This window comes from Mycobacterium noviomagense, assembly GCF_010731635.1.
GTDB classification, from domain to species: domain Bacteria; phylum Actinomycetota; class Actinomycetes; order Mycobacteriales; family Mycobacteriaceae; genus Mycobacterium; species Mycobacterium noviomagense.
In genome coordinates this window covers 1,938,469-1,993,395 of sequence record NZ_AP022583.1, presented here as the reverse complement: position 1 = coordinate 1,993,395, position 54,927 = coordinate 1,938,469, and the positions used below count along the sequence as shown (strand labels likewise).

Here is a 54,927-nt window from a genome sequence, read left to right as displayed (position 1 = left end):
AAGAAATGGGTGCGTACGGCCTGGTAGTCGCAGGTCACCCGATGGGCTCGGCGGCCGTGCTCGTCGTCGCCGATCCACTCGAGGTCGGCGCTGGCCAGCCGCGCCCACGCCGGTCCCGCGGAGGACACCAAAAGGTAGGCGAACTGGTCGCGAATCAGTGGCTGTTCGGCCGCGGTCTCGACGGCGCGTGCGGCGGCGACACTGAGCGCAGTGGCACCGACGCTTTCGGTGATGCTCCAGCTGTCGCCCTCGGTCCGTACCGAACGCACTTGGTCCAGATCAGTCATATCGCGCCTATGCTACCGAATAAGTTAGGTAGCCTATATGGTTGTGTGCGCGATATCACTGCGCCGATGCGCAGCGCACGGGGCCGTGATCTGGCGGGCTAGTTTCTCAGCTGCCAGAGCCGGCCGGCCATCAGCTGGCCCAGTAGCGCGGTGATGGCGTCCAACTCTTGCCGATTGCCCACAAAACCGGCGTAGAAGCCCACGCCGCACAGCACTGCCACCAGCATCTCGGTCAGCGACGCGACGTCAGTGTCGCTGGTCAGCTCGCCGCGCTGGATCGCGTCGTCGAGCACGCCGTTGAGGAACCCCCGTGTGGCGTGGAGAGAGTCGTTTTCGACCCCACTGAGCGCCGGATGCCGTTTCGACTCCAACACCGCGGTGATAAGGAAGGCCGCAGACGACCGGTTCTGCGCGTCGGCTTCGATGGTGGCCGCGACGAATTGCGACAACCGGCCCAACAGCGTCGTCTCGCGCTGTGCCCGCTCGATTGCGGCGGTAACCACGAGCTGGGTCGTCTGCGCGACCACTTCCAGATACAGCACCCGTTTGTTGGTGAAGTAGTGGTTGATCGCGGGCCGCGTCAGGTCGGCTCGGACGGCGATCTCCTGAAAGGTCGCGGCCTCATATCCCCGTTCGCTGAACACCTCGCGAGCCGCGCGCATGATGCGTTTTCGTGTTTCCGCAGCCTTCGCTGCCGGGGGGCGACCCGGTCCCCGACTCCCGGTTCGCGGCACCCTTAAATTGTGCCACAGGTCACACTATGGCTTTCGCCTCCAGCAGCGCCGCGGCCATCCGACGGCGCTGCTACACCGACGGCGTGCGGCCGTAGCTGTGTGGCATTAGCGCGTCAGGCGGAATATCACCGAACTTGCCGGCCTGGAAGTCTTCGAGCGCCTGGATGACTTCGACTTTGGTGTTCATCACGAAGGGCCCGTAGTGGAAGACCGGTTCCCGAATGGGCCGCCCACCCAGAATCAGCACCTCGAACGTGGGCCGGTGCAAATCCTGGGCCGCGTCGGCGGCGACGGTTATCCGGTCGCCGGGCCCGAGGACCGTCAACTGGCCGTGCTGGATCGGGTCCCCCCGGGGCCCACCGATCCGCGTGGTCCGGTGGTAATCGAACGAACCGGGCGTTCGGTCTCGCCCGGACCCGCGACGGTCACTCGGGGCAAGCTCAGCGTGTCAGCAGTGACGGCAGGCACTGGTACCTCCATAAATCCGGGATACCGATATAACCGGACCGGAGTCCGGATATTCCCGGTGGCGGCGTTCGCCTACCTTGACGCCTCAGCTGCTGACCCCGCCCTGATGTCAGGTCTTACGCCGGGCCGTGCTCGCGGCATCCTGTTCGGTGGCCGATCCCTCGTGAGCCAGCTTTCCGCCCGCGCTTTCCAGGTGGGCGCGGACAAACCACTGGAACTTTTCCAGTTCGGCGGCCTGCTCGATCAGGATGTCTTGGGTGACCTTGTCGAGCTCTTCCGTCTCGTCAATGGCCTTGCGAATATCTTCGATTACGCCCGTGTAGACGAGGTCGAGCGCCGCCAGGTGCGCTTGCACGGTGTCGCGGCCGACCGAATAGTCGTCCCAGGTGCGGTCTCTGATGATCGCGCCCGGGGTACCCTGCGGGGACGCGCCAAGCGCGGCGATGCGCTCGGCCAGCACGTCGGCGTAGCCGCGCACTGCTTCAACTTGCGGATCGATCATTTCGTGCACGCCAATGAAGTTCGGGCCGACCACATTCCAGTGGATGTGCTTGAGCGTCAGGTGTAGATCGTTGTAGGTGCTCAGCTGTTTCTGCAGCAGCTCGACGAGCCGCGCTGCCTGCTTGTCGGTCAAGCCTGGAATCGTGAACTGTGTCATCGATTACTCCCTAACGTGATAGGCACACGGTCCGCTGACGAGTACCCAGGGACCGATGCCGGTATACCCCCGGCCTCAAATGCCGCGGATGTCGTGCACCGGCAGCCGCGGACCGCGGCGTGGTTCGTATGCCAATCCACTGGCCTCGAGCAAGCGGACCACGCGGTGGCGGTGCGGACGCATCGGCTCGAGCAGCTCGACCATCACGTCGTCGGCGATCGGCCGGCCCAGCAGTGTCCACCCGATCATCTTGGGGATGTGGTAGTCGCCGACCGACAACGCGTCGGCGTCGCCGAACGCTCGCTGCGCAGTTTCGGCGGCGGTCCACACGCCCACCCCGGGCAGCGAGGTGAGCGCCTCCCTGGCCCGCTCGGCCGGCCATGACCCGAGCCGTTCCAGCGACGACGCCCGCTGCGCGCAACCCACGACGGTGCGGGCTCGTCCCGGGTCCACATTGGCGCGGTGGAACTCCCACGACGGAATGCCTCGCCAGGCCTCAGCCGACGGCGGCACGCGCATTCCCGCCGGGGCCGGACCCGGCGCCCCGGTGCCGAATTTGGTGACAAGGACGCGCCAGGCCCGGAATGCGTCGGCGCCGGGGACCCGCTGCTCGAGGATCGCCGGAATCAACGCTTCCAGCACCCGCCCGGTGCGGCCCAACCGCAGGTGTGGGAGCCTTCGGTGCGCGGCGGCGACGGTCGGTTCTTGCGGGAGGAAATCCGAAGCGTCGTCGTCGGCGCCCACCAGTGCCGGCAGCGCATCGACGAACTCCTCAGCGCCGCTGCCCCATGCCGCGCACCTCACGGCGTTGGGTGCCGTGCGGCTGATCCGTGCTGTGACGGGACCGCTGGGTAACAAGCTGGTCCGCCAAATCACGCCGTCGCGAACTTGGAAGCACGGATCGCGTGGGCCGCGCTGTAACGGCGCCAACGTGATTCCGGGGCTGACGACGCCCGAGAACCTGACCGTGCGAGCCCGCTTCACCTATATCCCTACGCCAACCCCGCGACTGCCGAACTTCACAGATCATAGGGTCGGACCGGCACCGCGACACGGTCGCGCGTGATTGACCGCCAGTGTGCCGCGAGACAGGATGGCGACATGATCACGCCGTTCGATAACCCTCAGGCCGAACTGGCGTGGATGTTCCTGCAGTGCTTGCAGGGCGGGGACGTCGACGAGTGTTTTGCTCTGCTCAGCGACGACTTCACCTACTGGAATGTCGCTACGCGGGAATCGGCGGACAAGGCGGCGTTACAGAGGCAGATCGAGCGGCGCAGCCACGACGTCGAGCTAACCCTGGATCTTTTGCGATGCATCAGCGACGGCGACAGCGTCGTGATCGAGGCGCAAGGCGATGGCGTAACGGCCTCCGGGACCCGCTACGAAAGCCCCTACTGCTTCATCGTCGACACCCGCGACGGCCAGATCGTGTCGTTACGGGAGTACTCCGATACCCGGTTGCTATCCGAGGCCTAGCCGATGGTGATCTCGGCCTTGTCGGGGTAGAAGGCGACGTGGCCGGCGATTGCCGACACAGCGGGGTAAGGCTCCTCGTATGTCCATATCGCGTCGTCGACGGTGTCACCGGCGCCGGTGGACACGCTGTAGTAGCTGGCCTCGCCTTTGAACGGGCAGTAGGTCTTGGTGTCGCTGCGTGTCAGCACATCGTGGACCACGTCGGTCATTGGAATGTATTGCACGGCAGGCAAAGTAGCTTCCTGGAGGGTTAGGGCCGCTTGCGTGTCGGCGACGATCTGGCCGTTGACGCGGACCTGCACGCGGCCCCTGGTGGGCTCGATCGTGATCGGGTGCTCGGTGCTGGGTTCTAAGACAATCCGGTCGCTCATGTTGGAATCTCCTCACGCGTGGATAGCAGGTGTAACAGCGGGCGGCGAGGAAGATTCCCGTCGGCTTCAGCTTGTGGCGGCGCTCTTGCCTCTGGCGTCGCGTAGCCCCATCCAGAACCGCGCCGCCTCGCGGATCGACTCCTCGACCGGCCTTGGCTGCCAGCCCAATTCGCGAACCGCCTTGCTGTGGTCGACATGGGCTTCGGCGCGCATCATCCGAACCGACTGAAGGCTGAGTTCGGCGTCTTTACCGGTGAACCGAGCCTTCAGGCTGCCTAGCGCCCCCAGCGCGTAGAGCACCGGCACCGAGATGGACCGGCGCGGTGGCGGCACGCCGGCTTCGTCGGCCGCGATCCGCACGACCTCCTTCAGCGGCATCATCCGCTCCGAGACGATGTAGCGTTCCCCGTTGCGTCCGCGCTCGGCGGCGAGGATCAATGCCCGCGCCGCGTCGTCCACGCCGACGACTTCCAGTTCGATGCCGTCCATCAGAAAGGGCAGCTTGCCGAAGACAGCGCCGGCGATGAACGCGCCGTGTGGCGTGCGGCCCCAGTCGCCGGCGCCGTAGGTCGTCGAGACGCACATCGCGACCGCGGGCAGCCCTTGCTCGGCGACGTAACGCAACACCAAATCCTCTGCCTGGACGCGGGATTGGACATACGGGGTGAGTCCGCGGCGGCGGATCTGGTCGTCTTCGGTGGCGATGTGACCGTGGCGCCGGCCCATGGTCGCGTAGGTGCTGGTGAACACGAACCTGTGTAGGTCGGCCTCCTTCGCCACGTCGAGGACATTGCGTAAACCTTCGACGTTGGTGCGAAACAGCGGGGACGGGTCACGCAGCCAGGCCCGGGTATCGACGACGCAGTAGTACACGTCGTCGACACCGTCCATCGCGGCGCGCAACGTGGCGGTGTCGAAGACGTCGCCCTCGAAGCGGGTGACGGCGAGGTCGTCGATGCTGCGGGTGTTGGCGGTGGGGCCGCACCATCGCCCGCACGTCGGCGCCGTCGGCGACGAGCTGGCGGGTCACGTGTGAGCCCAGGAAACCGTTGGCGCCGATGACCAGTTTCGGTCGTGCAGTCATTCCTGCCCTCCGTACTCGCGCATCCAGCGCGCGGCGTCCTTGTCGAGCGTGCCGAGCTCTTGCGCCTTCTTGCACCACTTCATCGCCGCGCGTGCGAAGCGCAGCGGGTTGTAGATGTCTTCTTGACGGCACCACAGTCCATCGCCGGCGTAGGTGATGATCGAGATGTTGGTCGCGCTGATGACGGTGCCGTCGCCGGGGTCGACCATGGGATTGTCCAGCTCGCAGATGACCCGCCCGGTCGGCTCGTCGATGACCGACCACAACGACGGGAATGCGACCATGTGGCTGCCGGGAAACGTCGTCATCGTCTTGCGGATCCAGGCCAGCACCTCGTCGCGGCCTCTCATGGTGCCCGCCGCATGCTCGATGTACTCCACGTCCGGTGTGTACTGCCGCACCCAGGCGTCCCAATCCCGCGTTTCGGCGGCGCGGGCCACGGTCTGCTCGTATCCGTGGAACGCGTCGACGAGCTCGTCGTGACTGAACCGCTGAGTCGTCACGTCAAAACTAGAACACGTTCTACCTCGGTTTGTCGAGCACTTCCTATGCTCGGATAAAGGAGGCTGAACCATGACGAATACCAAGAAGGCGATTCTGGCGGGCGGCTGCTTCTGGGGCATGCAGGACCTGTTTCGCATGCAGCCGGGCGTCATCTCCACCCGCGTCGGCTACACCGGCGGGCAGAACGCTAACCCCACCTACCGCAATCACCCCGGGCACGCAGAGGCGATCGAGATCATCTACGACCCGGCGCGCACCGATTACCGCACGCTGCTGGAGTTCTTCTTCCAAATCCACGACCCCACGACCAAGAACCGCCAAGGCAACGACGTCGGCACCAGCTATCGCTCCGCGATCTTCTATCTCGACGACGAGCAGAAGCAGATCGCTTTGGACACCATCGCCGACGTCGATGCGTCCGGTTTGTGGCCCGGCAAGGTAGTGACGGAGGTCAGCCCGGCCGACGAGTTCTGGGAGGCCGAGCCCGAGCATCAGGACTACCTGGAGCGCTATCCCAACGGGTACACCTGCCACTACCCGCGCCCGAATTGGAAGCTGCCTCGCCGAGCCGGTGTCGAGCGGTAAAAGCGAGCACAACTAGCGTGCCGCTTACGGGCTCGAGAGCCCGGGATCTCCCGTCAATCTGAAAGCGGTGCGCATCGCTTTGACGGCGTCCTCGCTGCCGTCGAATTTCCACCGCCGCAGCGCAGCCTTCCGTTCAGCGGCTGTGCTCCCTAGACGCGCGGTGATCAGATCTGACGCGCTCGCGGTGACGGTGACCGCCGGTGGGCCGTGGGCAGCGGTGAGACCTTCCCTGGCCACTCCGAATTCGAAACGGCGACCGTCGATTTCGACACGGTAAGAACCGGACAGCTCTGCGAGGCGGGCCCGGTCGATGCCGAGGAGGATTCCGGCCAGAAAGCCGTTCAACGGCGTGAGCGCGCTGTCGGCGGGTTCGAGCAAATCCAGCCCGAACGTGGCGATCGCCTGAATCACCGGCGGTACCTTGCGCCAGCCCATCTCGCTGAGGGTGTAAACGGTTCGGGCGACCGGCGGCGGTAGTTCGGTGCGGCCGATCAAGCCGGCGTCTTCTAATTCGCGCAACCGGTCAGCGAGCAGGTTGGTAGCAATCCCGGGAAGCGCCGCCCGTAAGTCGGCGTAGCGGCGCGCACCACCGATGAGCTCACGCAAGATCAGCAGCGTCCACCGGTCACCGAGGACGTCCAGCCCGCGCGCTATCGGGCAGTTCTGGTTGTAGCTCTTCCTTGTCGCCACACCAGCCACTCTACCATCGCGACGCACTTTTCAACTCATCACTTGATTAATTTGTCTTCTCAGTTTACTGTCGCTTCCATGCGTACCTCCTTCCGTCATACCGTGTTCAGCGGCCATCCCACCGCCGCACTTGCCGTCATCTGCCTGAGCGTCTTCGTCATCAGCGTCGACGCCACCATCGTCAACGTCGCCCTGCCGACACTCTCCCGTGACCTGAACGCGGACACCTCCCAGCTGCAATGGATCGTCGATGCCTACACCGTCGTGATGGCCGGCTTGCTGCTGTCGGTGGGCAGCCTAAGCGACCGCTATGGCCGGCGTGGGTGGCTCAGTGGCGGGGTTGCCCTGTTCGCAATCACATCCGCCGTTGCGGCGCAGGCGGATTCGGCGGACGCCTTGATCGGGGCGCGCGCCGCGATGGGGGTGGGCGCCGCGGTTATCTTCCCGACGACGCTGGGTCTCATCACGAACATTTTCACCGACCCCATACCGCGGGCCAAAGCGATCGGCGTATGGGCGGCGATGGTCGGGGTCGGCGTCGCTGCCGGGCCGATGACCGGCGGCTGGCTGCTTGAGCACTTCTCCTGGGGCTCAATATTTCTGGTGAATGTGCCGGTTGCAACGGCCGCCATCCTCGGAGGGATCCTATTCGTTCCGACCTCCCGCGATCCGGCCGCTCCAAAAGTCGATATACCCGGGCTCGTCCTGTCCGCCGTCGGAGTGACCACGCTGGTCTACACCGTCATCGAGGCGCCCAACTGGGGATGGACCAGCTCACGTGCTGCGACAGGCTTCGGCATCGCCACGGTTGTCCTCGCCGCTTTTGCGTTGTGGGAACGACGCAGCACGCATCCGATGCTCGATGTGTCGGTGTTCGCCAATCGCCGATTCTCTGGGGGGAGCCTCGCGGTGACGGCGGGCTTCCTTACCCTGTTCGGCTTCATCTTCGTCATCACCCAGTACTTCCAGTTCATCAAGAGCTACAGCGCGTTTGAAACCGGTGTGCGCTTATTGCCGGTCGCCATCTCGATCGCGGTCGCCAGCGTCGTCGGTCCACGGATGGTCGAGCGAATCGGCACCACGGCGGTCGTTGCCGCGGGACTGGGGATCTTCGCGGCCGGCCTGGCATGGGCGTCCACCGCCGATGCGGCCACGTCCTACATCGTGGTCGCCGCGCAGATGGTGCTTCTCGGCGGCGGCCTCGGCCTGACCACCGCGCCGGCCACCGAGGCGATCATGGGATCGCTGTCCGCCGACAAGGCCGGCGTCGGTTCGGCCGTCAACGACACCACACGTGAACTGGGCGGCACCCTCGGCGTCGCGATTGTGGGAAGCGTGTTCGCCTCGGTGTACTCCGGCCGCATCGGCTCCGCGTCGTCGCTGGCGGCGCTTCCCGGAAACGTCCGGTCGACGATGCAACACTCAATGGCCGCCGCCTACAAGGTTATTGGGCAACTGCCCGCGGCGCGGGTGACCGACGTTCGTGGCGCTGTCAACCACGCCTTCCTCGATGGCATGCAGATCGGCTCACTGGTCTGCGCCGCTATCGCGCTTGCCGCAGCGGTCGCGGTTGCGGCGCTGCTGCCCGCGCGAGAACACCGATCCGCACCCGAGTTCACAGGACGGCCCGAATCGCGCGGGCCATCGCGTGACGGAAAGCATGTGCAGCACAACGAGGTTCCGGGCCATGGCCGCTCGATGACCCACACACTTCGCTGAGTAACAGCGTTGGTCCAACTAGGAGACAGGAAATCTGATGACAAACACTCGCGTGCTGGTAACCGGCGCCACGGGCAGGATCGGCAGTGCGGTTGCTGCCCAACTGTTGGAGAAGGACGTGCCAACCAGGGCGATGGTGCACCGCCATGATGCACGCAGTGCCCGGCTGCAGACCCTTGGCGCTGAAGTCGTCGCCGCGGACATGTTCGACATCCAGCAGGTTCAGGCCGCGTTGGACGGCGTCGACCGGCTATATTTCAATCCCCCGTACCACCCGCATGCGCTGGACAGTGCGGTTGCCTTTGCCGTGGCCGCGCGGCGCTCAGGCGTGAAGGCAGTGGTGGCGTTGGGCCAGTGGCTGGCCAGCCCTGAGCATCCATCTTTGATGACCCGGCATGCCTGGCTGACAGCCAGACTGTTCGATCTGCTGCCGGACACTGCCCATGTCTCGGTTGATCCCGGGTTCTTCGCCGACAACTACCTGCAGCTTGTTCCGCTGGCCGCCCAGCTCGGTGTGTTGCCGGTGCCGACTGGGGCCGGCCGCAATGCGCCTCCGTCCAACGAAGATATCGCGCGCGTTGCGGTAAGCGCTTTGCTTGACCCCCACCGCCATGATGGCCGGGCCTATCGCCCGACAGGTCCGACGATGTTGTCGGGAGCCGACATTGCCGAAGCGGTGGGTGAAGCGCTAGGCCGCCGCGTGCGTCACATCGACATTCCTCAATGGATGTTCATGCGCGCCATCCGCGTCAACGCCAAGCGGCTCGGGGCGGATATGTTCTTCGAGTCCAGTTTGCGCCACTACCTGCCCGAGTACGCGCTGGGTACGTGGGAGGTCGGTGGCCCAACGACTCATGTCCGCGATGTCGTCGGCGTTGAGCCCGAAGACTTTCTGACAATCGCACGCCGCTACGTCACCGGCCCGGATTCCCGACGTACCGCCGGCAATTTCATCCATCGCTTGTGGGAGTTCATGTTGGTCGGCATTGTGCCGATGCACCGTCTCGACAGCTTCGATCGACGACAACAGCATCCCCAGCCCGCGCATCCTCGGCTTTCGGGACAATCCGCGGTCTGGCGAAACGAACACCACGCACAGGCCGTCCCGACCCAGCGTCAGTTCGGATCACTGGAGACCCACCCAGCATCCGCCTAGCCGCGTACTGCGGCAATTCGGTTGCCCCCAAACCAATCCCGAAGGAGCAGAGATGAATCGCACGCAAATCCGTACCCACTACTCGACCGGCGTATCGCGGCGCGCCATCGAGCAGGCGCTCATCGCCGCCGGAAAGGACCTCAACCACCTTGCGCCAGCAGACCTGTGGGCGCTCGAAGACTTCCACACCATGGGTCGCATCGCGACAAGCCAACTGGTCGACATGCTCGGCATATCCCTCGAAGACGCGGTGCTTGACGCCGGCACCGGGATTGGCGGTACCGCCCGCTATGTCGCCGACCGGTGCGGGTGCAAGGTCAGCGCCGTCGATTTGACCGAGGAGTACTGCGAGACGGCCAACTGGCTCAACCGACTTGTCTCGTTGGACAAGCGGATTTCCGTTCGGCAAGCAGATGTCACCGAACTGCCCTTTACCGACAGCACCTTCCAGGTCGTCTTCAGTCAGCATGTGCAGATGAATGTGGCTGACAAACCACGCCTTTACCGGGAGGCCCGCCGGGTGCTCGCTGCCGGGGGTCGGCTTGCCGTTTGGGATATTGCGGCGGGTGACGACGGGGAAGTCGACTACCCGCTGCCATGGGCCGACCAACCCGGCCTCAGCCACCTGGTTACTGCGGATCGGTTGCGCGGGCTCATTGAGTCGTCGGGATTCACGATCGAGCACTGGGATGACCTGACCGATCAGGCAAGCACAACGATGCAGACGCTGCTGTCGCTGCCCCCGAGTCCACTCGGACTGCACGCATTCGTGCCTGACTTCGCGCGGAAAGCCAAGAACCTCACTCACGCCCTCGCTGAGAGACGGCTTCGCGCCATCCAAGGCATCGCACGAGCAACTACCGCTGAGGGCTAACGACTACTTTCCTTGCGCGCGCAGCTGATAGAGGCCGCGAGCGGTTGCGACGGTCTTACCGTCTGCGTCGGTCACCACCGCTTCCAGTGTGAAGTCCGCCTTTCCGCGTTCGTCGGCTTCGGTTTCGACGCGGCTGATCGTCTCCTCGTCGAGGCTGGCTTCAGCCCGCAGCTGCGATCGCGCCATGCCGACGAACTTGATGTCGACATTTTTGACCAACGGGAAGTACTTGGCGTTGTCGAAGGTGCTCAGCGCAATGACGCCGCCCAACATTTCGGCAACGGTGAACTGCACACCGGCGTAGACGACGCCGAAGTGGTTGCCGTTGCCCTCGGCGGGCACGGTGACGGCGGCGTACCCGCGGCGCGCCTCGACGACTCGCACGCCCATCTGGTGGGCAGTGGGGATGGTGGACGGCATTGCGGCGTTCATCATCTCGACAACCTGGGCGGCATCGGGTGCGGCGGTCATAGCCGCCCATCCTAGTCAGCCGCTAGCGCTGCAAACGCCGATGCACCACGATCCGGCCGCCGCGCTTGGGGGTGAACGCGACGCCTCTCGCGTGCCATTTCTCACCGGGAGCTGTTGTGGTGTCAATGGTGAAGTGCCGCAATACTGTTCGCAGCGCAACATCCATTTCCATGTTGGCGAACGCGGCGCCGACGCAGCGTCGGGTGCCGCCGCCGAATGGGATCCACGCGAAAGTAGGTGGCTTGGTGCCGATGTAACGCTGTGGGTCGAAACGCTCCGGGTCGGCGAACACCGTGGGATCGGTGTGTATCTGCGCGATGCTGACCACGATCGAATACCCGCGGGGGATGACCCACTCGCCGAGCTCGTATGCCGGCGCGTAGACGTGGCGACCGGCGAAATCGATGACGGTTCTGTTGCGCTGCACCTCGAGGATCGCCGCCTGGCGCAGTTCGTTGGTATGGGTCTCGGCTTCTTCGGCGAGTTGCGCGAGAACGTCGGGATGCCGGCTCAGCCGCTCGAAGGCCCAGGCGAGCGTCGCCGCGGTGGTTTCGTGGCCGGCCGCCAAGAGGGTCAAGAGCTCGTCACCGACGTCCTTGCGGGACATGGGCGAACCGTCTTCGTAGGTGCTGCGCAGCATCAGCGCGAGGATGTCGGTGCGGTCCTCGAAGTTGGGGTCGCACCGCTCGTCGTTGATCAGCTTGTCGACGACGGCGTCGTACTGCCGCCGCCACTCGGCCAGCCGCCCCCACGGGCTGTAGCGGCCATAGGTCCGACCCGGTTTCGGCAGCGCTGCCAACCGTGAGCCCAGCGTCACCCAGGGCGGAATGATCCGCCGCAGCTTGTCGAGTTCGGCGCCGCCCGCCCCGAAGACCGCGCGCAAGATCGTGTTGAGCGTGATCCGCATCGTCGACGGCAGTGTTGGGAATTCCTTGCCTTGAGGCCAGCTTGCTGTTTCGCGCAGCGTTTCCTCTTCGATGATGTGCTCGAAGTTCGTGACGCTCTTGCCATGGAACGGCGGCGCCAGCAGCCGCCGCCGGCGCCGGTGATCGTCACCGTCGAGCGCGAACACCGACCCCGACCCGAGCAGCCGACTGAGGTTCGGCTGGATGTTGCCGAGTTCTTCCGGGCTCGTCGTGAAAATCCGCTTGGCCAGCTGAGGATCGGCGACAAGCACGGTGCGCCCCCAGATCGGGAGCCTGATCGTGAACACGTTGCCGTACCGGGACCCGAGCTGTTGCACCGTCCATCGCCGCGACAGCGAAAACGCTGTTCCCAGAACTGGTTTCGGGATGCGTACCGCCGGCGGCAACCTGACCGCAGGCGGGGCTGCAGCGGCGTGGGTGTCGACGGTTGCTTCGCTCATGGCGGTGCGCTCCCAACGCTTGTGTGGTACCGCGGTGTACCAGGCTGTTATCGGGTACGGTACTCTGTGGTACCAAGCCCTGGCAAGGGCTACATCCGGCGAAAGCGGTGCGGCAGTGACGGCAGTGGCCGACGACGCGGCTCCCACCGACATCGATCCGTTTCGGCGTCGGCTGCTCGACGGCCTCGCCGCCTCGATCGGCGAGCACGGATATCGCGCCACGACTGTGGCCGACATCGTCCGGCATGCGCGCACCTCGAAGCGCACCTTCTACGACCAGTTCGCCAGCAAGGAGCAGTGCTTTCTCGAACTGTTGCGCGCCGACACCGAGCGGCTCAGCGAGGAAATCCGGGCGGCGGTCGATCCCGAGGCCGACTGGCATGACCAGATTCGTCAGGCGGTCGAGGCCTACGTCGACAGCATCGAGTCGCGGCCTGCCATCACCTTGAGCTGGATTCGCGAGCTTCCTTCGCTGGGCGCCGCCGCGCGGCCCGTACAGCGCCGCGGACTAGAACTGTTGACCGACCTTCTGGTCGATCTCAGCGGCAGCCCGGGTTTTCAGCGGGCCGGCCTGCCGGCGCTGACGCCGCCGTTGGCGGTGATCTTGATCGGTGGCCTGCGAGAACTCACCGCGCTCGCGGTCGAAGACGGCCATGACATCCGCCGGATCGTCAAGCCCGCTTTTGACGCCTCGGTAGCGCTGCTGGGCCCGCGGCATTGACGCGGCGATCACGCCGCGAGGAACGTGCGAATTCGGTCGAGCACCAACTCCGGGCGTTGTTCGACGATCCAGTGACCGACCCCGTCGACCAGCTCGAGCTCGAAATCACTGATCCGCTCGGCGTATCCGCGCAGAAGATCCGGGGTGATCACCGGGTCGCCGGTGCCATGCAGCCAGCGAACCGGCACATCGACTCGAGCATCGGCGTATTCGCCACGTAGCCAGCGCGACACCTCGGTGGTCTGGAAGCTGCGATACCAGCGCGACCCGGCCACCGCGTGCCCAGGCTCACGCATGCACTCCCCATACATCTCGAGGTCATCGTCGGGGAGGGTAAATCCGGCGCCCACCCACGAGACCAGCATGCGGGAATAACCCGACTTCTGATGTGAGATCACACGTGGACCGATGACCGGAAGTGACATCGGAATCTGGTACCAGAACCGCCACAAGTGCCGAATCATCGTCAGGTCGCGAGTTGCCCACGGGCCCACGGTGTTCAGCCCGAAGAACCCGCTCACCTTCGCCGGATGGCGCAGCATCATGATGAACGCGACGGGGCCGCCCCAGTCGTGGGCGACCAGCTTCACCGGCCCAACGCCGAGCCGATCGACAACGCCTGCGAGGCCCTCGGCCATGTCGTTCTTGAGATAGCGCGAACGCGGCGCCGAACTCCATCCCGCGCCACGCAGGTCGGGGCACAGCACCCGGTAGCCGTCGGCGGCCAACGGGCCGATCAGCTCATGCCACTGCCACCAGTTCTGCGGAAAGCCGTGGACCAGCATGACCGCCCTGCCGTCAGCGGGGCCGGCATCGGCGACATGGATCGTCACACCATCAGATAGGTCGATAAACCTGTGCTCGACGCCGTCGAGAGCGGGCAAGCTGACCATGACGTGACAAGGTAACCGAATTCAGTCCCCGCCGAGCACGAACTCGACACGCTGGGCACAAATCTCAGCCAAGTCAACGCCCTCCAACGCGAGCTTGGTGTTCAACCGGATCAGCGCGACTGCGAGCAGCAGCACCGACGTCACATCGCTGAACCGCATATTGGTCAGCCGATGACCGGTCAGCTGCTGGTAGCGCTCGATGGTTTCTTCGCGGCCCGGCGTGCCGGGTGCTGGAGCATGTCCCTCGAACGGGCTGGAGATCCAATCGGTCATCAACATCCACGCCACGTCGCCGGCCGGATCACCCAGATAAGCGATCTCCCAGTCGAGCGCGGCAACCGGCGTGTAGTCACTTCGGTAGAGCACGTTGGACATTCGGCTGTCGCCCCAGCACAACGTGACCCGGTCCGGGATGTACAGATGCGCGTCGAGCCAATCGAGCGCCCGCGTGAACACCGGCTGCAACGGCGCGTCGCCGCTGGCCCAACTCAGCGCGTAGCGCAGGAAATTGGCGAGCCGCTGCGGCGGCGTGCTGCCGAACTGCGACAACGCCAGGAACCCCAGCCGATGACGGTCCGGGTCGACGGCGTGCACCTTGGCGATGAGGTCCAGGCAGCCGTTCCACAGCGCGGCGCGGCCCTCGTCGTCCGCGTCGGCGAAGATGCCGGACTGATGGTAGGGCGGGACGTCGCTGACGGTGACGACGTCGTCGATGCGATCCATCACGAAGTACGGGGTGCCGAGTTCGTGCCCATCGGCGTCGATCCAGCGCACGCTCGGCACCGGGACCGGCGAGTCGGCCAGTCGCTGAATGGTCAGAAACTGCCGGCGCAGGTCATAGTCGGGCAGCACCGCGTATTCGGGCGGGCGGCGAAACACCAGTCCGAGGTTTGACGATCCGCTCACTCCGACGAGGTCGAACAGAAACGTTTCGGTCGAAAAGCCGCCCTCGGCTCGTCTCCAGTTGGCGATCCTCGCTGAGTCAGCGCCTGGAACCCTTTTGCGCACAATGGGTTCCAGGGCCAGCGGTAACTCTTCTGCGGCCGGCCGCGCCACGGTTACCAGCCTGTGTATCCGTAGCGCGGGTAGGCGCCCATGAACACCATTTCGACCAGGCCGTGGCCGACCTTGCCGTCCATGCGGACTTCGCACAGTGTTTCGCTGAGCATGCTCACCGGCCGGATCACATCCAGATCGCCGGTGTCGACGCTGAAGCCGTCGATGAAATCGGTTCCCCGCCAATAGCCCGAGGCGTAGCCGTTGACCTCCATGTAGCCGGCCAGGCCGGGCCAGAAGTCGCACAGCGGAGTGACGTCGATGGTGCTGGTGCTGCGGTCGCCGCGGTGCACGGTGAACGTGCCGGAGCGGATCACGCGCAGCTCGTCGCGGAACTTCAGGTCGTGTTCGACGTCGATGATCTTGCCCGGCTCCCGCCCGCTGTCGAGCGGATACAGCAGCTCGCCCTCGAACTGCCACCGCTCGCCGGTGCTGGTCTCCCGCTGCGCGAAATGCACCAGCTCGTCGTCGAACTGGAAGATGCCCATGTAATACAGCACACCGTCGGGGATCTCTTCGGGCTGCAACTCGGCGCCTTCCGGCAGGCTGCCGCCACCGGGTCCGTGGCGCACGCCCCAGGAATGATCGCGGCCGAACCACCAGCGCCGCGGGTCGATCTCGATGCGCTCTTCCCCGACCTGGATCCAGCCGTCCAGTTCACCGTTTTGGTAGAAGCGCCGCGCGTCTTCGCGCACCCGGCCCCGGCTGCGATGGAACGCCGGGGTCTGTTCATACACCGGGAATTGGCCGCGCAATCGCAGATCCACGCTCAGCCCATAGTCGTTGGGCCCGAGCGTGGCTCGCACGCACTTCAGCGGCTCTTCGATCGAGTAGGTGAACGGTCCCACGGTGTAGGCGCCCAATTCCCCAGTGTCGGGCCGCAGTTCGGTCGAGATCCGCACGAGGCTGGTCTGGCCACCGCGCCGGGTCACCATTGCGTACGCATCGGTGACGTTGCGGTTGGGGTAGCGGGCCAGGCCCGTCATCACGTTGATGTCGCCGGATTTGTCGAACCCGTACATCACAATGCGCTCGGTCCACCGCAGGTCGCTCTGCGAGACGTGATCGAACGTGGTCGACAGCTGGTGGCACAACAGCTCGTCGTGTGACGTTAACATGGAGGGTTACGTTATATGACGTCACGTAATAAAACTAGGGTAGGTTTGCGCTGTGGAACCCGATGGTGCAGCTCCCGGCCGCCCGCGTGACCCGCAGAAGGATCGCGACGTGCTGGCCGCCACCCGGCAGTTGCTGGTCGAAGTCGGCTATCAGCAGACCACGATCGCCGCGGTCGCCCGGCGGGCTGGGGTCGGCGCGCCGACCATCTACCGTCGTTGGCCGCGCCGGGAAGCGTTGATCGAGGACGCCGCGTTCGCTCACGCACAGCCCGCACCGCTGCCCGCGCCGACCGGCGATCTGCACGCGGATCTGCGGGCGTGGGTGGAGGCGTTCCTCGTGCAGTTGGCCGACCCGGTCACCCGGGCGGCGATTCCCGGCTTGCTGGTGGCCTATCACCGCGACGACACGCTCTACGAGCGCCTGGTGTCGCGCAGCGAAGAGGATGTCCGCGCGCAACTGGTCGAGCTGCTGGCCGCCGACGGACTGCAGGCCCACGCCGATGCGGTGTTCGACTTCCTCGTAGCGTCAACGGCGATCCGGGCGCTGACCGTCGGGCTGCGCGACGCCGACGCGTTCTGCGACCGAACCGCCGAAGCCCTTACTGCACTGGCGTATTCGCCGTGGCGACCGGACGCGACAGGCGACGCCTAGGCGGCGGCCCGCTCCTCTTCGTGAACCTCCCGCTGCGGGGAGCTCTTCGGCGGGAACGTCAGCTTGACGATCTTGCGCACCACGGTGCCGAACTGGCGTAGCAGCGGCCCGCTGTTGTACGGGATGCCGTAGCGTTCGCAGATCGCCCGGACTTCGGGTGCAATCTCTGCGTAGCGGCGCGCCGGCATGTCCGGGAAGAGGTGGTGCTCGATCTGGTGCGACAGATTGCCGGACAGCAGGTGAAAGAGCTTGCCGCCGGTAAGATTTGCCGAACCGAGAATCTGGCGGAAGTACCACCTGCCGCGGGACTCGTTCTGGGTTTCTTCGATCGAGAATTCCTGCGTTCCGTCGGGGAAGTGTCCGCAGAAGATGATCATGTACGACCAGACATTGCGGACCAGATTGGCCGAGAGGTTTCCGGTGAAGACGAACGGCGCAAATGGCCCGGCCAACAGCGGGAAGGCGACGTAGTCCTTCAGCAACTGCCGACGGGTCTTGCGCCAGATCCCGTTCAGCGTCTCGCGCTTGTCGGCCAGCGAGATCTCACCGGCGCGGATGCGTTCGGTTTCCAGTTCGTGCAGCGCGACGCCGTACTGGAACAACACCATCAGCAGGAACGCGTAGACGGGGTTGCCCAGGTAGTAGGGATGCCAGCGCTGGTCTTCGCTCATCCGCAGGATGCCGTAGCCGATGTCGCGGTCCATCCCCACGATGTTGGTGTGGGTGTGGTGCATGTAGTTGTGTGAGTGCCGCCATTGATCGGCCGGGCACGCGGTGTCCCATTCGAAGCGGCGCCCAGAGATCGACGGGTCACGCATCCAGTCGTACTGGCCGTGCATGACGTTGTGCCCGATCTCCATGTTGTCGAGGATTTTCGACAGGGCGAGCATCGCGGTGCCGGCCAGCCAGAACGGCGGAATGATCCCGCCGAACAACATTGCGCGCCCGCCTATTTCGAGTGCCCGCTGCGCTTTGATCACGGCGCGGATGTACTCGGCATCGCGTTCGCCGAGGTCGGCCATGACGCGTTCCTTGATCGCGTCGAGTTCGCGACCGAACACCTCGGCTTGTTCAGGGCTAAGGGTGATCGTGGGCTGTGACATGACTTCTCCTTGGGGCTTACAGGACCACTTCGACGTCACCGACCGGTACGGACACGCAGATCTGCACGTCTTCGTCGGGCGCTGTCGATACCGCGCCGGTGGTCAGGTTGCGCACGACGCCGCAGGTTTTGCGGCGGGTGCAGGTGTGGCAGATGCCCATCCGGCAGCCGCTTTCCGGCGACAGCCCGGCAGCTTCGGCCTGCTCGAGTATCGGACGTCCGTCGTCGACCGTCTCGATACCGCTGTCGGCGAACGTGATTCGTCCGCCCGACGCTTTCGCCGGCGGCTCGAACGTCGGCGCCACAAAGCTTTCCGCACGGGCGTTCGGGCAGAGGTCGCGCACCGCCTGCACCAAGGCCGGAGGCCCACAGACGTACACCGCATCCGGTGCCGGCATCGCGGCGTCCAGGTGCTGCGAGCCGAAGCGGCCGACCACGTCGCCGGTGCCCGACCGGGTGTAGCCGTGCAATACCCGCACGCCCGGCATCGCGGCGAGCTCGTCGCGGTAGCACGCCTCGGCCGGGTTGCGCGCGTAGTGGAGGAACGCGATCTCGCCGTCGTGGCCCTCGGCTACCAACGTGCGCAGCATCGCCATCACCGGGGTGATGCCGCTGCCGCCGGCGACAAACAGAATCCGCCGCGGCCGCGGGGCTGGCAGCACGAAGTCGCCGCCGACGCCGTCGAGCCCGAGCACCATACCGGTCCGGGCGTGCTCATACAGGTAGTTGGAGACCAGTCCGCCGTCGTGGCGCCCGATGGTCAGCTCGAGGCGGCGAGCGTCCTCGGCGTTAGCCGGCGAGTAGCAGCGCGTGTGCCGACGACCGTTGATCTCGACCGCGAGGGTGACGTACTGGCCGGCCTTGAGGTCGGCGGTGAAAGCGGCGTTGGGTGCGAGCGTCAGAGTGACGCTGCGCGGGGTGGTCCGCCGCACATCGACGACCTTGGCCCGCGCCTCGTCCAGCGTCCAGGTCGGCGCGACCAGCTCGGTGTAGCGGTCGATGCCGTGCGGACCGGTCAGCAGGTCAACCAGGCCGGATCCGGCCAACCGCCGCTGCACCGTCCGGGTAAGCATTTCAGTGAACATGTGTACACCGTGCGGCGACATGGGTGGGTTCGTCAAGGTCTTATGGCACTATGTGGTAGTTTTCACATGGTGAACGGTCGTACGCCTGATTCACGGCTGCAGCGGTCGGGCCATTCCCGTAGCCGGGAGCGCCCCTCCCGAGAGGAACGCAAGGAGACCACCCGGCGGGCCATCGTCGCGGCCGCGCTGAAGTTGCTCGACGACCGCAGCTTCGGCAGCCTGAGCTTGCGGGAGGTCACGCGCGAAGCCGGGATCGTGCCCGCGGCGTTCTACCGCCACTTCGAGTCGATGGAGGCCCTTGGGCTGGTCTTGATCGACGAGTCGTTTCGGACCTTGCGTGACATGCTGCGTGGCGCCCGTGCCGGCAAGCTGGACCCGAACCGGGTCATCGAGTCGTCGGTGGAGATCCTTCTCGCCAGCGTGACCGAGCGACGCGAGCACTGGCGCTTCATCGGACGCGAGCGCTCGAGCGGAGTGACGGTGCTGCGCTACGCCATTCGCACCGAGATCCGGCTCATCACCTCAGAGTTGGCGACCGACCTCGCCCGCTTTCCCGGCTTGAACGCGTGGAGCACCGAGGATCTCAATGTGCTGGCAACCCTTTTCGTCAACTCGATGATCGTGATCGCCGAGGCGATCGAGGACGCGCAAAGCACCGAAGCGCTCGAGGAGATCCAACGGATCGCGATCAAGCAGTTGCGCATGATTGCCATCGGCGTGGCCGGCTGGCGCAGCAGTCAGTGACCAACGTGCCCGGCGCGATGATGGAGCGATGGGCATCAGGATGAGAGATCTGCTCGGCAGTGCAGTGGAGTCTTTGCGCTACGAGCCCACCGAGAAGCGGCTGCGCGCGTACCTCGAAGGTGAGCTGGTTGCGGACACCGGTCATGGCCGGTTGCTGTGGGAACCGCGGCGTGTGGTGCCGACGTACGCGGTGCCGGTCTCGGATCTCTCGGCGCTGCTCGAGCCCGTCGAAACCCAGGCAGATCCCAGCGACCGCCGGTTGCTGGACCCGAGCATCCCGTTCGCGGCGCACACGTGCCCAGGCACGGTGTTCGACGTCGTGGTCAATGGGACACGGCGGGCGGCGGCCGCGTTCCGGCCCGAAGATCCCGACCTCGCGGACTACGTCGCGCTCGACTTCGGCGCGTTCGAGTGGCGGGAAGAGAACGAGCCGATCGTGGCCCATCCGCACGACCCGTTCAAACGGATCGACATCCTGGCCAGCACCCGCCGCGTCCGGGTGGAACTGGACGGGCGCCTGCTCGCCGAATCGTCGCGACCGATTTTGCTGTTCGAGACGCTGCTGCCGGTCCGGTTCTACCTACCGCCCGACGACGTGATCGTCGACCTTCAACCGAGCGAGACCGTCACCTACTGCGCATACAAGGGTCGCGCGTCGTACTTCTCGGTGCCCGACGGTCCTGCCGATGTGGCTTGGACCTACCACCAGCCGCTGCACGACGCCGAGCCAGTGAGACACCGAATCGCCTTTTTCGACGAGCGCGTGGACATCGTGGTCGACGGCGAGCGCCGGGAACGCCCGGCCACCCAGTGGTCCCGCTGACGGTGATGCCGTCGCGCGCATCCGGCAAGCTGACTGACCTCACCGGCCCGGGGATCACCGACCGGTGGGGCGTCACGTGTGCCGATCTGGGCGCATCGGTGCAGGCACCCAACGGCACGCTGGTTTCGGTGTTCGGCGACACCTTTTCCGGCGCCAAAGTCGGGAGCGGCGACTGGCGTTCGCCGGTGATCCTCATCGGCACCGGCGACGCCACGCATGAGATCAGCTACCAGCGCGCCGGCGGCGACGACCCCGACTACGCGCGGCAGCTCTGGCACTACCAGCACTGCGACACCGGTGCGACCCGCCACGGCATCAGCACAGTGATTCCGTCCGATGTGTTGCGGGTGGACGACGCCCTTTATCTGCACGCGATCGTGAACCGCGGTTTCGGCAATGTCGTCTGGACTGAGATCTGGCGATCTGACGACAGCGGGATCTCGTGGCGGCACTTAGGTGATCGCGCGAAGTTCGCCGGCCGGCTGCACCGGGGCCACGCGCAGTGCTGGTCGTGGGACTACGACCCCGACGACGGCTGGGTCTACGTGGTGTCCACCGGCTTTCAGCGTGACAAAGGCATCATCTTGAGGCGTGTTCGCCCAAGCGGTATCGGCGACCTATGCCAGTACGCGGGCTGGGGCGTGGCGCGCGGTCGCTGGTCCTGGGGCCACAGACCGAGCCTGATCACTCCCCCCGGCGAAGCCTGGGGTGAGCTCTCGCTGCGCCGACTGGCCGGCGGGAAATGGATTCTCGGCGGATTCCTGTCGTCGCACTATGCGCTGGGATATCGGGTCATCGATTCGCCGACCGCGGTGTCGGATGCAGCGGTTCAGGTGCCCATTGTCGGCAGCACATGGGATGACGAAGACCACGCGAACAACCGGGTCGCGCAGCTCTACGGCGGATACGTTCTTCCCGGTTCGCAAGTCGATGTCGCCGGTGGCGTCGGTCTCGCAGTTTCACAGTGGAACACCGCGCACGGTTGGCCTTATCGGGTGATGCAGTTCCGGGCGACGCTGCGCGACACGACCCTCTGACCGTGATCACTCGTCGGCGACCTCGAACAGCGAATCGCCGTCTTCCGGCGTCCCGCTGATCTGGCCATGATGTGCCCGGCCGGGCGGTTCCTCCGTCGGAGGTTGCTCGTCGGAAGCGGCATCCAGCACGTCGGGCTGTTCGGCGGCGAGTCTGGCGTCGAGGGATGGTCCCTCGCGTTCTTCGCGTTCGGTCATGCCGAAGCGGTTCGCCTCGCTCCAGTGCTCGGGCGGGTCCACCACAATGTCGCCGTCGTCGTTGCGGACCTCATCGGAGTCGGTTGACTCGCTTTGATTCAGGGTGTCGCCCGGACCTCCCTCTTCGGGGAAGTCCGACGGGCCGACAAGTTCGTCGGCGTTGTCTGTAGCCATAGGCCACGGTTGCCCCTGGTGTGGGGCGACTAAACCGCTGGTCGTGCTCCCCCGCGGCCATTCAGAAGTTCAGCGGGTAGCCACCGCTGACCTTCAGGGTTTCCCCGGTGATGAAGGAGGACTCGTCGGAACAGAGGTACAGCATGGCCGACACGGCGTCGCCCATGGTGCCGAGCCGGTGCACGAGCTGGCGCTCCCGAACGATGTCGTCCACCAACGCATGTGGCAGATCGGCGAGCGCATTCTCGGTGTTCATCAATCCTGGAGCGATTGCGTTGACTCTGATCCGGTCCGGGGACAGCTCGTAGGCGAAGGCGACGGTCAAGCCGCGCACCGCGAGCTTGGAGACACCGTACGGGCTGATGTTCATGAACCCGGCCATCGACGAGATGTTCAGCACCACGCCGCCGCCGCGCTCACGCATCGAATCCCGGCACGCCAGAGTGCAATTGACGATACCGATCACATTTACCTCGAACAGGTCGCGCAGGTCGTCGCGCGACAGCACGTGAAACGGTTGGTTGTACTTCGTCAGGTGGCGGCCGGCGTTGTTGATCAAGATGTCAATGCCGCCCAGCTGTTCGATCGCTGTACCGACGGCGGTGTCCACCTGGAGTTCGTCGGTGACGTCGCACGTGACGGCGATCGCCTGAGCCCCTTCGGAGGTCAAGTCGGCGACGGTGCGGTCGGCGGCAGCGCGGTCGATGTCCGCGATTGCCACGCTGGCGCCTTCACCGGCCAGCGCGCGGGCGAAGGCTCGCCCTAATCCCGTCGCGCCACCGGTGATGAATGCGGTCTTCCGCTGGAATCCCACGGGGCAACGGTATCGCGGTCACGAGCCCTGTCCGGGCACTATTGCGTCGGCTAGCGGGGCGCCCGCCACATCGGCCATAGTGGCGGCCCGCCATTGGGCAGCGCGATCTGCCCGGTGACCGTGAAGCCGAAACGCTCGTAGTACGGCACATTGTCGGGTTTGCTCGACTCCAGGTAGGCCGGACAGTGCTCGGCGTCGCAGCGGTCCAGCCGTGAACGCATCAGGGCCTGGCCGAATCCGCGGCCGCGGACCGCGGTGTCGCTGCCGATCACGGCGAGATACCAGTGCGGTTCCTCTGGGTGGTGGCGCGTCATCAGTTCGATCGCGTCGCGCGCGCCAATCAGCCGCAGGCCAAATGTCCGGATAAGCATGGGCAGCATCGCCAGCTGCTCACCGGGTGACTGTTTCCACCGGTTCGGCGGATCCCAGAGTGCCGCCGCCCCGATGGCGGGCCCGTCGCAAGCCACTTCGACGCCGCCGCCGGCAAGGTGATGGTGGCGCGTCAGCGTCGCGAACAACCCCGGCAAGCGCGCCGACCGCTGCTTGTCGTGGGGCAGCATCCAGGTGGTGACCGGGTCGTCGTAGAACGCTCGGCCCAGCACGCGCGACAACTCGCCGATATCGGCTTTGCGAGCGGGACGCGCCTCGATCGTCACATCGGCCAGGCTATATGGCCGAAGCGCTGTCGAGCGCGAGCCTAAGCTCAGGGATAGCTCGAGTAGCCCCAAGGCAGAGAGGCCGACGGTGTGGGATTTCGAAACAGACCCTGAATATCAGCAGAAACTCGACTGGGTCGAAAAATTCATGCTCGACGAAGTCGAGCCGCTCGATCTCGTCGCGCTTGATCCGTACGACAAGAACAACCCCGACACCATGGCCGTCCTGCGGCCCTTGCAGCAGAAGGTCAAGGACCAAGGTCTGTGGGCCGCGCATCTGCGCCCCGAGTTGGGCGGTCAAGGCTACGGCCAGGTCAAGCTGGCGCTGCTCAACGAAATTCTCGGTCGATCACGTTGGGCACCATCGGTATTCGGCTGCCAGGCACCGGATTCGGGCAACGCCGAAATCCTGGCCATGTTCGGCACCGACGAGCAGAAGGCTCGCTACTTGCAACCACTGCTCGACGGCGAGATCACATCGTGCTACTCGATGACCGAACCGCAGGGCGGGTCTGATCCGGGGATGTTCGTCACTCGCGCCGAGCGCGACGGCGACTCCTGGGTGATCAACGGCGAAAAGTGGTTTTCCACCAACGCAAGGCATGCCTCGTTCTTCATCGTCATGGCCGTCACCAAGCCCGATGCGCGGACCCGAGAGAAGATGTCGCTGTTCATCGTTCCGGCAGAGACTCCGGGCATCGAGATTGTCCGCAATGTCGGCGTGGGAGCCGAGTCGTCGCAGCATGCCAGCCACGGCTACGTGCGCTACACCGACGTTCGGGTGCCGGACGACCATGTGCTCGGCGGCGAAGGGCAAGCGTTCGCGATCGCCCAGACCCGGCTCGGTGGCGGCCGCGTGCATCACGCGATGCGCACTATCGCGTTGGCGCGCCGTGCTTTTGACATGATGTGCGAGCGCGCGGTGTCGCGGCAAACCCGGTTCGGGCGGTTGGCTGACTTGCAGATCACGCAGGAGAAGGTGGCCGACAGCTGGATTCAGATCGAGCAGTTCCGGCTGCTGGTGCTGCGCACGGCCTGGCTGATCGACAAGTATCACGACTACCAGAAGGTGCGCCGCGACATCGCTGCGGTGAAAGTCGCCATGCCTGCGGTGTTGCACGACGTGGTGCAGCGCGCCATGCACCTGCACGGCGCGCTCGGCGTGTCCAACGAGATGCCGTTCGTCAAAATGATGGTGGCCGCCGAGTCGCTGGGCATCGCGGACGGCGCCACCGAGCTGCACAAAATGACGGTGGCCCGGCGCACCTTGCGTGAATACGAGCCGGTGTCAACGCCTTTCCCGTCGCAGCACTTGCCGACCCGGCGCGCCGAAGCCCAAGCTCGACTAGCTGAACGCCTCGAACACGCGGTCGCCGAATTCTGACGACGGCGCGTCAGGAGATGTAGCGGACGATACTTTCCGCCACGCACGCCGGTTTTGCCGATCCCTCGATCTCGATGGTTGTCGACAAAGTGGCTTGCACCGCGCCGTTGCCGAGGTCGTCGACGCCGACCAGCGAGCTCTGTGCGCGGATCTTCGAGCCGACCGGCACCGGCGCGGGAAAGCGAACTTTGTTGAGGCCGTAATTGACTGCCAGCTTGATGCCCTTCACCTCGTAGATGTCGTGCATGAGGCGCGGAAGCAACGACAAGGTCATGAACCCGTGCGCGATGGTCGTGCCGAACGGCCCCTTGGCGGCCCTTTCGGGGTCGACATGGATCCACTGGTGATCGCCGGTCGCATCGGCGAACAGGTTGACCTCTTTTTGAGTGATCGTCACCCAGTCGCTTTGGCCGATGGTCTCGCCCTTCGCGGCGGTGAGCTCGGCGACTGACTCGAAAGTGCGCATTCGGTGTTCTCCTCCGTTGGCCGGAAAATTTGGACCACGTGGTAAGCATCGTGCCACTTCGTGATTCGCCCTTGGCGCCGCCTGCCAGCCGCTGGCAATGTTTCGCGCGGATTCCCGTTCGGGTAGTCACCGTCGAGGCACCCCGACAAGGGGCGTCGGAAGGGACGAACATGACCGCCAACAAGGGCAACAAGGCCGAGTCGGACGTCGAGCCGGAGAGCCACGAGACACGGTCACGTGCGGGCGGCGAGTCCGACGACGGCAGCTACGTCGGTCGCACTAATCCCGACGATGCTCTCGATGCCGGCGAAACCGGAGCCGAGGCCCGCAGCGAGCGCGGATAACCAGACCGCTGGCGCAGGATTAACCGGTGAGGCTCTTGTTGCTTGCCGATACTCACGTACCGAACCGGGCGCGAGACCTGCCCGCCCAGGTATGGGAGGAGATCGAGGCCGCCGATGTCGTGCTGCACGCCGGAGACTGGGTGGCGTCGCAGTTGCTTGACGAATTGGAATCCAGGTCGCGTCGACTGGTGGCCTGCTGGGGAAACAACGACGGCCCGGCGTTGCGGTCGCGGCTGCCGGAGCGGGCGGACGTGACGCTCGCCGGTGTGCGGTTCACGGTTGTGCACGAAACCGGCAGTAGCGCCGGCCGGGAGGTCCGGATGTCGCGCCGCTATCCCGACACCGACGTCCTGGTGTTCGGGCACAGCCACATCCCGTGGGATTCCACGACGGATACCGGGCTGCGGCTGCTGAATCCGGGCTCCCCGACCGATCGGCGCCGGCAACCGTCGTGCAGCTACATGACCGCCACGGCGATCGACGGCACCCTCAGCGACGTGGCGCTTCACCGCCTCCCGTAAATAGCTCCTAAACAGAGGTATTATTGCGGGCGTGGAGACATCTACCGACCTGGGCGCCGAGTTGTCCCGGGTCATCGGGCGATTTCGCCGCCAGCTACGTCGCTCCGCTGGCCATGGATTCACAGCCGCGCGGTTGACCGAATCACAGGCGGAGCTGTTGTGGCTGGTGGGACGGCGTCCAGGGATTTCGGTGAGCCACGCTGCGGCCGAACTCGGGCTGGTGCCCAACACCGCCTCCACCCTGGTGTCCAAGCTGGCCGCCGAGGGGCTGCTGGTCCGCACCGTCGACACCGCCGACCGCCGAGTGGGCAGGTTGCAGCTCACGGAATCCGCCCAGCAGATGGTCGATGCGTCTCGCGCCGCGCGCCGGGCAGTGCTGTCCGACGTGCTCGGCGAGCTCGACCATGACCAGATCGCAGCGCTGACCGATGGATTGGAGGTCCTCGAGACCATGGCCCGGATGATGCGGGAACGCTCAACATGAACCAATTCCCAGAGCTCGCTGTCGATTGCCGGCATCTGACATACCGCTACGGCCAGTTCACCGCCGTCGATGACTTCACCCTGCAGGTGCGGTCCGGCGAGACCATGGGCCTGCTGGGCCCCAACGGCGCCGGAAAGACCACGGTAGTGCGCATGCTTACCACGTTGACACCGGTGCAGCATGGTGAGCTGCAGATTCTGGGTTTCGACGCCCGCACTGACACCGTCGACATCCGCTGCAATATCGGCTATGTGCCCCAGCAGCTTTCGATGGAGCCAGCGCTGACGGGCCGGCAGAACGTGGAATGGTTCGCGCGCCTCTACGGTGTGCCGCGCGCCGAACGCGCCGACCGTGTCGACGCGGCACTCACAGCGATGCAGTTGCTCGACGTCGCCGACCGGCTGGCTGCCACCTACTCCGGCGGCATGGTGCGCCGGCTGGAACTGGCCCAGGCGCTGGTGAACCGGCCGTCGCTGCTGATACTTGACGAACCTACCGTCGGCCTGGACCCGATCGCTCGTGACGGGGTGTGGGCGCAGGTGCGAAACATGCAGGCGCAGTTCGGCATGACCGTTCTGGTCACCACCCACTACATGGAGGAGGCCGATTCGTTGTGCGACCGGGTCGCGCTGATGCACCGCGGCAGGTTGCAGGCGGTCGGAACGCCTACCGAGTTGAAGTCGACCGTGTCAGACGAAGCGACTCTCGAGGATGTGTTTCGTCAGTACGCGGGCTCCGGCTTGGATGACGACACATCGTCACAGGGTGTGCATGAAATCCGTTCCATCAGAAAGGCGGCGGGTCGTGTCGGTTGATTACGCCACAGGCGCTCGTCTGGTTCACGCTCCCCGCGGATGGCGACGACTGCACGGAATGTGGTCGCGGGTCAGCGCTTTCGCGATTGTCGAACTGCAGAAGCTGCAGCATGACCGCACCGAGCTCATCATGCGCATGGTGCAGCCCGCGCTGTGGCTGTTGATCTTCGGTACGACCTTCAGCAAGTTGCACGTCATCGACACCGGACCGGTGTCCTACCTGGCGTTCCTGGCGCCCGGGATCATCGCCCAATCAGCGTTGTTCATCTCCATTTTCTATGGCATACAGATCATTTGGGATCGCGACTCCGGCGTGCTGGCCAAACTGATGGTGACTCCGGCGCCGGCGTCGGCGCTCGTCACCGGTAAGTCGTTCGCGGCCGGGGTGCGGTCAGTCGCCCAGATCGTCGGCGTGCTAGGGCTGGCGTATCTGATGGGCGTGCAGTTGACCGCCAATCCGTTACGGGTCCTCGCAGCAATCGCGGTCGTCATGCTCGGTGCCGCGTTTTTCGCATGCCTGTCAATGACATTGGCGGGCTTGGTGCGCAACCGGGATCGTCTGATGGGTATCGGTCAGGTCATCACCATGCCGTTGTTCTTCGCCTCCAACGCGCTCTACCCCGTCGACGTCATGCCCAAATGGCTGCGCGTGCTCAGTAGCACCAACCCACTGAGTTACGAAGTCGACGCCCTGCGGGGCCTATTGATCGGTCCCGGATACCAGCTCATGGATATCGCGGTGTTGGCCGTGGCGGCGGTAGCCGGCATCGCCACAGCCTCAGCACTATTGCCCCGGGTGGTCCGTTAGGCCGAGTCCGCTCCGACTCTTAATCGTTAGCCAACCGCGACGTCATACTTCGGCGTCGACATACGCCAGACCCCATACCGCTGTGTTTGACTGCCGAGGACAGGCAGTCGACCGCGTCTAGCGGCAGATGAAAGTTGGGATGGTTAGGAGCTATGAAGTTCGTTGAAAAGTTGCGTGACGCAGCAGCGGTTTGGCCGCGACGGCTGACGATCGCGGCCATGGGGGCTGCCCTATTGCCTGGGCTGATCGGCGTTTTCGGTGGCTCGGCAACCGCGGCGGCATTTTCCAAACCAGGCCTACCGGTCGAGTATCTGCAGGTGCCCTCACCAGCGATGGGGCGCAACATCAAGGTTCAATTCCAGGGCGGCGGCCCGCACGCGGTGTATCTGCTCGACGGCCTGCGTGCCCAGGACGACTACAACGGCTGGGACATCAACACTCCGGCGTTCGAGGAGTTCTACAAGTCGGGCTTGTCGGTGATCATGCCGGTCGGCGGGCAGTCCAGCTTCTATTCCGACTGGTATCAACCTGCCTGCGGCTCAGCCGGATGCCAGACCTACAAGTGGGAGACGTTCCTGACCCGCGAACTGCCGGCCTGGCTGCAGGCCAACAAGCAGGTCTCGCCCACCGGCAATGCGGCTGTCGGGCTGTCGATGTCGGGGGGTTCGGCTTTGATTCTCGCCGACTACTATCCGCAGCAATTCCCTTACGCCGCATCGCTGTCCGGCTTCCTCAACCCATCTGAGGGCTGGTGGCCGACCATGATCGGCCTGGCGATGAACGACGCCGGCGGATACAACGCCACCAACATGTGGGGTCCGACCAGCGACCCGGCATGGAAGCGCAACGACCCGATGGTCCAAATTCCGCGGTTGGTCCAAAACAACACCCGCATCTGGATTTACTGCGGTAACGGCACCCCGACGGATCTGGGTGGCGACAACATGCCGGCCAAGTTCCTGGAAAGCTTCACACTGCGCACCAACGAACAGTTCCGGGACAACTACATCGCGGCCGGCGGGAGAAACGGCGTGTTCAACTTCCCCGCCAACGGCACGCACTCATGGCCGTACTGGAACGACCAACTGGTGGCCATGAAGCCCGACATCCAACGGGTGCTCGCGTCCGCACCAAACCCTGCCTGACACATAAGAAAAGCATCGGCAGCAGCGCACCGTCGCGCTGCTGCCGATGTTTTCGTTAAGCGGCCGTGAGCCGGGCGATCGCGCGCAGCGGAATCGGCAGCCATCCCGGGCGGTGCCGCGACTCGTAACCCGCCTCGTAGACCGCCTTGTCCAGTTCGTAGGCCAACAGCACGAGCGCCGAATCGCGCGGGTCGACTCCGGCTGCGGCGGCATACCCGTCGCAGAACGCGGTGTGGTTGCGCTCGACCCATTCTCGAGCCCGGGCGGCCAGCTGCTTGTCGGGCGCCAGATCCACCAGCGGCCCGTAGGCGGCGTATTCGTAGGACCGCAAGACGCCGGCCACGTCGCGCAATGGCGAGTCCGGCGCGCGCCGTTCGGCCAACGGCTGACCGGGCTCCCCTTCGAAGTCGATCAACAGCCAGCGGTCCGGGGTGCGCAGCACCTGGCCCAGGTGCAGATCACCGTGCACCCGCTGAATGGTGATCGTCTCTTGTGCCAGCTTTTGGAATCGCTGTTCGATCGTCGCGGCGTACTCCTCCAACTCGGGCACAGCGGCCACCGTCGACGAGAGCCGAGACAGCATGGTGTCGACCGGGAAGGTGGCCTCCGATGTGCCGAGCTCCTCGGCGAGAGTTGCATGCACTGATGCCACGGCCTCACCGAGCCGGTAGGACTCGCCGGCGAAGTCGCCGCCGACCTCGTAGGCGTAGAGGTCGCCCTCGGCGAAGAGGTCGCGCACGCTGGCGTTGGCCATGGCCCAGCCTTCGGCCGAGTTGGCGGCATATTCGGCCACCATGCCCAGCGCGAACGGGGTGCCGTCGGCCGAAGCGATTTCGTACGCGCCGAACAGCCGGGCGACATGGGGGTTTCCGGCGCGGCCGAGCACTCGGTTCAGCTCGATGTCGGGGTTGACACCGCTGATGAGCCGGCGGAACACCTTGAGGATGGCCTTCTCTTCGAAGATCACGCTGGTGTTGCTTTGTTCAGCCTCCGACACCCGCGGTAACGCCTGCACTGGCAGCGACACAGCCGGCTCTCTACTGAATCTCACCTGCCCAGTTGAGAAGTCGCGTACCGCTGAGGAGTCGATCAGCGACAGCAGAAACTGCGTTGAGTCAGGGTCGTACAGCGCGTCATACGCGGTGCGATCGTCGTCGGCGCCGATAGTGGCGACCGTGGTGTACTCCGACAGTGGTGCGGAATCCCAGCTGACCAGCACCTGGTAGCGTTCCGACGACCCGTTGGAGTACGCCACATCGACAAGCGCCAAGTCGAGATCGTCGCGCAAGGGCACGATTACTTCCGCCTCAGCGGAACTCAACTCGCGGTTGCGACCGGCATACCAACGTTGCTGTGGAAGCCATTCTGACCAAGGGAGATTGGCTGCGGAACTCATTGCGTCTCCTCAGAGGGGGTCAGCTGGAACCAGTAGAACCCGTGTCCTGGCAAGGTCAGTAGGTACGGGAGCTGGCCGATGCGCGGAAACTCCACGCGCCCGCTCAACTCGACCGGCGTATACCCGTTCCAGTGCTGCAGGTTCAATTCGATGGGCTGCGGGAAGCGCGACAGGTTGTTGATGCACAGCACCACGTCACCGTCGGCTTCCCGGACATACGCCAGCACCGACGGGTTGGAGCCGCCGAGTTCACGGAACGAGCCGACGGCGAACGCCTCGTGACGGCGGCGTACAGCCAGCATGGTGCGCGTCCAGTTCAGCAACGACGACGTGGTGTCGCGCTGCGCTTCGACGTTGACGGCCTGATAGCCATAAACCGGATCCTGGATGGGCGGCAGATACAACCGGCCCGGGTTGGCGGTGGAGAAGCCGGCGTTGCGGTCGGGTGTCCACTGCATCGGAGTGCGCACCCCATCGCGGTCACCGAGCCAGATCACGTCGCCCATGCCGATTTCGTCGCCGTAGTACAGGACGGGTGAGCCGGGTAGCGAGAGCAGCAGCGCGGTGAACAGCTCGATCTGGTTGCGGTCTTTTTCCAGCAACGACGCCAGCCGGCGGCGGATCCCGACGTTCGCTTTCATCCGCGGGTCTTTGGCGTACTCGGAGTACATGTAGTCGCGTTCTTCGTCGGTGACCATCTCCAGCGTCAACTCGTCGTGGTTGCGCAAAAAGATTCCCCACTGCGCCATCTTCGGAATCGGCGGTGTCTGGGTCAGGATCTCCGAGATCGGGAAGCGGGACTCGCGGCGGACCGCCATGAAAATGCGGGGCATCAGCGGGAAGTGGAATGCCATGTGGCATTCGTCGCCGCCGGTATCAGGATCGCCGAAATACTCGACCACATCGCTCGGCCACTGGTTGGCCTCGGCCAACAGCACCCGGCCCGGGAATTCGTCGTCAACGACTCTGCGGACCCGCTTCAAAAACGCGTGCGTCTCAGGCAGGTTCTCGCAATTGGTGCCCTCCCGCTCGAACAGATACGGCACCGCGTCCAATCGGAATCCGTCGATCCCGAGGTCGAGCCAGAAGCGAATGACGTCGAGCATCGCCTCCTGCACCGCCGGGTTGTCGTAGTTCAGGTCCGGCTGGTGCGAGAAGAAGCGATGCCAGTAGAACTGGCGTCGCACCGGATCAAACGTCCAGTTCGACTCTTCGGTGTCGACGAAGATGATCCGGGCGTCGGCGTACTTGTCGCTGGTGTCGCTCCACACGTAGTAGTCGCCGTACGGGCCGTCGGGGTCATGGCGGGACTCCTGAAACCACGGGTGCGAGTCAGATGTGTGGTTCATCACCAGGTCGGTGATGACCCGAATGCCGCGGCGGTGAGCGGCGTCGAGCAAGGTGACGAAGTCGTCGACGGTGCCGAATTCGGGCAGCACCTTGTAGAAATCGCGGATGTCGTAGCCGCCGTCACGCAGCGGCGAATCGTAGAACGGGGGCAGCCAGATGCAGTCGACGCCCAGCCATTGCAGGTAGTCGAGCTTCTCGGTCAGCCCACTCAGGTCGCCGCAGCCGTCCGCGTTGGCGTCGTAGAACGCCCGCACCAGCACTTCGTAGAAGACGGCGTGCTTGTACCAGGTTCGATCGGCGGGCAGCGCAACTGCATCGGCGAAGTCGTCTGCGCTGGGGTGCTCGACAACGCCGGCTTGGACGTGGCTGCCCTCGGCCGGATCGTGCTCGACGGCGTCTATCGTGTCTCTCGTCAAGTCCACGAGTCTACAGGTATCCGAGATCCACCACAGCTAACCCTCTGTGGCCCAATCGAATTGAGCCACGCCGCGTGGTTGCCTTGCGCACCGGTATCAGCCAGGCGGTCCCGGGGCCAATGTCACATTCACGGTACGCGGCCCGCCCATCCCGCTTTGCAGGCCTAATGCGACGGTGTCGCCGGGATGGTGCTGGTCGAGGATGTTGGTCAATGCAGTGGCCGAGTTGACCGGCTGGCCGTTGACCGAGGTGATCACGTCGCCTGGGGTGATTCCCGAATCGGCGGCCGGACCCGGGGATATCACCCGTTGGATTACCGCCCCCGCGCCGCCCCTGGCGTCGGAAACGCCGATGCCGAGGAATCCGGTGGGACCGATGTGCACGCTAGGCGACGCGGCGCCCGAGCGGATCTGGCCGGCGATGGCCATGGCTTGGTTGATCGGGATCGCGAAACCTTCACCGCGGCCGAGTTTGTAGTTATCGGAGGCGGCGGTATTCATGCCGATCACCTGGTTGGCGCTGTTGACCGTCGGGCCGCCCGAGTCGCCGGGACGTATCGCCGCGTCGACCTGGATCAAACCGCTGAGGGTCTCGGAGCTACCGGTCAAGGCGTCCGCAGCCGACACGGTCTGGTTCAGCGCGGTGACGCGCCCGGGGACAGCGCTGGGAGCTCCGCCAACACCGCCGGCGTTGCCCAGCGAGACGATCGGGTCGCCGACCCTGACTGTGGACGAGTCGCCGATATTGGCCGCGGGCAGTCCGCCTGCCCCGCCGAGCTGCAGCACGGCGATGTCATGGTTGCGGTCGTAACCGATTACCTCAGCGGCGTAGGACTGACCGTTGCCGATGTCCTTGGCGCTGATATCGGTCGCGCCGGCGATGACGTGATTGTTGGTCAGCACCACGCCGCCCGGATCGATCACGATGCCGGTTCCGGCGCCTACCGCGCTCTGGTAGCCCATCTTGGTGTCGATGTCGACGATCTGCGGGCCGACCTGCGACACGGCGGACAGCGGGTCAATAGGGGCGGGCGCCTCCCGGAACCTGTCCAGCGTGGGCGGCGACGCGTACGCGGGTGCCATAGCAAAAGCCAATCCCGCAACAGCCGTCAAACTCAGTAAGCACGACGACCACCATGGTTTCCGCCGGTGCCATCCGCTCATCCCGTTACCTCCCGATAGGCGTAAGACTGAAGGATTGTCGCAGCCTTTGTGCCTTGACAGTAACCTGTCAGCGTCTTCACCGTAGTCTGCATCCCCCTGCCAAGGTCCGCATCCTGCAGTGGCGTGCCGCAGCCGGCACGGGATACGGAATAGCCAGACGAACGCTTCGACAAACGAAGCGACGCCCTCAGGGACGCGGCGTGATTGGGCCGGTGAGATGGCGGCTCAGGTCGCCCACCATGTCGACGAGTGTGTAGTCGCGAAAGCAGAACCTCCACGCGCCATTGACGCGTTCGAACCGATCGTGGTAGCGGCCGGCGACGATTGGCTGGAGCGGAAAGTCGCCGGTCTGCTGCAGCACCATGTAGTAGCTGCGACAGCTCGCCGTGCCGGCGTCCTCGTCGACCTCGATGACCGGGTTGGTGACCAAGTGCTTGGTTCGAGGCGTTCCGTTCGGATAGATGACCACCGTGGCCTTCCAGAGCGCGAGCATGGCCGCCGCGTCGACGGTGCCGTCGCCGTCGCCGCCGACCCGTAGGCGGGCGTGCTCGAACAAAGACGCCGCCCCAGCCAGATCGCCGCTGTCCATGTACTCGGCATAGCGGTACAAGAGGTTGGTGATCTGCGTCTCGGCCGACATGACGTCAAGCTAACCGTGCGGGCCGGTTCTAAGCTGGGCGCGTGGTCGAATTCGACCCGAAGGCCCAGTTCGCCCAAGCGCCCGTCGCGCGACTGGCCACCGTAACGCCTGGCGGCATGCCCCACCTGGTGCCGGTGGTGTTTGCGCTCCGCGATGACGTGGTCTACACCGCTGTTGACGCCAAACCCAAGACGACACAACGACTGCGGCGGCTGACCAATATCGAAACCAACCCGCAGGTCAGTGTCCTGGTCGACCACTACGCCGACGACTGGACGCAGCTGTGGTGGGTCCGTGTCGACGGCGTGGCAACAATTCACCGCGACGGGGACGCCCGGCGGATCGGATATCAGCTGTTACGCGCGAAATATGCTCAGTACCAACGGGTTTCGTTGGACGGCTCGGTGATCACCGTTGCGGTGCAGCGTTGGGCCAGTTGGCATGCCTGATCGACGTCGATCTCCACCCGCCTAACCCGCCGAAACCTGCGTTTTGCGGGCCGTTACTCGTACTTTCGCAGTAAAGAGTCAATCTCGATGCGCCGCGGGGTTAGGGCGGGGTCGAGTCGGCCTCACTCGCCACCGAGTCCTGCGGCGTGACCCTTTCCAGAAACCGCAACAGCTCGACCGGGAAAGGAAGAACCAGCGTCGAGTTCTTCTCGGCAGCGACCTCGACCACCGTTTCCAGCAGACGCAACTCCAGCGCCGCCGGGTGGTCGGCCATCACTTCCGCGGCTTTGGCCAGTTTCTGGGAGGCCTGCAACTCACCGTCCGCAGTGATCACCCGGGCGCGTCGCTCGCGTTCTGCCTCGGCCTGCCGCGACATCGACCTCTTCATCGAGTCGGGCAGCACCACATCTTTGATCTCGACGCGGTCGATGTGGATCCCCCAGCCCAGCGCCGGGCTGTCGATCATCAGCTCCAATCCCTGGTTGAGTCCTTCCCGGTTGCACAGCAGGTCGTCGAGGTTGCTCTTGCCGATAATCGATCGCAGCGACGTCTGCGCGACCTGTCCGATCGCCGACATGTAGTCCTGAACATCGACAGCCGCGCGCACCGGGTCCGACACCTTGAAATAGATGACCGCGTCCACCCGAACGGTGACGTTGTCGCGGGTAATGCCGTCCTGGGCGGGCACCGGCATCGTGATGATCTGCAAGTTGACTTTTTGCATGCGATCAGCCACCGGAAGCAGCCAGGTGAGCCCAGGCTGGCGCACGCTAGGTAAGACTCGCCCGAACCGGAAGACGACGCCGCGCTCGAATTGCTTGACCACGCGCACGCTGCTCGCCAGGAAGAGCGCGCCGATGACTCCCGCCGCGGCGATCACATCGAGCACGATCACCGTGCGACCGTTCTTTGCCCTTGGCCAGCCAGCGGGACCGGCGGGCCCGCCTTCATGGGTCCGATTGTCCCACCGGCGTTTCTGCATCTCAACACGCCGCCGGCCAGGCCATTTCTGCAGCACAGACCAGACCTCGGTCTTGTGCTGTGTGGGCGGCAAGGGCAAGGTGACTAGTAGGTCCGTGATCTGGGCCACACCCCCGCAGCAGGGTGGTATCGCCACCTTGATGCGTGGGCGAGTGACGCGACCCGGGACGCAAGGAGAGGAACGTCATGGCAGACAAGACGACTAGTGCTCAGGGCGCCGGAGCCGCCCCCGCTGTAGACAGTCCGGCCGCCGTTCGCAATGTGGTGCTGGTGGGGCCCTCGGGCGGCGGCAAAACCACCCTGGTCGAGGCGCTTCTGGTCGCCGCGGGCGTGTTGTCTCGACCTGGCTCGGTTGTCGACGGCACCACAGTCTGTGACTACGACGATGCCGAGATCCGCCAGCAGCGGTCGGTCGGGCTTGCGTTGGCATCGCTGTCGCACGACGGCATCAAGGTCAACCTGATCGACACGCCAGGTTATGCGGACTTCGTCGGCGAGTTGCGCGCCGGCCTGCGAGCCGCAGACTGCGCGCTGTTCGTCATCTCGGCAAGCGAGGGCGTCGACGAGCCCACTAAATTGCTCTGGCAGGAGTGCAAGCAGGTCGGCATGCCGCGAGCGGTGGTGATCACCAAACTCGACCATGCCCGGGCGAACTACCAGAACGCCTTGTCGACTTCCCAGAATGCCTTCGGCGACAAGGTCTTACCGCTGTATCTACCCGCGGGTGACGGTCTGATCGGGCTGCTGTCCCAGACGCATTACGAGTACGGCGGCGGCAAACGCACGACGCACCCACCGGACTCGTCGCACGCCGATCAAATCGAGGAGGAGCGCGGCGCCCTGATCGAGGGGATCATCGAGGAGTCCGAAGACGAATCGCTGATGGACCGCTATCTCGGCGGCGAGAAAATCGACGAGTCGGTGCTCATCGACGATCTGGAAAAGGCGGTTGCCCGCGGTTCGTTTTTCCCGGTGATTCCGGTCTGCAGCGCAACCGGCGTGGGCACCCTGGAGTTGCTCGAGATCATCACCCGCGCGTTTCCGTCTCCGCTGGAACACCCGCTGCCCGAGGTTTTCACTCCGCAGGGTGCACCCCGCCTTCCCCTGGCCTGCGACGCCAATGGCCCACTGCTTGCGGAGGTGGTCAAGACGACGTCGGACCCCTATGTCGGGCGTATCAGTCTGGTCCGGGTGTTCTCCGGGACCATCAAGCCCGACGCGACCGTTCATGTGTCGGGCCACGTCACGTCGTTCTTCGGCACCGGCAACGGCCACGCCGACCACGACGAGGACGAACGCATCGGAGCCCTTTCGTTCCCGCTGGGCAAACAGCAGCGCCCGGCTTCGGTGGTGGTGGCCGGCGACATCTGCGCGATCGGCCGGCTCAGTCGGGCCGAAACCGGCGACACGCTCTCCGACAAGGCGGAGCCGCTGGTGCTCAAGCCCTGGACCATGCCGGAGTCGCTGCTGCCGATCGCGATCCAGGCACACGCCAAGACCGACGAAGACAAGCTCTCCGTCGGGTTGGGCCGGCTGGCTGCCGAAGACCCGACGTTGCGGATCGAACAGAACCAGGAGACCCACCAGATCGTGCTCTGGTGCATGGGTGAGGCCCACTCCAGCGTCGTCCTCGATGCTCTGTCCAATCGCTACGGCGTCACCGTGGACACTGTGGAGTTGCGCGTACCACTGCGAGAAACTTTCGCGGGCAAGGCGAAAGGCCATGGACGTCACGTCAAGCAATCCGGTGGACACGGACAGTACGCCGTCTGCGATATCGAAGTGGAACCGCTGCCGGAGAGTGCGGGCTTCGAGTTTGTCGACAAGGTGGTCGGCGGCGCGGTGCCGCGGCAATTCATTCCCAGCGTGGAGAAGGGCGTGCGGGCACAGATGGAGAAGGGTGTGCACGCCGGTTATCCCGTCGTCGACATCCGCGTCACCCTGTTCGACGGCAAGGCCCACAGCGTCGACTCGTCGGACTTCGCCTTCCAGATGGCAGGTGCGCTGGCGCTGAAAGATGCTGCCGCGGCGACCAAGGTGATCTTGCTCGAGCCGATCGACGAAATCTCGGTGCTGGTGCCCGACGATCTGGTCGGCGCGGTGATGAGCGATCTCTCCGGGCGGCGCGGACGGGTACTGGGCACCGATACCGCGGGCGACGAGCGCACGGTGGTGAAAGCCGAAGTGCCGCAGGTTGAATTGACACGCTATGCCATCGACTTGCGCTCGCTGTCGCACGGCGCTGCGTCCTTCACTCGCTCGTTCGTGCGCTACGAGCCGATGCCTGAATCCATCGCGGCGCGAGTGAAGAAAGCGGATTGATCCGTTACTGGCCCAGCCAGTTTAGGGTCGCGGCTAGGTCTTTGACGTCGACGCCGATGCCGCGGCACTCGTCTATGCCGCGGTCGTACAAGCCTGAAATGGCGTCGGAAACAAGGACAATTCGAAAGTCGCGTTCGGACGCCTCGTAGATCGACGTGCGCGGGCAGTTGGGATAATTGCAGCCGGCGAAGACGAGCGTGTCGGTCCCGTTGCCGCGCAAGTGCTCCTCGAGGCTGGTCTGGTAGAAGGCACCCCACCGCGGCTTGTACATCACATGCTCGGCGGGCCCGATCTGTTGGAAGCCACCTGTTAGCAAGTGTTCGTGGTCGAGCTCAACGGGATTCGGCAACAGCTCGGGTGCGATCTGCGAGCCTGTGCTGCCGGGTGTGGCGATCCGTGACCCTTGCTCGACCGAGCGCCGTCGCACCAGGTCCACGTTGGCACCGTCCGGTCGGTACAGCCTGACGACGTGGACGATCGGTAAGCCTTTGTGGCGGAACGCTGTTGCGAGCTTGGCCATCTGAGGAATGGCGTCGCGTGTGCCCGCCACGGGCAGGGGAGCATCCTCGGCGTAGAAGTCGCGCTGGACATCGATGAGAACGAGCGCCGCCGACTCGGGCACGGGACGGGTGTAGGGATCGCTCATGGGTCTTGTCTAACAGACGGCCGGCCGGCTTTAGCGGGGTACGGAGATCGAAACTCCACGGGCATGTGTTTGCGTAACGAATAACCGGCTTCACTATTCCGGGCAAATTGGCATGGTGCGAAGTCAATTCGCGCAGTTGTTCGCCGCGGGCAGTGCTGGCCGACATGCTCTGACCTACTGCCCGACCCGTGCGGGTCGGTTCTCTGAGCACGGTCTTGCCAGCTCTTAAAGCGCAGTCTTGGACTTAAGTTCTCTGGCATACTGCGCGCCGGCTTCGGTGAGTTTGAGCCAGACGGAGAATGCCCACATTCCGGGATCGTCGTAGTGGTTAACGAACAGGTCGTATACCCGTGACATTGCCGCGTCCAGCGGAAGGTCGTCCCATCCGTCAAACTCCATGAGGCCGGCGTCGACGAGCGACCGTATAGCGGACAGCGCCAGTTCTTGTTGTGCCGCGACGGTCTGCGCAAGGTGCTCACCGGTGATCACCGATTCCACTTCGGCCAGCGGCACCTGGTCGTAGAGTCCGCTGATGAGCAATTCCCTGCAGAGCCGCTCTTGTGCGCGCTGGTTTTCGGCGCCGCGCACCTGATCGGGTTGAGTCATTGTTTCACGCACTCCCAAGCGTCTTATTCAGTCGGTTCCCAGACACCGCCATGTTGTCCGGGTAATGGGCCTCCTTCACCGCCGCCCATGCTTCCTCCACCAAAGCCGCCTGTTCTAGGCGCCGGGGGCAGTGGAGCTGGCGGCTCGACAGGTGCTCGCTCGACGGGAGCTCGCTCGGCCGGCGGCGCGGCGGTTGGGGGCGCGGGTTGCGGCCGGCCAGCAGGTGGCGGTTCGGCCGGCGCCCGCGGTGGAGGTGCCTCGGGTCGCGCCGGGCTGGCTGGCGGCGGGATTTCCGGTACGCCTCCTCGTTCAGGGTTGATGTGGACCTTGATATAGCCGCTGTCGCCAGGGACTCGGACATCAAGTGCCGGTTGTTGGGTGGAATCGGCGGCCTCGCGCCGCCCGACGATGGTGCCGTCGGGCAAATCCCGCATTTCACCCGGCTTCGTACCGTAACCTCCTGGCCGGTCGACTCCGTGCTGGTTTCATCCAGTTCCACAAGTTGTCGAGATCCTGCTGCGAGCGGACTTCTCTAATCCGTGGGTTACTGCCCTGCGGCGGTTTGTCGAGCACCCCGCGGATATCGGCGCCGCTGGGTCCTGAGGGTGGTGCCGGCGGCTGGTCCGGTCCGGTCTTCCACGCGTGGTCGACAAGCCTGACGTGTCGTTTGTCGTCACCGTCGCCGATGGTGTCGTCGGTGGGCACGGGTGACTCGTCGAAGCTGAAGCCGGTGAGGTCGCCCAGGGCGGTGGTAATGCTGGACCCGATCTGCTGATCGAGATTGAACAGCTGCACCGCCCGCTGGCGGATGTTGCCCGCGCGCGCCTCGGCCTGCGCCTGCCGGGCGGCCTGCCCTGCGGCGGTGGCGGCGATCCCGGCGTCTTGGACCGTGCTGTCGTCGTAGACGTTGAACCCGGCGTCCCAGGCGTCCTCGACTGCATAGCGCAGCGCGCTTTGGGCGGCGGACTCGTTGGACGCGCCGTCGCGGGCGATCTTCGCGGCTGCACGGTAGCGCTGGGCGACGCCGCTGGCCTTATCCTCATCGGCGGCGGCCCGGCTCTCGGACTGCTCGTAGGCTTGCCCCTCCCAGCCGGAGGTGCGGATCAGGTTGTTCACCTCAGCGAATCCCGACTCCAGCCGGTCGGCGAAGCCCTCCCAGTAGTCGGCACTCTCGGTCAGGTGATCGGTGCCCCACGACATCAGCTCAGACAAGCCGGAACTGCTCCCAGTCCTGCCATCTACACCACCTGCCCGCCTACAGCGCGCAGCTTGGCCGCTGACTGATCTTCGTTGTCGTCGTAGGCTGTCTTGGCCGCCGATAGCGCGGAGCGGGTGGCCTGCATCCGCGCCGCCGACGCCGCTTGGACCGCCGCCACACCGGCGTGCCCGGCGCTGCACGCCGCCGCGCTGGGCCGGCTCGACGGCCCCGACACCGGAGCCTCACCGGCGGCTACCTCACTGGCCAGTGCGCCGCAGCGGGACGCCACCGCCCGCAGTGCTTCAGGTACCCGCAGCACTTCTGCCACATTGGGGAGCGTAACCCGCCTGGCCGGACGCGGTCAGCCTCTCACGCAGGCATAAGTGCTGCCGGTCACGCGTGGTGCTGAAGCCAACGGTCGGGCCGTCGCGCGCAAGCCCCTGGCGCGAAATACTCTTTCGACAAGAGGGCTCTGAATGGCGACCGCCACCGCATCTAGACTGCGGCCGGCCCGCATCAACTTCTTCGACCACCCCGAGGAACTGCTGCGCGACGAGTCCGTCGACGAACCAACCGTATCGGCGCCGTTCATTTTGCTGAACACCCGGTTCAAGGCGGACCTTGCAGTCGAAGCTGCACTGTTCCGCACCGAATCAGAGTTTGCTGGGCGCGAAATAGGGTAGATATTGAGGAAAGCAATGTGGTGCTATTCAGCGCACCAGCTCGAAGGGGTGGACAGGATGCGAAGAGCGCTTCGACATGTATTTGTCGTGGCAGGGGCTGCGCTGGCGGCCATGGCGGTGTCGGTAAGCCCTAGCTTGGCAGCAAGTGCCCCGCCGCAGGCGGCTCCCGGCATCGTATCGATCCAGCCAGCGAACGGCGAGCTGGTCGGCGTCGCCCATCCGGTCATCGTCACCTTTAGCGAGCCCGTCATCGACCGGCCCGCCGTCGAGCGGACGATCAAGATCATTTCCCCGACCCACACGACCGGGCGATTCAACTGGGTCGACGACAACACGGTGCAGTGGATGCCAGACCAATACTGGCCGCCTCACAGCACGGTCAAAGTGCAGGTGCACGCATTGACCACCGGGTTCGAAACCGGCGACACGGTGAAGGCGGTGGCCAGTATCTCCGCACATACGTTCACCGTCAGCATCAACGGCGAGGTGGTCCGCACGATGCCGGCGTCGATGGGCAAGCCGAGCCGTCCGACACCGATGGGCTCGTTCACCGCCCTCTCCAAAGAGCGCACCGTCACCTTCGATTCGCGCACGATCGGCATCCCACTGAGTTCGCCTGAGGGCTATCTCATTCAAGGGCAGTACGCCGTGCGGGTGACTTGGAGCGGTGTCTACGTGCACTCGGCGCCATGGTCGGTCGACTCTCAGGGCTATGCGAACGTCAGCCACGGTTGCATCAACCTCAGCCCCGACAACGCTGCCTGGTATTTCGATACCGTGCACATCGGCGACCCGATCATCGTGGACGCCTGACCGGGCGGGAGGCATGCCGATCGGGTAGCGCGCCTACCCTCGACGTCATGGCCAACACACTGCAAGACCCCAAAGTCGCTACCGCCCTTCAGCGGATGTATGACGAAACGCGAGATCAGATGGCGCAGTTGCGCGACAAGCGCGACGAGTTGCGGCGGCTGTCCTCGCTGAGCGCGCAGGAACGCGCCGACGCGATGAGCGACTTCTACATCCCGGTCACGCCCGACGCCGGCCGGCTGCTGTATTCGCTGGTGCGAGCCGCTCGGCCGGCAACAATCGTCGAATTCGGCATGTCATTCGGGATTTCGGCCATCCACTTGGCGTCGGCGGTGCGCGACAATGGCAGCGGCCGTGTCATCACCACGGAACTCAGCGCCACCAAAATCGCGGCGGCCAAGAAGACGTTCGCCGACATCGGGCTGGACGATCTGATCACCGTGCTCGAAGGCGACGCATTGTCGACCCTGACGAGCGTGGACGGCCCCGTCAACTTCCTCTTGCTCGACGGGTGGAAGGAGCTGTATCTGCCGGTCATCAAGCTGCTCGAACCGCAGCTGTCGCCCGGCGCCCTGATCGTCGCGGACAACACGGAGATGGCCGACACGAAGCCTTACCTGGACCACGTGCGCAACACCGAAAGCGGCTATGTCAGCGTCAACTTCAGCGCCCGCGAAGCAGACAGCATGGAAATCAGCTGCCGCGTCTGACAGTAACGGGTGTTAGGAGAGTCTCGATGACGTCGACAAAAGCGCGGGCGGTGCGTTTCGACCGCTACGGCGGGCGCGATGTGTTGTACGTGACCGACATCGACATGCCCTCCCCGGGCCGCGGGGAAGTGCTCGTCGAGGTTCATGCCGCCGGCATCAACCCCGGGGAGGCGGGGATCCGTCAGGGTGCCATGCACGAGATATTTCCGGCCACGTTTCCTTCTGGGGAGGGCAGCGACCTTGCCGGCGTCGTGGTCGCGGTGGGACCTGACGTGAGCGAGTTCTCGGTCGGTGATGAAGTGATGGGCTTCAGCTTGCGCCGGTCCAGCCACGCCACTCACACTGTCGTGCCGGTAGGACAGTTGATCCGTAAACCGCCCCAATTGAGTTGGGAGGTAGCGGGTTCCCTCTATGTCGTCGGCGTCACCGCTTACGCAGCCGTGCGCGCGGTGGCGCCGCAACCCGGTGAGACAGTGGCGGTTTCGGCGGCGGCCGGCGGGGTCGGCAGCCTCGTCGTGCAACTGTTGGTGCGCCAGAAAGCGCGAGTCCTGGGGATCGCGTCACGAAACAGCGCCGACTGGCTGCAAGCCCACGGCGTCATCCCGGTCGAATATGGCGACGGCCTCGCCGACCGGTTGCGGGAAGCCGCACCCGACGGTATCGACGCGTTCATCGACTTGTTCGGACCCGAATACGTGCAACTGGCGGTCGATCTAGGGGTGGCACCGCAACGCATCGAGACCATCATCTCGTTTCAAAAGGCTGCCGAAGTCGGCGCCAAAACCGACGGCAGCATGGACGCCTCGACGCCGGAAGTGCTCGCAGAAATGGCGGAGCTGGTCGCCTCGGGCGCCATCGATTTCGACATCGCCGCTACCTACCCGCTCGACCAGGTCGCCGACGCTTTCGAGCAGCTCGAGCAGCGGCACACTCACGGCAAAATCGTTCTGCTGCCCAACTGAGCGCTACCGCAGCGATTCTTCCAGCCACGGCGTCAGCCATTTCACACCTTCCGGCGTGAGGTGCACACCGTCGCTGCGGACTTGAATCCCGTCGACCTTGGCGGTGTAGATGCCGTCAGGACACAGCTTCTTGTTCAGGTCCAGCAGCGACACGTTCGGGCGCTGTCCGATCGTGCGGCGCAGCAACGCGTTCCATTGGTCAACGCGATCCGGTTGGTCTTCCGGGTAGAGCGTTCCGTCCGCGCGTTCGCCCCGCCTGCTGTAGGGCACGGTGGCCACCGACAGTCGAACACCGGTGCCGCTGAGGATATCTACCGCGCGTTGCAATTCGCCGGCGAGGTATGCGTCGAACGTCGGGTCACCGATGTGGGTCCACCGTCCCTCGTTGACCCGGTCGACCGTCTCCCAGCGCCCGATGATCAACAGCGCGACGTCGGGCTGATCCGCGGCGATCTGTGCGGACCATCGGCTCGGCCAGTTTTCGCATTCCGGTTTCTGGTCCAGGGTTTGGCCCAGGTACCGATAGGGTCCGCCGCGCACCAAGCTGCACCCGATGACCGTGTGATCGACGAAGTGGAAGCCCGGCGTCGAAGGAAGGTAGTGCATCAACGTCCAGGCGATCGAGTCACCGAAAACCGATACGGTGAATGGCCGGTTGGGGTTTCGCTGTCCGACGGGATGTACGGGAACTACCGGTGGCGAGGGCGAAACAGCAGCAACCGAAGAAACACCCGGCGGCAGGCTGCTGTCGACTCCGGCACGCGGGCCCATACCCACCGGAACAATCAGCAGCGTCGCCGCGACCGCGCTGCCGACAGTGGCGCCGGCCAGCGGCAACAGCGGTACGCGCATCGGGCGCCACCGTCGAATCGGCTGTTCGACCACCCACCACGACACGGCGGCCACCCCAACCGTGACAGCGCAGCGGACGGCGAACAATCGCCAGCCCGACCATCCGGTGCGCTCCCCGTTGAGCGCCAAGAACACTGGCCAATGCCACAGGTAGATCCCGTAGGAGATGGTGCCCAGCCACACCAAAGGCGGGCACGACAGCACCCGGGCCAACACTGCGCGCTGGTTTAGTGCCACAGGGGCGATCACTGCGGCGGCGGCGAGCGCTACCGCGATCAGCAACCCGTGGCGGAATTCCTGCGCACTGCCCCGCGCGAAGTGTGCGGCCGCCGCCAATGCCACGAGGCCGACGACCGGTAGAACGCGAGTGGCCCATTTGGCCCACCGGTTGCGGATCATGCAGCGACCGCGATTCAGCGCCGACCAGTCGCGCACCAGCAGCGCCGACGCCGCGGCACCGGCCAGCAATGCCGGCGCACGGGTATCGGTACCGAAATAAATTCGGTCATGCGCGGCCTCTGAGGACACGACCATGACCGCGGCGGCCGAACTGGCCGCGCCCAGCGCGGCTATCAGGAACACGAGGAAGCGGACGCCGGCCAGCGTCGCCCACAGCCGGTAGTGCTTGGCCCATGCCGCCAGCAACACGGCCACCGCTATCAGCAGGAGCGGCCAGAGGAAGTAGTACTGCTCCTCGACTCCCAGCGACCATGTGTGTTGCAGCGGCGACGGTGTCGCGCCTTGGGTGAAGTAGTCCGTCTTCTGCGCGACGAATCGCCAGTTGGCCAGCCACACGAAGGCGGCGATCGCGTCGCCGCGCAGTCCGGCGACAGCTTCCTGTGGAAGCAGGTCGCGGGCGATGCCCACGGTCAGCACCATCAGCACAAGCGCGGGCAGCAGCCGACGGGCGCGGCGAATCCAGAAGCCGGACAATCCGATACGGCCGGTGCGTCCCAGTTCGTCAAGCAGCAGCGACGTGATCAAAAAACCGCTGAGCACGAAGAAGATGTCCACGCCGATGAAGCCGCCGCCCATGCCGGGCACGCCGCCGTGCTCGAGGAGCACCAAAGTGACAGCTACGGCGCGCAACCCGTCCAGCGCGGCGATGCCCGAGCCCGGTCGGTGGTGCGCTAGCTCCGGGACTGGGGCAACCCATCGCGGCCGTCGAGCCGCGCCGGCGACGATGTAGCGCGGAGCGGTGCGGAGGAGCGGCGCTTGTGACGAGCGAACCGGCGCAGGGTAAGCCCTGGCCGGTTCAGTGCTGGCTCGTCGCGCGCCCGGACCGCCCGGCCGGACGGCGCTGTAGTTGCCGCCGATACGTCGTCGCCCCCTGCCTGTCGGATCGCAGCAAGTTTAGATGCGACCGGCCCGCAGGAGCGGAAGACACGACGGCCCAAGTGGAGACAGGCCTAACCTGCCGCCTTTTCGGGCGCGTGGCCAAGGACGCTTTTGATCTCCAAGTACTCGTGGAAGCCGAACTCACTCCATTCGCGACCGTTGCCGCTTCCCTTGTAGCCGCCGAAAGGCGCGTTCATGTCGAAGGCGTGGTTGATTGTCACCCAGCCAGCACGGATCCGGCGCGCAACGGTGCGCGCCTTGTCGAGGTCGGCTCCCGAAACGTATCCGGCCAGACCGTAGTCTGTGTCGTTGGCAATTTCGATCGCGTGGTCGATGTCGTCGTAACCGATCATGCACAGCACCGGCCCGAAGATTTCCTCGCGGGCGATGGTCATGTCATTGGTGACGTCGGCAAAGACGGTGGGCTTGACGTAGTAGCCGGTGTCCAGTCCATCTGGCCGGCCGGTGCCGCCGGTGACCAGCATGGCGCCCTCGTCGATACCCTTTTGGATCAAGCGCTGAACCTTGTCGAACTGCGCTCTTGAGGCAAGCGGTCCGATTGCACGGCTGTCATCGGGGTCGCCGACCTTCACCTGTTCGGCGGCTTCGCGGGCAATTGCGACCGCTTCGGCCATGCGTGATTTAGGCACCAGCATGCGCGACGGCGCGTTACAGCTCTGGCCGGTGTTCAGCATCATGTTGACCACGCCGGCACGGACGCTGTTCTCGAATTCCGCATCGTCCAGGACGATGTTCGGGCTCTTGCCCCCCAGTTCCTGGGTCACTCGCTTCACCGTCGGGGCGGCGTTTGCAGCCACGTCGATGCCGGCGCGGGTGGAACCGGTAAACGAAACCATGTCGATGTCGGGGTGACGGGACAGCGCCACCCCCACGCCCGGGCCGTCGCCATTGACCAGGTTGTATACCCCTGCTGGAACGCCTGCGGCATCGAGGATTTCGGTGAAGATGTATGCCGAGTAGGGCGCAACCTCCGAAGGCTTCAAGATCATCGTGCAGCCGGTCGCCAGTGCCGGGTACACCTTGACTGCGATCTGGTTGAGCGGCCAGTTCCACGGTGTGATCAGCCCGCATACCCCGATCGGCTCCTTGACCACCAGGGTTGCACCGTGCTGTTCCTCGAACGAAAAGTTCTTCAGCACATCTATGGCAGTCATCAGGTGACCGAGGCCGAGCTGCACCTGCGGCCCAGCGGCCAACGATGGCGGCGCACCCATCTCCTCCGTCACTGCTCCTGCAAGGTCGTCAGCGCGTCTTTGGTATTCCGCGAGAATCGCTTGCAGAAGATCAAGGCGCTCTTCGCGGCTGCTTTGCGACCATGTGGCGAACGCCCTTCGGGCCGCATTCACCGCCACGTCGACGTCGGCGGCCGAACCAAGTGAGATTTTGCCGGTGATCTGTTGAGTAGCGGGATTTTCGATGTCGAAAGGGTTAGGTCGCACGGGATCGACCCACTGACCATCGATGTAGAACTTCACATATTCGCGCATGAAGCCATCCTCCTACTGAGTTCCCTCGGCGTACCAGGTTCTGAATTCGCCGTAGTTGGGCATTTCTTCCGAATTGACTTTGGGATCGATGCAGACATGGACGACAGCGGGTCTGCCGCTCGCGTAGGCCCGTTTGATTGCCGGGGCGATGTCGTCGTCTTTCTCGACGTACTCGCCGTGGCAGCCCAGCCCCTCGGCGATCTTGTCGAAGCGCACGTTCTTGCTCCAGTGCACGCCCGGCTGTGACGACGGCTGCTCGAAGGTGCGCTTGTAGACCCCGACTTCGAGGCCCCACTGGTGGTCGACGCCGACCACACAGACCAACGGCAGTTTCAGCCGCGCGGCGGTCTCCAGTTCAGCGATATGGAACAGGAACGACGAGTCGCTGGTCAGCAGCATGACCGGCCGCTTGCCGCCGTCGGCGACCGACGCGCCGACCGCGTAGGGCAGCCCGGTGCCGAGGTGGCCGAAGTTCTGGTTCCAGATGACGTCGTGCGGCTTGGCCTGTGAATAGGTCCACTGGAAGATGACCGTGGCGCCGCCGTCACGCACCATGATGCCGGCCTTCGGGAAGGCCTTGGTCGCTTCGACCACGAAACGTGCCGTGTGGATGGGGGTTTGGCCGCTCGGCGCGGTTTCGGCCAGTTCGGCCACGTGCTCGACGTCCTGTTTGATCCAGCGTTCGAGATCGGCCGACGGTGTGCGTGGTTTGTCTCTGAGTGCCTCGATCAGTTGGGGCACGACGCCACGCAGGTCTCCCACCAGCGCCACGTCGACCGGCCGGTTCACTCCGATCGCCAACGGGTCCTGCTCGACGTAGATCCATTTGCGGTGGGCGTTGTTGTCGGCCCAGTGGCGGGTGGTGCCGTAATGGACGGGTTCACCGAGCTCGGTTCCGAGTGCCACGCATAGATCCGATGTGACCACCGCCTCGACCGCCGCCGACGAGAAACCGTAAGGGAAGGTGCGGTCTTCAAGCCCAGCAATGAACGAAGTGCCGCCGGAGGTCTGGATCACCGGGCACGCCATCACATCGGCGAGCGCCTTGACCGCAGGACCGCTGCGTGACGTGTGCACAGCGTGACCGACCAGCAGGATCGGCGCCTTGGCGTCGCGGATCAGCGCCGCCGCTCGAGCGATCTCCGGCGCGCCGGCGCCCTGGTTGACGAGCCGGTAGGCGTTGGGCGACAACGGTTCTGCCACCTCGAGCTCTTGGGTGATCACGTGCGCGGGGTATTCGATGTAGGCCGGGCCCGGGGTACCGGACATCGCACGCCGGATGGCCTCGTGCACGAGCTCGTCGGTCTGGTCGGCGTACTCGATCGAGGCGCTGAACTTGACCGACGGCGCGAAAAGCCGTTCCTGCTGGACGAATTGGATGCGTCCGCGGCGCACTCGACGTTCAGTGATGCGTGCCCGCTGGCCGCCGAGGAAGATCACCGGCGAGTTTTCGACCTTGGCGCACATCATCGCTCCGGCCAGGTTGGCCACACCGGGCCCCAGCGTGCCGATGCACAGACCGGGCTTGCCGGTCATGCGCGACACCGCTTCGGCCATGAAGCCCGCGCTTTCCTCGTGATGCGGCGCAACCACCGTCCAGCCACGCGCTTCGGCTTCACGGAACATGTGCACGAAGTTCGGGTCGGGGATGCCGAACAGCGTGTTCACGCCCTCGACCTCGAACAGATCGAGAATGCGCTTGTAGACCGGTACGCCCATCGTCACGTCTCCTTTCGTGGGCGAGCAGACGCAAAAGCCTCTTTTCCGTCGGCGTGTCCGGTGCTTTTGCGTCTGCTCGCGCTAACTGGTGCCAGGCCAACTTCGTCGAGCACCGCGCTGGTGTCTGCACCCAGCTCCGGTGCCGGGCCGGCGACGCGGCCCGGTGTGCGCGAAAACCACGTCGGCACACCGGGAAAGCGCATCCGACCGTGCGGGGTGTCGACGGTCTCGAACAACCCGACAGCGTTGAGTTGCGGGTTGTCGAACAGTGCACCCGGTGTGCGGATCGGCGCAGCAGGTATCTCCAGCTCGCGGAACAGCTTCAACCACTCCTCGGTGGTCCGCTCCTGCATTGTCTCGGCCACCAAGGCGTAAACGGAGTCGATCTGGCGTGCTCGCTGCTCGAGTGTCGCGTACTGGTCGCTGGCCCAGGCGGGCCGCACGGCGTCGATGAAAGCGGCCCAATGTTTGTCGGTGTAGATCAGCGCGGCGATATAGCCGTCGCTGGTGCGGTAGGGCCGCCGGTTGGGTGCCAAGGCTCGAGGGTAGCCGGCGGGCCCGAGCGGCGGATCGAAGATGGCGCCGTTGGCGTGCTCGACGAGCATGAACGAGGCCAAGGTCTCGAACATGCTGACCTCGACCTCTTGCCCTTGGCCGGTTCGTTCGCGGTGAAACAGCGCCATCATGGTGGCGTAGAGCGCCGTCAGGCCGGCCACTTTGTCGGCCATGATCGTGCCGACATAGCTTGCCTCGCCGGTCAATTGCTTTTGGACAGCGGGCAACCCGCATTCGGCCTGGATGGTGTCGTCATAGGCGGGCAGGTCGCGGTCGGGCCCGCGCCGGCCGTAGCCGTAGCAGTTGGTGTAGATGATGGCCGGGTTGACGGCGACGACCTCGTCATAACTGAATCCGAGCCGAGCGATCGCCTTGGCGCGCATCGAATGGATGAACACGTCCGCGGTTTCGATCAGCGCCCGCAGCGCGGTCTTGCCGGCTTCGGTCTGCAGATCCAAGACGACGCTGCGCTTGCCGCGGTTGACGTTGACGAAGACACCGCTCATCCCGGGCACCGGTCCGACCGAAATGTAGCGGGTCGTATCGCCCTCCGGCGGCTCGACTTTGATCACGTCAGCGCCCATGTCGGCCATGATCTGGGTGCAGTAGGGGCCCATCACCATCGCGGTCAGATCGAGCACCCGCACTCCGGCCAGCGGCCCGGTCGCGCTAGCCATAGCGGGCCTCGGCCCGGGCCATCTCGAAGCTGTAGCGGATGTGCTCGACGTGACCGTCGGGAACGGCCGGAAACACCATCGGCGACGTCATGTCGCGGATCGCGTCGATGTCTTCGCCAACTTGCTCAACCGACCATGACGGGCGATACACGCCAGGGCTCTCGGCAACAACGGCTTTGGCCACCCGCCCGGCGAGGGCAATCAAAATTTCGCCGGTGATCGAACAGGATTCGTGGGCCAGCCAGCCCACCACCGGCGCCACCAGCTCCGGGCCCCACGGCGGGTAGGCCGACGTGTCAATGCCTTCGGCCATCCGCGACTCTGCCGCCGGCACGATGACGTTGCACTGCACACCCTCGGCGGCGCCCTCCAGCGCGATGACATTGGACAACCCGATAACGCCGGCCTTGGCGGCGGCGTAGTTCGCAACGCCGTGGTTGCCGTAGAGCCCGCCGATCGACGACGTCAAGACGATGCGGCCGTAGTGCGTGGCGCACATCAACGGGAACGCGGGCCGCACCACATGGAAGGCGCCCCGCAGATGAACATCGATGACCGCATCGAAATCGTCGGAGCTCATCGCTTTCAACGACGCCCGACGGACGTTGCCTGCATTGTGGATGAGGATGTCGATACGTCCGTAGTGATCGAGAGCCGCCTCAATGATCGCCTTGCCGCCGTCCGGTGTCGCAACGGTTTCCGTGCACGCGACCGCTTCCCCGCCGGCTGCCCTGATCTCGTCCACAACAGCTTGCGCGGGTCCGGCGTCGACACCGTTCCCCGTCAGGCTGGCGCCGATGTCGTTGACAACGACTTTGGCTCCTTTCGACGCCAGCAACAGCGCGTAGGCACGGCCAAGTCCGCGGCCCGCCCCGGTTATGACGGCTACCCGATCGTCGAACTTGAGTTCAGCCATCATGCGCCGAGGATGAGGCCGTCGAGGTCGCCCTTTGCGCGCCACTCGGCCAACAGGTCACCGAACGCGTAGAACCCAGGACCATACGGTTCCCCGAGATGCGAGCGGATCCCCTCGCCGCCTCCGCCGCCCTCGTTGTTGTAATAGCCCGGAGTGCACTCCATTTCGAATTGGCTGTTGTCGACGGCGGTCTCGCGGATGGTCCGGCACCACTGGTCCTGGGCCTCTTGGGTGGGTTCGACGGTCGTCGCGCCGCGCGCCATGGTCTGCGCGATGATGTAGGCGATGTGTTCGCCTTGCAGCTCGTAGTTGGCGCTGATGTTCGCCGACACACCGACTTGGGTGAAGCCGGTGTAGAACTGGTTGGGAAAGCCGCGGCTGGTCATGCCGTGCAAGGTACGGAAACCGTCGCGCCAGTAGTCGAACAGCGATACGCCGTCGCGGCCTTCGATCGTCTCGATGCTGTAGCGGCGGCTGATGTCGGTGGTGATCTCGAAACCGCTCGCGTAGATAATGCAGTCGACTTCGTATTCGATACCGTTGGCCACCAAGCCCTTTTCGGTGGCCTTTTCGACGCCTTTTGATGCCGAGACATCGACCAGCGTGACGTTCGGTCGGTTGAAGGTCGGCAGGTAGTCGTCGTTGGAGCAGGGCCGCTTGCACAGGAACCGGTAGTAGGGTTTGAGCATCTCGGCGGTTTGCTTGTCTTCGACGACGGCCTCGATGCGGCGGCGCAGCCGCTCCATCACCTTGTAGTCTTCTTCTTCCCGTATCGCCATGAATTGCTCGGGGGTGACTGTGGCCGGGTTTTCCAGCGCGAGAATCCTTGCGGCGGTGTTGCGTCCGAGTTCGGTCCAGAAGTCGCAGACGAGGTCGGGCTGGCCGGGTGCGCCACCTTCGAAGGTCCAGGCATGGAAGTTGCGTTGCCGCTCCTTCTGCCATCCGGGCTGCAACGACGCCACCCACGCCGGATCGGTTGGGATGTTGTTGCGCTCGTCGACGGTTGAGGGTGTGCGCTGAAAGACGTAGAGGTGCTTGGTGTAGCGGCCCAGGAACGGGATTACCTGGATGGCGGTGGCGCCGGTGCCGACGATCGCGACCCGCTTGTCGTGCAGCTTGTCCAGCCCGCCGGTGGCGTCGCCGCCGGTGTAGTCGTAGTCCCACCGCGACGAGTGAAAGCTGTGTCCCTTGAAGTCCTTGATTCCGGGGATGCCCGGCAGCTTCGGCCGGTGGAAGTTGCCCGACGCCATGACGACGAAGCGGGCGCGGATGTCGTCGTCGCGCTTGGTACCGATCCGCCAGCGTTTGATCTCGTCGTCCCAGTGCAGTTCGCGAACCAGGGTGGAGAAGATCGCGGCATCGTAGAGGCCGTAGTGCTTTCCGATTCTGCGGCAATGCTCGTAGATCTCGGTGCCGTCCGCGAATTTCTTCGAGGGGATGTAGTTGAGCTCTTCGAGCAGCGGAACGTAGCAATAGGACTCGTTGTCGCACTGGATTCCTGGGAAGCGGTTCCAGTACCAGACGCCGCCGAAGTCGCCGCCCAGCTCGATGATCCGGACGTCGTCGACGCCGGCTCGTTTCAGGTGCGCGGCGCACAGTAGTCCGGCGAAGCCGCCGCCGAGCACGGCAACGTCGATATCCGCCGAGATCGGCTCCCGGGGGACGAACGGTGTGTGCGGGTCGGTTTCGTAGAAGTCGGCGAATTCCCCGGTCAGTTCGACGTATTGCTTGGAGCCTTCGGCGCGCAGCCGCTTGTCGCGCTCGTGCCGGTATTTTTCCCGCAGCGCGTCGATGTCGATGTCGTCGGGAGTCTGCGTCGGTGGGCAGTCCATAGTCAGCTTTCGTTACCCAGTTCGCGCGGTGCGCCGGTACCCATGTACTCGGCGAGGTTGCGGTGCAGGTTGGCGGTGCTGCGTTCCATGTAGGGGTTGGGTTTTGTGCCTGTGAAGCCAAGTGATTTCATGCCTTGCTGCACTGCGGCCATGTTGGAGAAGTCCTGCGGAAACACCGTCCGCCAGTTGGGGTCATCGGGCGGAAGATACTCCCACTCTGGATGAGGCTCTTGGCCTTCCGGGTAGAGCTCGTAGCAGGATGCCTCGAAGAGGCACATATTCGGGTCGTAGCCGTACGGGCGGGCGCTGTAGCACAGGGCGGTGGTCAAGCCCTGCCCGATCTGGAAGTTCGGAAAAATCTGCCATGCGGTCCCACTCTTGGCGAGGTGTTCGGGATCGATGGTCGGCCAGATCACGCCGCGGGCTGCGTCGTCGCGGCGAGCCGACGACAGCCAGTGCTCGAGCACCTGGTCGGCCGGGGTGCCTTCGGGTAGTTCGTCGACCAGTCGGCGCGCCGCGTCGGCCAGCGTCTTGGTGGTGGTGGCGTTGGTTTCCTCCAAGGTGTAGACCTGCATTTCCGCAGTGGAGATGCGCGGGTCGGCGCCGGTGCCGAGCCGGATCTTGGATTTGGTCTTCTCCAGGTCCTTCGGCGCGTCGTAACCGATGTTGCTGTGCCGGCCGTGCGCCTTGGCCCAGCCGCGAAAGGTGCCGAACTTGTTGAACTGCGGATGTGTCGTCGCGACATGGTAGGTCTCGTTGAAGGCCTCCATTGCGACTTTCCAATTGCATTGGAAATGCAGCCATTTGCGCCATTTACACCGCATCTTGTCCAGCTGGAACGGGTCGAGCATGGTGGCGGCGGGTTCGAGATAGTCCCGCAGCGGCTCGCAGTCGGGGTCCATGTTGATCCACACCCAGCCGCCCCAGGTGTCGACGTTGACCGGCGCCAGATGGGTGTTCTGCGGTGTCAGCGCACCCTGCCAGTCCTGCTTCTCGGGCACATGGATACAGCTGCCGTCCAGGTCGTATGTCCAGCCGTGGAATCCGCAGACGAACGACTTCTTGCGGCCACACGCGTTTTTGGCCCCCTCCGGGGTGTCGACCAGTCGGCGGGCACGGTGCATGCAGACGTTGTGGTGGGCCTTGAACGTGTCGGGCCCCGTGCGCACGACCACGATGGAATCGTCGAGAATGTCGTAGGTCAGGTAGCTGCCGACTGTGGGGAGATCTTCGACCCGCCCGACCTGCTGCCATACCTTGCGCCACAGTTTGTCGCGCTCGGCGCGCGCATACTCCTCGGACAGGTAGGCATCGACGCCGATCGTCACCGGCGCGGAAAGCTCTTCGGCTGCTTGGACTTCGGTGTCAGTCATCACATGCTCCTTAGCGCCGCTCGGAACGACTCGTCCTTGAGAAACAGCGACGTGTTGTCGGCGTCCAGATGGGTCCACTTGAGGTCGAGCCCGCCGTCGACCAGCAGCGTCTGGCCGGTGATATAGCTGGAGAGATCCGAGATCAAAAACAGGATGGCGCCGGCGATTTCGTCCGGGCGGCCCCGTCGTCCCATTGCGATGGCGCGACGGTCCCGCTCCGGGTCGTCGTCGACATACGTGCCGGAAGCCGGTGTTTCGGTGACCCCCGGAGCCACGGCGTTGACCCGGATGCCGTCCAGGGCCAGTTCGACCGCCATCGTGCGGGTCATCGCGACGATCGC

At 64.9% G+C, this 54,927-nt stretch carries 58 protein-coding genes and 2 pseudogenes (2 of these 60 cut by a window edge); 23 read left to right on the top strand and 37 right to left on the bottom strand.

The window, feature by feature from the left end; genetic code table 11:
• From G6N15_RS09175 to G6N15_RS09155, 5 genes and pseudogenes are all read right to left on the bottom strand, one after another.
• Nucleotides 1–287 carry the start of an SAM-dependent methyltransferase gene (locus G6N15_RS09175; RefSeq protein WP_083086824.1) on the bottom strand. The gene continues 664 nt to the left of window position 1, outside the view, so 287 of the gene's 951 nt are visible here — the first part of the coding sequence; it begins with the start codon at nt 285–287; its stop codon lies off the left edge, out of view.
• 98 nt (nt 288–385) lie between these two features.
• Entirely contained in the window at nt 386–1,021 is a 636-nt protein-coding gene (locus G6N15_RS09170) for a TetR/AcrR family transcriptional regulator (protein ID WP_372506516.1), read from the bottom strand.
• Nucleotides 1,022–1,091: 70 nt separating this feature from the next.
• Nucleotides 1,092–1,379 (bottom strand): annotated as a pseudogene (locus tag G6N15_RS09165) (pirin-like C-terminal cupin domain-containing protein); the annotation flags it as partial.
• A gap of 219 nt (nt 1,380–1,598) precedes the next feature.
• Nucleotides 1,599–2,147: a DNA starvation/stationary phase protection protein Dps gene (gene dps / locus G6N15_RS09160; RefSeq protein WP_083086827.1), complete on the bottom strand. Its 549-nt coding sequence runs from the start codon at nt 2,145–2,147 to the stop codon at nt 1,599–1,601.
• Nucleotides 2,148–2,222: 75 nt separating this feature from the next.
• On the bottom strand, nt 2,223–3,131 hold the full coding sequence (locus G6N15_RS09155; protein ID WP_083086828.1) for a DNA-3-methyladenine glycosylase family protein: 909 nt from the start codon (nt 3,129–3,131) through the stop codon (nt 2,223–2,225).
• A 117-nt stretch (nt 3,132–3,248) separates the two neighbouring features.
• Here G6N15_RS09155 and G6N15_RS09150 point away from each other — a divergent pair, with 117 nt between their 5' ends.
• Entirely contained in the window at nt 3,249–3,626 is a 378-nt protein-coding gene (locus tag G6N15_RS09150) for a nuclear transport factor 2 family protein (RefSeq protein ID WP_083086829.1), read from the top strand.
• On the opposite strand, the gene G6N15_RS09145 is transcribed toward G6N15_RS09150, so the two are convergent.
• From G6N15_RS09145 to G6N15_RS09135, 3 genes and pseudogenes are all read right to left on the bottom strand, one after another.
• Nucleotides 3,623–3,997, bottom strand: a complete 375-nt coding sequence (locus G6N15_RS09145; protein WP_083086830.1) for a DUF427 domain-containing protein — start codon at nt 3,995–3,997, stop codon at nt 3,623–3,625. The genes G6N15_RS09150 and G6N15_RS09145 overlap by 4 nt on opposite strands.
• Nucleotides 3,998–4,063: 66 nt before the next feature.
• Nucleotides 4,064–5,081 (bottom strand): annotated as a pseudogene (locus G6N15_RS09140) (NAD-dependent epimerase/dehydratase family protein).
• Nucleotides 5,078–5,584, bottom strand: a complete 507-nt coding sequence (locus tag G6N15_RS09135; RefSeq protein ID WP_083086831.1) for a nuclear transport factor 2 family protein — start codon at nt 5,582–5,584, stop codon at nt 5,078–5,080. Before G6N15_RS09135 ends, G6N15_RS09140 begins: the two are co-directional and overlap by 4 nt.
• Before the next feature lie 70 nt (nt 5,585–5,654).
• Here G6N15_RS09135 and msrA point away from each other — a divergent pair, with 70 nt between their 5' ends.
• Complete coding sequence (gene msrA, locus G6N15_RS09130; protein WP_083086832.1) at nt 5,655–6,170, top strand: peptide-methionine (S)-S-oxide reductase MsrA; 516 nt, start codon at nt 5,655–5,657, stop codon at nt 6,168–6,170.
• 24 nt (nt 6,171–6,194) lie between these two features.
• Here msrA and G6N15_RS09125 read toward each other — a convergent pair whose 3' ends face one another.
• Nucleotides 6,195–6,860, bottom strand: a complete 666-nt coding sequence (locus tag G6N15_RS09125) for a winged helix-turn-helix transcriptional regulator (protein ID WP_083086833.1) — start codon at nt 6,858–6,860, stop codon at nt 6,195–6,197.
• Between the two features lie 78 nt (nt 6,861–6,938).
• On the opposite strand from G6N15_RS09125, the gene G6N15_RS09120 reads away from it, so the two are divergent.
• The 3 genes from G6N15_RS09120 to G6N15_RS09110 are packed head-to-tail and all read left to right on the top strand — an operon-like array spanning nt 6,939 to nt 10,609.
• Nucleotides 6,939–8,579, top strand: a complete 1,641-nt coding sequence (locus tag G6N15_RS09120; RefSeq protein ID WP_083086834.1) for an MFS transporter — start codon at nt 6,939–6,941, stop codon at nt 8,577–8,579.
• A 37-nt stretch (nt 8,580–8,616) separates the two neighbouring features.
• Nucleotides 8,617–9,735, top strand: coding sequence for an NmrA family NAD(P)-binding protein (locus tag G6N15_RS09115; RefSeq protein ID WP_083086835.1), 1,119 nt, complete (start codon nt 8,617–8,619; stop codon nt 9,733–9,735).
• 52 nt (nt 9,736–9,787) lie between these two features.
• Nucleotides 9,788–10,609 carry a class I SAM-dependent methyltransferase gene (locus tag G6N15_RS09110; protein ID WP_083086836.1) on the top strand — a complete coding sequence of 274 codons (822 nt, stop codon included), beginning with the start codon at nt 9,788–9,790 and terminating at the stop codon, nt 10,607–10,609.
• A 3-nt stretch (nt 10,610–10,612) separates the two neighbouring features.
• Here G6N15_RS09110 and G6N15_RS09105 read toward each other — a convergent pair whose 3' ends face one another.
• Nucleotides 10,613–11,080 (bottom strand): YiiD C-terminal domain-containing protein, encoded by a 468-nt coding sequence (locus tag G6N15_RS09105; protein ID WP_232070380.1) that lies wholly within the window; start codon nt 11,078–11,080, stop codon nt 10,613–10,615.
• 22 nt (nt 11,081–11,102) lie between these two features.
• A complete protein-coding gene (locus G6N15_RS09100) occupies nt 11,103–12,446 on the bottom strand; it encodes a cytochrome P450 (protein WP_083086837.1) in 1,344 nt (447 codons plus the stop codon).
• Between the two features lie 115 nt (nt 12,447–12,561).
• Between G6N15_RS09100 and G6N15_RS09095 the strand changes: the two genes are divergently transcribed.
• Complete coding sequence (locus G6N15_RS09095; RefSeq protein ID WP_083086911.1) at nt 12,562–13,167, top strand: TetR/AcrR family transcriptional regulator; 606 nt, start codon at nt 12,562–12,564, stop codon at nt 13,165–13,167.
• Nucleotides 13,168–13,175: 8 nt separating this feature from the next.
• On the opposite strand, the gene G6N15_RS09090 is transcribed toward G6N15_RS09095, so the two are convergent.
• Genes G6N15_RS09090 through G6N15_RS09080 form a run of 3 tightly spaced genes read right to left on the bottom strand, consistent with a single transcriptional unit; the run spans nt 13,176 to nt 16,234 of the window.
• Entirely contained in the window at nt 13,176–14,060 is an 885-nt protein-coding gene (locus tag G6N15_RS09090; RefSeq protein ID WP_083086838.1) for an alpha/beta fold hydrolase, read from the bottom strand.
• 21 nt (nt 14,061–14,081) lie between these two features.
• A complete protein-coding gene (locus G6N15_RS09085) occupies nt 14,082–15,116 on the bottom strand; it encodes a phosphotransferase family protein (RefSeq protein ID WP_083086839.1) in 1,035 nt (344 codons plus the stop codon).
• A 2-nt stretch (nt 15,117–15,118) separates the two neighbouring features.
• Nucleotides 15,119–16,234 carry a hypothetical protein gene (locus G6N15_RS09080; protein ID WP_083086840.1) on the bottom strand — a complete coding sequence of 372 codons (1,116 nt, stop codon included), beginning with the start codon at nt 16,232–16,234 and terminating at the stop codon, nt 15,119–15,121.
• Between the two features lie 52 nt (nt 16,235–16,286).
• Here G6N15_RS09080 and G6N15_RS09075 point away from each other — a divergent pair, with 52 nt between their 5' ends.
• Nucleotides 16,287–16,886 (top strand): TetR/AcrR family transcriptional regulator, encoded by a 600-nt coding sequence (locus tag G6N15_RS09075; protein WP_083086841.1) that lies wholly within the window; start codon nt 16,287–16,289, stop codon nt 16,884–16,886.
• Here the strand turns inward: G6N15_RS09075 and G6N15_RS09070 are convergent.
• Together G6N15_RS09070 and G6N15_RS09065 are read right to left on the bottom strand one after the other, a co-directional pair.
• Nucleotides 16,883–17,989: a fatty acid desaturase family protein gene (locus G6N15_RS09070; RefSeq protein ID WP_083086842.1), complete on the bottom strand. Its 1,107-nt coding sequence runs from the start codon at nt 17,987–17,989 to the stop codon at nt 16,883–16,885. The two genes, G6N15_RS09075 and G6N15_RS09070, sit on opposite strands and share 4 nt — an antisense overlap.
• A 16-nt stretch (nt 17,990–18,005) precedes the next feature.
• Nucleotides 18,006–19,073 carry a ferredoxin reductase gene (locus G6N15_RS09065; protein ID WP_083086843.1) on the bottom strand — a complete coding sequence of 356 codons (1,068 nt, stop codon included), beginning with the start codon at nt 19,071–19,073 and terminating at the stop codon, nt 18,006–18,008.
• 69 nt (nt 19,074–19,142) lie between these two features.
• On the opposite strand from G6N15_RS09065, the gene G6N15_RS09060 reads away from it, so the two are divergent.
• From G6N15_RS09060 to G6N15_RS09050, 3 genes are read left to right on the top strand one after another with little or no spacing between them, the layout of a single operon-like run.
• A complete protein-coding gene (locus G6N15_RS09060) occupies nt 19,143–19,817 on the top strand; it encodes a TetR family transcriptional regulator (RefSeq protein WP_083086912.1) in 675 nt (224 codons plus the stop codon).
• A 28-nt stretch (nt 19,818–19,845) separates the two neighbouring features.
• A complete protein-coding gene (locus tag G6N15_RS09055) occupies nt 19,846–20,640 on the top strand; it encodes a DUF427 domain-containing protein (RefSeq protein WP_083086844.1) in 795 nt (264 codons plus the stop codon).
• Between the two features lie 5 nt (nt 20,641–20,645).
• Nucleotides 20,646–21,677: a DUF4185 domain-containing protein gene (locus G6N15_RS09050; protein WP_083086913.1), complete on the top strand. Its 1,032-nt coding sequence runs from the start codon at nt 20,646–20,648 to the stop codon at nt 21,675–21,677.
• A 6-nt stretch (nt 21,678–21,683) separates the two neighbouring features.
• On the opposite strand, the gene G6N15_RS09045 is transcribed toward G6N15_RS09050, so the two are convergent.
• From G6N15_RS09045 to G6N15_RS09035, 3 genes are all read right to left on the bottom strand, one after another.
• Entirely contained in the window at nt 21,684–22,046 is a 363-nt protein-coding gene (locus G6N15_RS09045; protein WP_083086845.1) for a hypothetical protein, read from the bottom strand.
• A gap of 61 nt (nt 22,047–22,107) precedes the next feature.
• The gene (locus G6N15_RS09040; RefSeq protein WP_083086846.1) at nt 22,108–22,860 is read right to left on the bottom strand and encodes an SDR family NAD(P)-dependent oxidoreductase; all 753 of its coding nucleotides are present in this window, start codon (nt 22,858–22,860) and stop codon (nt 22,108–22,110) included.
• A gap of 50 nt (nt 22,861–22,910) precedes the next feature.
• On the bottom strand, nt 22,911–23,516 hold the full coding sequence (locus G6N15_RS09035; protein ID WP_083086847.1) for a GNAT family N-acetyltransferase: 606 nt from the start codon (nt 23,514–23,516) through the stop codon (nt 22,911–22,913).
• A gap of 88 nt (nt 23,517–23,604) precedes the next feature.
• Between G6N15_RS09035 and G6N15_RS09030 the strand changes: the two genes are divergently transcribed.
• Nucleotides 23,605–24,900 carry an acyl-CoA dehydrogenase family protein gene (locus tag G6N15_RS09030; RefSeq protein ID WP_083086848.1) on the top strand — a complete coding sequence of 432 codons (1,296 nt, stop codon included), beginning with the start codon at nt 23,605–23,607 and terminating at the stop codon, nt 24,898–24,900.
• A gap of 10 nt (nt 24,901–24,910) precedes the next feature.
• Here the strand turns inward: G6N15_RS09030 and G6N15_RS09025 are convergent, their stop codons facing one another.
• Entirely contained in the window at nt 24,911–25,366 is a 456-nt protein-coding gene (locus G6N15_RS09025) for a MaoC family dehydratase (protein ID WP_083086849.1), read from the bottom strand.
• Nucleotides 25,367–25,536: 170 nt separating this feature from the next.
• On the opposite strand from G6N15_RS09025, the gene G6N15_RS22730 reads away from it, so the two are divergent.
• The 6 genes from G6N15_RS22730 to ag85C all read left to right on the top strand — a co-directional run bounded on the left by G6N15_RS22730 (nt 25,537) and on the right by ag85C (nt 29,483).
• Nucleotides 25,537–25,710 (top strand): hypothetical protein, encoded by a 174-nt coding sequence (locus tag G6N15_RS22730; RefSeq protein WP_169922498.1) that lies wholly within the window; start codon nt 25,537–25,539, stop codon nt 25,708–25,710.
• Nucleotides 25,711–25,736: 26 nt separating this feature from the next.
• On the top strand, nt 25,737–26,231 hold the full coding sequence (locus G6N15_RS09020; RefSeq protein ID WP_083086850.1) for a metallophosphoesterase family protein: 495 nt from the start codon (nt 25,737–25,739) through the stop codon (nt 26,229–26,231).
• Nucleotides 26,232–26,253: 22 nt separating this feature from the next.
• Entirely contained in the window at nt 26,254–26,715 is a 462-nt protein-coding gene (locus G6N15_RS09015; RefSeq protein WP_083086851.1) for a MarR family winged helix-turn-helix transcriptional regulator, read from the top strand.
• Nucleotides 26,712–27,530: an ATP-binding cassette domain-containing protein gene (locus G6N15_RS09010; RefSeq protein ID WP_083086852.1), complete on the top strand. Its 819-nt coding sequence runs from the start codon at nt 26,712–26,714 to the stop codon at nt 27,528–27,530. The genes G6N15_RS09015 and G6N15_RS09010 overlap by 4 nt, the downstream gene beginning before the upstream one ends.
• Nucleotides 27,520–28,338: an ABC transporter permease gene (locus G6N15_RS09005; protein WP_083086853.1), complete on the top strand. Its 819-nt coding sequence runs from the start codon at nt 27,520–27,522 to the stop codon at nt 28,336–28,338. Before G6N15_RS09010 ends, G6N15_RS09005 begins: the two co-directional genes overlap by 11 nt.
• 152 nt (nt 28,339–28,490) lie before the next feature.
• On the top strand, nt 28,491–29,483 hold the full coding sequence (gene ag85C, locus G6N15_RS09000; RefSeq protein WP_083086854.1) for a diacylglycerol acyltransferase/mycolyltransferase Ag85C: 993 nt from the start codon (nt 28,491–28,493) through the stop codon (nt 29,481–29,483).
• Between the two features lie 55 nt (nt 29,484–29,538).
• Here ag85C and G6N15_RS08995 read toward each other — a convergent pair whose 3' ends face one another.
• The 4 genes from G6N15_RS08995 to G6N15_RS08980 form a co-directional block, all read right to left on the bottom strand.
• Nucleotides 29,539–30,879 carry a maltokinase N-terminal cap-like domain-containing protein gene (locus tag G6N15_RS08995; RefSeq protein WP_083086855.1) on the bottom strand — a complete coding sequence of 447 codons (1,341 nt, stop codon included), beginning with the start codon at nt 30,877–30,879 and terminating at the stop codon, nt 29,539–29,541.
• The gene (gene treS / locus G6N15_RS08990; RefSeq protein WP_179961821.1) at nt 30,876–32,630 is read right to left on the bottom strand and encodes a maltose alpha-D-glucosyltransferase; all 1,755 of its coding nucleotides are present in this window, start codon (nt 32,628–32,630) and stop codon (nt 30,876–30,878) included. Before treS ends, G6N15_RS08995 begins: the two co-directional genes overlap by 4 nt.
• Before the next feature lie 111 nt (nt 32,631–32,741).
• Nucleotides 32,742–33,809 (bottom strand): S1C family serine protease, encoded by a 1,068-nt coding sequence (locus tag G6N15_RS08985; protein WP_083086857.1) that lies wholly within the window; start codon nt 33,807–33,809, stop codon nt 32,742–32,744.
• Between the two features lie 187 nt (nt 33,810–33,996).
• Nucleotides 33,997–34,449, bottom strand: coding sequence for a nuclear transport factor 2 family protein (locus G6N15_RS08980; protein ID WP_083086858.1), 453 nt, complete (start codon nt 34,447–34,449; stop codon nt 33,997–33,999).
• 41 nt (nt 34,450–34,490) lie between these two features.
• Here G6N15_RS08980 and G6N15_RS08975 point away from each other — a divergent pair, with 41 nt between their 5' ends.
• Nucleotides 34,491–34,898: a TIGR03668 family PPOX class F420-dependent oxidoreductase gene (locus G6N15_RS08975; RefSeq protein WP_083086859.1), complete on the top strand. Its 408-nt coding sequence runs from the start codon at nt 34,491–34,493 to the stop codon at nt 34,896–34,898.
• 100 nt (nt 34,899–34,998) lie between these two features.
• On the opposite strand, the gene G6N15_RS08970 is transcribed toward G6N15_RS08975, so the two are convergent.
• Nucleotides 34,999–35,793: a slipin family protein gene (locus G6N15_RS08970; RefSeq protein ID WP_179961797.1), complete on the bottom strand. Its 795-nt coding sequence runs from the start codon at nt 35,791–35,793 to the stop codon at nt 34,999–35,001.
• Nucleotides 35,794–36,065: 272 nt separating this feature from the next.
• On the opposite strand from G6N15_RS08970, the gene G6N15_RS08965 reads away from it, so the two are divergent.
• Complete coding sequence (locus G6N15_RS08965) at nt 36,066–38,201, top strand: elongation factor G-like protein EF-G2 (protein ID WP_083086860.1); 2,136 nt, start codon at nt 36,066–36,068, stop codon at nt 38,199–38,201.
• 4 nt (nt 38,202–38,205) lie between these two features.
• Here G6N15_RS08965 and G6N15_RS08960 read toward each other — a convergent pair whose 3' ends face one another.
• From G6N15_RS08960 to G6N15_RS08945, 4 genes are all read right to left on the bottom strand, one after another.
• Entirely contained in the window at nt 38,206–38,847 is a 642-nt protein-coding gene (locus tag G6N15_RS08960; protein ID WP_083086861.1) for a cysteine hydrolase family protein, read from the bottom strand.
• A gap of 225 nt (nt 38,848–39,072) precedes the next feature.
• Entirely contained in the window at nt 39,073–39,453 is a 381-nt protein-coding gene (locus tag G6N15_RS08955; protein WP_083086862.1) for a hypothetical protein, read from the bottom strand.
• A gap of 435 nt (nt 39,454–39,888) precedes the next feature.
• Entirely contained in the window at nt 39,889–40,665 is a 777-nt protein-coding gene (locus G6N15_RS08950) for a hypothetical protein (protein ID WP_139797761.1), read from the bottom strand.
• A gap of 26 nt (nt 40,666–40,691) precedes the next feature.
• Nucleotides 40,692–40,979 (bottom strand): hypothetical protein, encoded by a 288-nt coding sequence (locus G6N15_RS08945; RefSeq protein WP_083086864.1) that lies wholly within the window; start codon nt 40,977–40,979, stop codon nt 40,692–40,694.
• A 148-nt stretch (nt 40,980–41,127) separates the two neighbouring features.
• On the opposite strand from G6N15_RS08945, the gene G6N15_RS08940 reads away from it, so the two are divergent.
• From G6N15_RS08940 to G6N15_RS08925, 4 genes are read left to right on the top strand one after another with little or no spacing between them, the layout of a single operon-like run.
• Entirely contained in the window at nt 41,128–41,334 is a 207-nt protein-coding gene (locus G6N15_RS08940; RefSeq protein WP_083086865.1) for a hypothetical protein, read from the top strand.
• Nucleotides 41,335–41,391: 57 nt separating this feature from the next.
• Nucleotides 41,392–42,147, top strand: a complete 756-nt coding sequence (locus G6N15_RS08935; protein WP_083086915.1) for a L,D-transpeptidase — start codon at nt 41,392–41,394, stop codon at nt 42,145–42,147.
• Nucleotides 42,148–42,194: 47 nt separating this feature from the next.
• Nucleotides 42,195–42,854 carry an O-methyltransferase gene (locus G6N15_RS08930; RefSeq protein ID WP_083086866.1) on the top strand — a complete coding sequence of 220 codons (660 nt, stop codon included), beginning with the start codon at nt 42,195–42,197 and terminating at the stop codon, nt 42,852–42,854.
• A gap of 26 nt (nt 42,855–42,880) precedes the next feature.
• Nucleotides 42,881–43,816, top strand: coding sequence for an NADP-dependent oxidoreductase (locus G6N15_RS08925; RefSeq protein ID WP_083086867.1), 936 nt, complete (start codon nt 42,881–42,883; stop codon nt 43,814–43,816).
• A gap of 3 nt (nt 43,817–43,819) precedes the next feature.
• Here the strand turns inward: G6N15_RS08925 and G6N15_RS08920 are convergent, their stop codons facing one another.
• The 8 genes from G6N15_RS08920 to G6N15_RS08885 form a co-directional block, all read right to left on the bottom strand.
• Entirely contained in the window at nt 43,820–45,853 is a 2,034-nt protein-coding gene (locus G6N15_RS08920; RefSeq protein ID WP_083086868.1) for an acyltransferase family protein, read from the bottom strand.
• Nucleotides 45,854–46,077: 224 nt separating this feature from the next.
• On the bottom strand, nt 46,078–47,514 hold the full coding sequence (locus G6N15_RS08915) for an aldehyde dehydrogenase family protein (RefSeq protein WP_083086869.1): 1,437 nt from the start codon (nt 47,512–47,514) through the stop codon (nt 46,078–46,080).
• 12 nt (nt 47,515–47,526) lie between these two features.
• Nucleotides 47,527–49,233 carry a thiamine pyrophosphate-binding protein gene (locus G6N15_RS08910; protein WP_083086870.1) on the bottom strand — a complete coding sequence of 569 codons (1,707 nt, stop codon included), beginning with the start codon at nt 49,231–49,233 and terminating at the stop codon, nt 47,527–47,529.
• Nucleotides 49,234–49,235: 2 nt separating this feature from the next.
• Nucleotides 49,236–50,444: a CaiB/BaiF CoA transferase family protein gene (locus G6N15_RS08905; RefSeq protein ID WP_179961820.1), complete on the bottom strand. Its 1,209-nt coding sequence runs from the start codon at nt 50,442–50,444 to the stop codon at nt 49,236–49,238.
• A gap of 13 nt (nt 50,445–50,457) precedes the next feature.
• Complete coding sequence (locus G6N15_RS08900; protein WP_083086916.1) at nt 50,458–51,381, bottom strand: SDR family NAD(P)-dependent oxidoreductase; 924 nt, start codon at nt 51,379–51,381, stop codon at nt 50,458–50,460.
• Entirely contained in the window at nt 51,381–53,213 is a 1,833-nt protein-coding gene (locus G6N15_RS08895; RefSeq protein ID WP_139797762.1) for a flavin-containing monooxygenase, read from the bottom strand. Before G6N15_RS08895 ends, G6N15_RS08900 begins: the two co-directional genes overlap by 1 nt.
• Before the next feature lie 2 nt (nt 53,214–53,215).
• Complete coding sequence (locus G6N15_RS08890; protein ID WP_083086873.1) at nt 53,216–54,586, bottom strand: aromatic ring-hydroxylating oxygenase subunit alpha; 1,371 nt, start codon at nt 54,584–54,586, stop codon at nt 53,216–53,218.
• Nucleotides 54,586–54,927, bottom strand: the final stretch of a protein-coding gene (locus G6N15_RS08885; RefSeq protein ID WP_083086874.1) for an SDR family NAD(P)-dependent oxidoreductase. It continues 510 nt past the right edge of the window; the window shows 342 of its 852 coding nt (coding positions 511–852); its start codon lies off the right edge, out of view; it ends in the stop codon at nt 54,586–54,588. The genes G6N15_RS08890 and G6N15_RS08885 overlap by 1 nt, the downstream gene beginning before the upstream one ends.

What these genes read in the sequence shown, in the direction of transcription:
- dps (WP_083086827.1), bottom strand. Translation starts at nt 2,147, where the DNA reads ATGACACAGTTCACGATTCCAGGCTTGACCGACAAGCAGGCAGCGCGG.
- G6N15_RS09150 (WP_083086829.1), top strand. Translation starts at nt 3,249, where the DNA reads ATGATCACGCCGTTCGATAACCCTCAGGCCGAACTGGCGTGGATGTTC.
- G6N15_RS09145 (WP_083086830.1), bottom strand. Translation starts at nt 3,997, where the DNA reads ATGAGCGACCGGATTGTCTTAGAACCCAGCACCGAGCACCCGATCACG.
- msrA (WP_083086832.1), top strand. Translation starts at nt 5,655, where the DNA reads ATGACGAATACCAAGAAGGCGATTCTGGCGGGCGGCTGCTTCTGGGGC.
- G6N15_RS09120 (WP_083086834.1), top strand. Translation starts at nt 6,939, where the DNA reads ATGCGTACCTCCTTCCGTCATACCGTGTTCAGCGGCCATCCCACCGCC.
- G6N15_RS09115 (WP_083086835.1), top strand. Translation starts at nt 8,617, where the DNA reads ATGACAAACACTCGCGTGCTGGTAACCGGCGCCACGGGCAGGATCGGC.
- G6N15_RS09110 (WP_083086836.1), top strand. Translation starts at nt 9,788, where the DNA reads ATGAATCGCACGCAAATCCGTACCCACTACTCGACCGGCGTATCGCGG.
- G6N15_RS09105 (WP_232070380.1), bottom strand. Translation starts at nt 11,080, where the DNA reads ATGACCGCCGCACCCGATGCCGCCCAGGTTGTCGAGATGATGAACGCC.
- G6N15_RS09100 (WP_083086837.1), bottom strand. Translation starts at nt 12,446, where the DNA reads ATGAGCGAAGCAACCGTCGACACCCACGCCGCTGCAGCCCCGCCTGCG.
- G6N15_RS09090 (WP_083086838.1), bottom strand. Translation starts at nt 14,060, where the DNA reads ATGGTCAGCTTGCCCGCTCTCGACGGCGTCGAGCACAGGTTTATCGAC.
- G6N15_RS09080 (WP_083086840.1), bottom strand. Translation starts at nt 16,234, where the DNA reads ATGTTAACGTCACACGACGAGCTGTTGTGCCACCAGCTGTCGACCACG.
- G6N15_RS09070 (WP_083086842.1), bottom strand. Translation starts at nt 17,989, where the DNA reads ATGTCACAGCCCACGATCACCCTTAGCCCTGAACAAGCCGAGGTGTTC.
- G6N15_RS09065 (WP_083086843.1), bottom strand. Translation starts at nt 19,073, where the DNA reads ATGTTCACTGAAATGCTTACCCGGACGGTGCAGCGGCGGTTGGCCGGA.
- G6N15_RS09055 (WP_083086844.1), top strand. Translation starts at nt 19,846, where the DNA reads ATGGGCATCAGGATGAGAGATCTGCTCGGCAGTGCAGTGGAGTCTTTG.
- G6N15_RS09050 (WP_083086913.1), top strand. Translation starts at nt 20,646, where the DNA reads ATGCCGTCGCGCGCATCCGGCAAGCTGACTGACCTCACCGGCCCGGGG.
- G6N15_RS09045 (WP_083086845.1), bottom strand. Translation starts at nt 22,046, where the DNA reads ATGGCTACAGACAACGCCGACGAACTTGTCGGCCCGTCGGACTTCCCC.
- G6N15_RS09025 (WP_083086849.1), bottom strand. Translation starts at nt 25,366, where the DNA reads ATGCGCACTTTCGAGTCAGTCGCCGAGCTCACCGCCGCGAAGGGCGAG.
- G6N15_RS22730 (WP_169922498.1), top strand. Translation starts at nt 25,537, where the DNA reads ATGACCGCCAACAAGGGCAACAAGGCCGAGTCGGACGTCGAGCCGGAG.
- G6N15_RS09010 (WP_083086852.1), top strand. Translation starts at nt 26,712, where the DNA reads ATGAACCAATTCCCAGAGCTCGCTGTCGATTGCCGGCATCTGACATAC.
- ag85C (WP_083086854.1), top strand. Translation starts at nt 28,491, where the DNA reads ATGAAGTTCGTTGAAAAGTTGCGTGACGCAGCAGCGGTTTGGCCGCGA.
- G6N15_RS08995 (WP_083086855.1), bottom strand. Translation starts at nt 30,879, where the DNA reads ATGAGTTCCGCAGCCAATCTCCCTTGGTCAGAATGGCTTCCACAGCAA.
- G6N15_RS08985 (WP_083086857.1), bottom strand. Translation starts at nt 33,809, where the DNA reads ATGAGCGGATGGCACCGGCGGAAACCATGGTGGTCGTCGTGCTTACTG.
- G6N15_RS08980 (WP_083086858.1), bottom strand. Translation starts at nt 34,449, where the DNA reads ATGTCGGCCGAGACGCAGATCACCAACCTCTTGTACCGCTATGCCGAG.
- G6N15_RS08965 (WP_083086860.1), top strand. Translation starts at nt 36,066, where the DNA reads ATGGCAGACAAGACGACTAGTGCTCAGGGCGCCGGAGCCGCCCCCGCT.
- G6N15_RS08960 (WP_083086861.1), bottom strand. Translation starts at nt 38,847, where the DNA reads ATGAGCGATCCCTACACCCGTCCCGTGCCCGAGTCGGCGGCGCTCGTT.
- G6N15_RS08955 (WP_083086862.1), bottom strand. Translation starts at nt 39,453, where the DNA reads ATGACTCAACCCGATCAGGTGCGCGGCGCCGAAAACCAGCGCGCACAA.
- G6N15_RS08940 (WP_083086865.1), top strand. Translation starts at nt 41,128, where the DNA reads ATGGCGACCGCCACCGCATCTAGACTGCGGCCGGCCCGCATCAACTTC.
- G6N15_RS08935 (WP_083086915.1), top strand. Translation starts at nt 41,392, where the DNA reads ATGCGAAGAGCGCTTCGACATGTATTTGTCGTGGCAGGGGCTGCGCTG.
- G6N15_RS08930 (WP_083086866.1), top strand. Translation starts at nt 42,195, where the DNA reads ATGGCCAACACACTGCAAGACCCCAAAGTCGCTACCGCCCTTCAGCGG.
- G6N15_RS08925 (WP_083086867.1), top strand. Translation starts at nt 42,881, where the DNA reads ATGACGTCGACAAAAGCGCGGGCGGTGCGTTTCGACCGCTACGGCGGG.
- G6N15_RS08915 (WP_083086869.1), bottom strand. Translation starts at nt 47,514, where the DNA reads ATGCGCGAATATGTGAAGTTCTACATCGATGGTCAGTGGGTCGATCCC.
- G6N15_RS08910 (WP_083086870.1), bottom strand. Translation starts at nt 49,233, where the DNA reads ATGGGCGTACCGGTCTACAAGCGCATTCTCGATCTGTTCGAGGTCGAG.
- G6N15_RS08900 (WP_083086916.1), bottom strand. Translation starts at nt 51,381, where the DNA reads ATGGCTGAACTCAAGTTCGACGATCGGGTAGCCGTCATAACCGGGGCG.
- G6N15_RS08895 (WP_139797762.1), bottom strand. Translation starts at nt 53,213, where the DNA reads ATGGACTGCCCACCGACGCAGACTCCCGACGACATCGACATCGACGCG.
- G6N15_RS08890 (WP_083086873.1), bottom strand. Translation starts at nt 54,586, where the DNA reads ATGACTGACACCGAAGTCCAAGCAGCCGAAGAGCTTTCCGCGCCGGTG.